At 59.4% G+C, this 55,734-nt stretch carries 57 protein-coding genes, 2 tRNA genes and 1 pseudogene; 43 read left to right on the top strand and 17 right to left on the bottom strand.

Annotated features, from left to right (window positions below; genetic code table 11):
* Positions 1-192 precede the first annotated feature (192 nt).
* The 22 genes from FGE21_RS16800 to rplQ all read left to right on the top strand — a co-directional run bounded on the left by FGE21_RS16800 (position 193) and on the right by rplQ (position 14,075).
* Positions 193-813 (top strand): 2OG-Fe(II) oxygenase family protein, encoded by a 621-nt coding sequence (locus FGE21_RS16800; protein ID WP_139664577.1) that lies wholly within the window; start codon positions 193-195, stop codon positions 811-813.
* Positions 814-1,318: 505 nt separating this feature from the next.
* Entirely contained in the window at positions 1,319-2,029 is a 711-nt protein-coding gene (locus tag FGE21_RS16795; protein WP_139664576.1) for a sulfotransferase family 2 domain-containing protein, read from the top strand.
* A 71-nt stretch (positions 2,030-2,100) separates the two neighbouring features.
* Positions 2,101-3,144: a succinylglutamate desuccinylase/aspartoacylase family protein gene (locus FGE21_RS16790; RefSeq protein ID WP_139664575.1), complete on the top strand. Its 1,044-nt coding sequence runs from the start codon at positions 2,101-2,103 to the stop codon at positions 3,142-3,144.
* Between the two features lie 235 nt (positions 3,145-3,379).
* The gene (gene rpmC, locus FGE21_RS16785) at positions 3,380-3,580 is read left to right on the top strand and encodes a 50S ribosomal protein L29 (protein ID WP_139664574.1); all 201 of its coding nucleotides are present in this window, start codon (positions 3,380-3,382) and stop codon (positions 3,578-3,580) included.
* 12 nt (positions 3,581-3,592) lie between these two features.
* A complete protein-coding gene (gene rpsQ / locus FGE21_RS16780; protein WP_139664573.1) occupies positions 3,593-3,823 on the top strand; it encodes a 30S ribosomal protein S17 in 231 nt (76 codons plus the stop codon).
* A 103-nt stretch (positions 3,824-3,926) separates the two neighbouring features.
* Positions 3,927-4,295, top strand: a complete 369-nt coding sequence (gene rplN, locus FGE21_RS16775; RefSeq protein WP_100164027.1) for a 50S ribosomal protein L14 — start codon at positions 3,927-3,929, stop codon at positions 4,293-4,295.
* 2 nt (positions 4,296-4,297) lie between these two features.
* The gene (gene rplX, locus FGE21_RS16770) at positions 4,298-4,603 is read left to right on the top strand and encodes a 50S ribosomal protein L24 (RefSeq protein ID WP_139664572.1); all 306 of its coding nucleotides are present in this window, start codon (positions 4,298-4,300) and stop codon (positions 4,601-4,603) included.
* Positions 4,603-5,166, top strand: coding sequence for a 50S ribosomal protein L5 (rplE, locus tag FGE21_RS16765; protein WP_139664571.1), 564 nt, complete (start codon positions 4,603-4,605; stop codon positions 5,164-5,166). Before rplX ends, rplE begins: the two co-directional genes overlap by 1 nt.
* Before the next feature lie 19 nt (positions 5,167-5,185).
* Positions 5,186-5,491 carry a 30S ribosomal protein S14 gene (gene rpsN, locus FGE21_RS16760; protein WP_068245386.1) on the top strand — a complete coding sequence of 102 codons (306 nt, stop codon included), beginning with the start codon at positions 5,186-5,188 and terminating at the stop codon, positions 5,489-5,491.
* A 13-nt stretch (positions 5,492-5,504) separates the two neighbouring features.
* Positions 5,505-5,897, top strand: coding sequence for a 30S ribosomal protein S8 (gene rpsH / locus FGE21_RS16755; protein WP_139664570.1), 393 nt, complete (start codon positions 5,505-5,507; stop codon positions 5,895-5,897).
* Between the two features lie 15 nt (positions 5,898-5,912).
* Complete coding sequence (gene rplF / locus FGE21_RS16750) at positions 5,913-6,446, top strand: 50S ribosomal protein L6 (RefSeq protein WP_139664569.1); 534 nt, start codon at positions 5,913-5,915, stop codon at positions 6,444-6,446.
* Positions 6,447-6,457: 11 nt separating this feature from the next.
* Positions 6,458-6,817, top strand: a complete 360-nt coding sequence (gene rplR, locus FGE21_RS16745) for a 50S ribosomal protein L18 (RefSeq protein WP_139664568.1) — start codon at positions 6,458-6,460, stop codon at positions 6,815-6,817.
* 164 nt (positions 6,818-6,981) lie between these two features.
* The gene (gene rpsE, locus FGE21_RS16740; protein ID WP_139664567.1) at positions 6,982-7,560 is read left to right on the top strand and encodes a 30S ribosomal protein S5; all 579 of its coding nucleotides are present in this window, start codon (positions 6,982-6,984) and stop codon (positions 7,558-7,560) included.
* Between the two features lie 12 nt (positions 7,561-7,572).
* The gene (gene rpmD / locus FGE21_RS16735; RefSeq protein WP_139664566.1) at positions 7,573-7,761 is read left to right on the top strand and encodes a 50S ribosomal protein L30; all 189 of its coding nucleotides are present in this window, start codon (positions 7,573-7,575) and stop codon (positions 7,759-7,761) included.
* A 336-nt stretch (positions 7,762-8,097) separates the two neighbouring features.
* Complete coding sequence (locus FGE21_RS16730; protein ID WP_139664565.1) at positions 8,098-8,313, top strand: DUF1127 domain-containing protein; 216 nt, start codon at positions 8,098-8,100, stop codon at positions 8,311-8,313.
* 359 nt (positions 8,314-8,672) lie between these two features.
* Positions 8,673-9,146 (top strand): 50S ribosomal protein L15, encoded by a 474-nt coding sequence (rplO, locus tag FGE21_RS16725; protein WP_139664564.1) that lies wholly within the window; start codon positions 8,673-8,675, stop codon positions 9,144-9,146.
* A gap of 110 nt (positions 9,147-9,256) precedes the next feature.
* On the top strand, positions 9,257-10,621 hold the full coding sequence (gene secY, locus FGE21_RS16720; RefSeq protein ID WP_139664563.1) for a preprotein translocase subunit SecY: 1,365 nt from the start codon (positions 9,257-9,259) through the stop codon (positions 10,619-10,621).
* Positions 10,618-11,271: an adenylate kinase gene (locus FGE21_RS16715; protein WP_139664562.1), complete on the top strand. Its 654-nt coding sequence runs from the start codon at positions 10,618-10,620 to the stop codon at positions 11,269-11,271. The genes secY and FGE21_RS16715 overlap by 4 nt, the downstream gene beginning before the upstream one ends.
* A 334-nt stretch (positions 11,272-11,605) precedes the next feature.
* Complete coding sequence (gene rpsM / locus FGE21_RS16710; protein WP_139664561.1) at positions 11,606-11,974, top strand: 30S ribosomal protein S13; 369 nt, start codon at positions 11,606-11,608, stop codon at positions 11,972-11,974.
* Between the two features lie 16 nt (positions 11,975-11,990).
* Positions 11,991-12,380: a 30S ribosomal protein S11 gene (rpsK, locus tag FGE21_RS16705; RefSeq protein ID WP_139664560.1), complete on the top strand. Its 390-nt coding sequence runs from the start codon at positions 11,991-11,993 to the stop codon at positions 12,378-12,380.
* Positions 12,381-12,493: 113 nt separating this feature from the next.
* Positions 12,494-13,510: a DNA-directed RNA polymerase subunit alpha gene (locus FGE21_RS16700; protein WP_139664559.1), complete on the top strand. Its 1,017-nt coding sequence runs from the start codon at positions 12,494-12,496 to the stop codon at positions 13,508-13,510.
* Positions 13,511-13,652: 142 nt separating this feature from the next.
* Complete coding sequence (gene rplQ, locus FGE21_RS16695) at positions 13,653-14,075, top strand: 50S ribosomal protein L17 (RefSeq protein WP_139664558.1); 423 nt, start codon at positions 13,653-13,655, stop codon at positions 14,073-14,075.
* A 115-nt stretch (positions 14,076-14,190) separates the two neighbouring features.
* On the opposite strand, the gene FGE21_RS16690 is transcribed toward rplQ, so the two are convergent.
* Positions 14,191-14,538, bottom strand: coding sequence for a zinc ribbon domain-containing protein YjdM (locus FGE21_RS16690; protein WP_139664557.1), 348 nt, complete (start codon positions 14,536-14,538; stop codon positions 14,191-14,193).
* Between the two features lie 76 nt (positions 14,539-14,614).
* On the bottom strand, positions 14,615-15,514 hold the full coding sequence (locus FGE21_RS16685; RefSeq protein ID WP_139664556.1) for an NAD(P)-dependent oxidoreductase: 900 nt from the start codon (positions 15,512-15,514) through the stop codon (positions 14,615-14,617).
* A gap of 136 nt (positions 15,515-15,650) precedes the next feature.
* Here FGE21_RS16685 and FGE21_RS16680 point away from each other — a divergent pair, with 136 nt between their 5' ends.
* From FGE21_RS16680 to FGE21_RS16655, 6 genes and pseudogenes are all read left to right on the top strand, one after another.
* Entirely contained in the window at positions 15,651-16,289 is a 639-nt protein-coding gene (locus FGE21_RS16680; RefSeq protein WP_139664555.1) for a YitT family protein, read from the top strand.
* A 337-nt stretch (positions 16,290-16,626) separates the two neighbouring features.
* Positions 16,627-17,721 (top strand): 3-deoxy-7-phosphoheptulonate synthase, encoded by a 1,095-nt coding sequence (locus FGE21_RS16675; protein WP_139664554.1) that lies wholly within the window; start codon positions 16,627-16,629, stop codon positions 17,719-17,721.
* A 187-nt stretch (positions 17,722-17,908) separates the two neighbouring features.
* On the top strand, positions 17,909-19,306 hold the full coding sequence (locus tag FGE21_RS16670; RefSeq protein WP_139664553.1) for a trypsin-like peptidase domain-containing protein: 1,398 nt from the start codon (positions 17,909-17,911) through the stop codon (positions 19,304-19,306).
* Between the two features lie 4 nt (positions 19,307-19,310).
* A pseudogene (locus tag FGE21_RS16665) lies at positions 19,311-19,765 on the top strand (replication-associated recombination protein A); the annotation flags it as partial.
* 216 nt (positions 19,766-19,981) lie between these two features.
* On the top strand, positions 19,982-20,191 hold the full coding sequence (locus tag FGE21_RS16660) for a hypothetical protein (protein WP_139664552.1): 210 nt from the start codon (positions 19,982-19,984) through the stop codon (positions 20,189-20,191).
* 179 nt (positions 20,192-20,370) lie between these two features.
* Positions 20,371-21,699: a replication-associated recombination protein A gene (locus FGE21_RS16655; protein ID WP_139664551.1), complete on the top strand. Its 1,329-nt coding sequence runs from the start codon at positions 20,371-20,373 to the stop codon at positions 21,697-21,699.
* A gap of 61 nt (positions 21,700-21,760) precedes the next feature.
* Here the strand turns inward: FGE21_RS16655 and FGE21_RS16650 are convergent, their stop codons facing one another.
* Positions 21,761-23,143, bottom strand: a complete 1,383-nt coding sequence (locus FGE21_RS16650) for a multicopper oxidase family protein (protein ID WP_255731633.1) — start codon at positions 23,141-23,143, stop codon at positions 21,761-21,763.
* 237 nt (positions 23,144-23,380) lie between these two features.
* Between FGE21_RS16650 and crcB the strand changes: the two genes are divergently transcribed.
* The 8 genes from crcB (at position 23,381) to FGE21_RS16610 (ending at position 31,051) form a co-directional block, all read left to right on the top strand.
* Positions 23,381-23,761: a fluoride efflux transporter CrcB gene (crcB, locus tag FGE21_RS16645; RefSeq protein ID WP_139664549.1), complete on the top strand. Its 381-nt coding sequence runs from the start codon at positions 23,381-23,383 to the stop codon at positions 23,759-23,761.
* Complete coding sequence (locus FGE21_RS16640; RefSeq protein WP_139664548.1) at positions 23,758-24,804, top strand: RluA family pseudouridine synthase; 1,047 nt, start codon at positions 23,758-23,760, stop codon at positions 24,802-24,804. The genes crcB and FGE21_RS16640 overlap by 4 nt, the downstream gene beginning before the upstream one ends.
* Positions 24,805-24,839: 35 nt before the next feature.
* On the top strand, positions 24,840-25,511 hold the full coding sequence (locus FGE21_RS16635; RefSeq protein WP_255731632.1) for an HAD-IA family hydrolase: 672 nt from the start codon (positions 24,840-24,842) through the stop codon (positions 25,509-25,511).
* A 3-nt stretch (positions 25,512-25,514) separates the two neighbouring features.
* Positions 25,515-26,219 (top strand): ATP12 family chaperone protein, encoded by a 705-nt coding sequence (locus tag FGE21_RS16630; protein WP_139664546.1) that lies wholly within the window; start codon positions 25,515-25,517, stop codon positions 26,217-26,219.
* A 343-nt stretch (positions 26,220-26,562) separates the two neighbouring features.
* Positions 26,563-27,579 (top strand): amino acid ABC transporter substrate-binding protein, encoded by a 1,017-nt coding sequence (locus tag FGE21_RS16625; protein ID WP_139664545.1) that lies wholly within the window; start codon positions 26,563-26,565, stop codon positions 27,577-27,579.
* A gap of 133 nt (positions 27,580-27,712) precedes the next feature.
* A complete protein-coding gene (locus FGE21_RS16620; RefSeq protein WP_139664544.1) occupies positions 27,713-28,945 on the top strand; it encodes an amino acid ABC transporter permease in 1,233 nt (410 codons plus the stop codon).
* A 3-nt stretch (positions 28,946-28,948) separates the two neighbouring features.
* Positions 28,949-30,247, top strand: a complete 1,299-nt coding sequence (locus tag FGE21_RS16615) for an amino acid ABC transporter permease (RefSeq protein WP_139664543.1) — start codon at positions 28,949-28,951, stop codon at positions 30,245-30,247.
* 12 nt (positions 30,248-30,259) lie between these two features.
* Positions 30,260-31,051, top strand: a complete 792-nt coding sequence (locus FGE21_RS16610) for an amino acid ABC transporter ATP-binding protein (protein WP_139664542.1) — start codon at positions 30,260-30,262, stop codon at positions 31,049-31,051.
* Between the two features lie 189 nt (positions 31,052-31,240).
* Here FGE21_RS16610 and FGE21_RS16605 read toward each other — a convergent pair whose 3' ends face one another.
* The 3 genes from FGE21_RS16605 to argB all read right to left on the bottom strand — a co-directional run bounded on the left by FGE21_RS16605 (position 31,241) and on the right by argB (position 33,367).
* Positions 31,241-31,738, bottom strand: a complete 498-nt coding sequence (locus FGE21_RS16605; RefSeq protein WP_139664541.1) for a histidine phosphatase family protein — start codon at positions 31,736-31,738, stop codon at positions 31,241-31,243.
* Positions 31,735-32,427, bottom strand: a complete 693-nt coding sequence (locus tag FGE21_RS20485; RefSeq protein WP_139664540.1) for a ferredoxin — start codon at positions 32,425-32,427, stop codon at positions 31,735-31,737. Before FGE21_RS20485 ends, FGE21_RS16605 begins: the two co-directional genes overlap by 4 nt.
* A 79-nt stretch (positions 32,428-32,506) precedes the next feature.
* On the bottom strand, positions 32,507-33,367 hold the full coding sequence (gene argB, locus FGE21_RS16595; protein WP_139664539.1) for an acetylglutamate kinase: 861 nt from the start codon (positions 33,365-33,367) through the stop codon (positions 32,507-32,509).
* Between the two features lie 173 nt (positions 33,368-33,540).
* On the opposite strand from argB, the gene FGE21_RS16590 reads away from it, so the two are divergent.
* A complete protein-coding gene (locus FGE21_RS16590; RefSeq protein ID WP_139664538.1) occupies positions 33,541-34,272 on the top strand; it encodes an SDR family NAD(P)-dependent oxidoreductase in 732 nt (243 codons plus the stop codon).
* Positions 34,273-34,319: 47 nt separating this feature from the next.
* On the opposite strand, the gene FGE21_RS16585 is transcribed toward FGE21_RS16590, so the two are convergent.
* The 9 genes from FGE21_RS16585 to rpmH all read right to left on the bottom strand — a co-directional run bounded on the left by FGE21_RS16585 (position 34,320) and on the right by rpmH (position 42,812).
* Positions 34,320-35,732: a PepSY domain-containing protein gene (locus FGE21_RS16585; RefSeq protein ID WP_139664537.1), complete on the bottom strand. Its 1,413-nt coding sequence runs from the start codon at positions 35,730-35,732 to the stop codon at positions 34,320-34,322.
* A 72-nt stretch (positions 35,733-35,804) separates the two neighbouring features.
* A complete protein-coding gene (locus tag FGE21_RS20655; RefSeq protein WP_139664536.1) occupies positions 35,805-36,104 on the bottom strand; it encodes a DUF2946 domain-containing protein in 300 nt (99 codons plus the stop codon).
* Positions 36,105-36,176: 72 nt separating this feature from the next.
* The gene (yihA, locus tag FGE21_RS16575) at positions 36,177-36,827 is read right to left on the bottom strand and encodes a ribosome biogenesis GTP-binding protein YihA/YsxC (protein WP_139664535.1); all 651 of its coding nucleotides are present in this window, start codon (positions 36,825-36,827) and stop codon (positions 36,177-36,179) included.
* Positions 36,828-36,940: 113 nt separating this feature from the next.
* Positions 36,941-38,770 carry a membrane protein insertase YidC gene (gene yidC / locus FGE21_RS16570; RefSeq protein ID WP_139664534.1) on the bottom strand — a complete coding sequence of 610 codons (1,830 nt, stop codon included), beginning with the start codon at positions 38,768-38,770 and terminating at the stop codon, positions 36,941-36,943.
* Positions 38,771-39,163: 393 nt separating this feature from the next.
* Complete coding sequence (locus FGE21_RS16565; RefSeq protein WP_176695471.1) at positions 39,164-40,708, bottom strand: bifunctional diguanylate cyclase/phosphodiesterase; 1,545 nt, start codon at positions 40,706-40,708, stop codon at positions 39,164-39,166.
* Between the two features lie 67 nt (positions 40,709-40,775).
* Positions 40,776-41,663, bottom strand: a complete 888-nt coding sequence (gene ttcA, locus FGE21_RS16560; RefSeq protein ID WP_139664532.1) for a tRNA 2-thiocytidine(32) synthetase TtcA — start codon at positions 41,661-41,663, stop codon at positions 40,776-40,778.
* A gap of 204 nt (positions 41,664-41,867) precedes the next feature.
* Complete coding sequence (yidD, locus tag FGE21_RS16555; RefSeq protein WP_139664531.1) at positions 41,868-42,128, bottom strand: membrane protein insertion efficiency factor YidD; 261 nt, start codon at positions 42,126-42,128, stop codon at positions 41,868-41,870.
* 54 nt (positions 42,129-42,182) lie between these two features.
* A complete protein-coding gene (rnpA, locus tag FGE21_RS16550; RefSeq protein WP_139664530.1) occupies positions 42,183-42,650 on the bottom strand; it encodes a ribonuclease P protein component in 468 nt (155 codons plus the stop codon).
* Positions 42,651-42,677: 27 nt separating this feature from the next.
* Positions 42,678-42,812 (bottom strand): 50S ribosomal protein L34, encoded by a 135-nt coding sequence (rpmH, locus tag FGE21_RS16545; protein ID WP_008554144.1) that lies wholly within the window; start codon positions 42,810-42,812, stop codon positions 42,678-42,680.
* Between the two features lie 411 nt (positions 42,813-43,223).
* Between rpmH and FGE21_RS16540 the strand changes: the two genes are divergently transcribed.
* The 5 genes from FGE21_RS16540 (at position 43,224) to FGE21_RS16520 (ending at position 47,270) form a co-directional block, all read left to right on the top strand.
* On the top strand, positions 43,224-43,958 hold the full coding sequence (locus tag FGE21_RS16540; RefSeq protein ID WP_139664529.1) for a TVP38/TMEM64 family protein: 735 nt from the start codon (positions 43,224-43,226) through the stop codon (positions 43,956-43,958).
* Positions 43,959-43,962: 4 nt separating this feature from the next.
* A complete protein-coding gene (locus FGE21_RS16535) occupies positions 43,963-45,378 on the top strand; it encodes an NAD(P)/FAD-dependent oxidoreductase (protein ID WP_139664528.1) in 1,416 nt (471 codons plus the stop codon).
* 17 nt (positions 45,379-45,395) lie between these two features.
* Positions 45,396-46,802 (top strand): sensor histidine kinase, encoded by a 1,407-nt coding sequence (locus FGE21_RS16530; RefSeq protein WP_139664527.1) that lies wholly within the window; start codon positions 45,396-45,398, stop codon positions 46,800-46,802.
* Between the two features lie 71 nt (positions 46,803-46,873).
* Positions 46,874-46,950 (top strand) — tRNA-Arg (locus FGE21_RS16525).
* A 243-nt stretch (positions 46,951-47,193) separates the two neighbouring features.
* Positions 47,194-47,270, top strand: a tRNA-Arg gene (locus FGE21_RS16520).
* Positions 47,271-47,509: 239 nt separating this feature from the next.
* Here the strand turns inward: FGE21_RS16520 and FGE21_RS16515 are convergent.
* The gene (locus tag FGE21_RS16515; protein ID WP_139664526.1) at positions 47,510-50,629 is read right to left on the bottom strand and encodes an efflux RND transporter permease subunit; all 3,120 of its coding nucleotides are present in this window, start codon (positions 50,627-50,629) and stop codon (positions 47,510-47,512) included.
* A gap of 3 nt (positions 50,630-50,632) precedes the next feature.
* Positions 50,633-51,844 (bottom strand): efflux RND transporter periplasmic adaptor subunit, encoded by a 1,212-nt coding sequence (locus FGE21_RS16510; protein ID WP_139664525.1) that lies wholly within the window; start codon positions 51,842-51,844, stop codon positions 50,633-50,635.
* Between the two features lie 389 nt (positions 51,845-52,233).
* On the opposite strand from FGE21_RS16510, the gene FGE21_RS16505 reads away from it, so the two are divergent.
* Complete coding sequence (locus FGE21_RS16505) at positions 52,234-55,446, top strand: reductive dehalogenase domain-containing protein (protein ID WP_139664524.1); 3,213 nt, start codon at positions 52,234-52,236, stop codon at positions 55,444-55,446.
* Positions 55,447-55,734: the final 288 nt, after the last annotated feature.

Below are 55,734 nucleotides of genomic sequence, written 5' to 3'. Positions count from 1 at the left end.
ACCGGATGCGCGATGATTGCACCATTGTCTTTCAGGAGGGCGGATGACGAGATCCCCAATCCTGCAATCTGAGCAGCAAGGAGGGCATGCGGGCCGGGCATTCATGCGAGGCGCCTAAGGGCGTTTGCCCGCTGCTGTGCTGCGGCGGTATCCCCCTCGCCAAGGGGCAGATGCTTGGGGTATGACCGGATTATGCCCCAGATCGATTCTCTCTTTGTGACCCGTCTTTACCGTGCGCCGCTGGCGGAGCACGATCCCAAAATAGATTCGCAGGAATTGGAAGTGTCCTGCCTGACCATTGCCGAGGACGACGAGGCCGGACAGGAGTGGTGCGAAGCAAACGGGTATCCCGGCTATACGTCATACGCATCACTGACGGACCTGCCCTGGCGGTTTCCGATATTTGCCGAGCTCGTGAAATCCCTCGATGCCCATGTCGCGGCATTTGCGGAGGATCTGGAGCTCAATCTGGACGGGCGTGATCTGCGGCTTGAGGACCTCTGGATCAATATACTTCCGGAGGGTGGAACGCATGCGAGCCATATTCATCCGCATTCGGTAATTTCCGGAACCACCTATGTCGCAATGCCCGACGGTGCCTCCGCATTGAAACTCGAAGATCCGCGCCACGCCATGATGATGGCCCACCCGCCGCGCCTCAAGGACTGTCGCCGGGAACTGCGGACCTTCGTTTATGAGACGCCAAAGGTTGGGGATGTTTTGCTGTGGGAGAGTTTCGTGCGCCACGAAGTTCCGATGAGCATGTCGGAAGAAGAGCGCATTTCGGTTTCCTTCAATTATGCATGGGCGTGAGAGGGCTTAGTCGCACCGGTCCGCCGTCCTAACGGCGCTGCTGTGGGGGAAATCCGGGCACGCCGCACCGTGTCGCATGACGTTTCGGAAGCTCTGCGGCCTGCGCCGTAGGGCGAGCGAAAAAAGACCACACTCTGGACTGCTGAAATGGAGCTCTCAGACTGGACGGCTGCGCCGGCCGCGGCAGCTCACCATTCCTATCAGGGGCCGCAACAAAGTGGTGGGACGCCAGAACTTCGGTCTCTCGCGCATGAAGCAAATATAGACCGGAATCGATCCTACCCGAAACTGTACCGACGACTGCGCGGAAAACTGTGCTGGCCTCGGGCTTTTGAAAGTCCGGTCCGGTCGCATCTGTTCAGGGGATCCGACATCCTGTCCGGGCAACTGCGTGAGGACTGAGTAAAAAGCGCTCAGATTTGAGCCGCCCTGGTGCGTCCTTTCACCCTAGCGAAAGGGTTGTGTGAAAGTCTTTCCGCAGAAAGATAAGTCCAAGGAGGCCCCAGTGCTGACTCACCCCGTCCACGCCGCTCCCAAGTACCGTATGAGCAAGGAGCTCTCGGAAAAACTGACCCTAGCTTCGCTTCAACGGCCCTACTTCTTTGTGCATATTCCGAAATGCGGCGGTACATCCGTCGGCGACGCGTTGGGGGGATTTTATTTGCATGGTACGGCCGCGCAATGGGTGGCGCAGGTTGGAGCGCAGTTCTGGGCCGACCTGAACACCTTTGCCCTGGTCCGCCACCCGTATGAGCGTGTGTGTTCGCTGTTTCGCTACAGCGAAGCTATTGGAGAATTGAACCCTGACATGAGGGGCGCGTCGATTGATGACTGGGTATTGAATACCTTTGCCGGACAAAATCCCAGTGATCTGGAGTTGTTCCATACCTTCCATCCCTGTTCACCCTGGGTGCTGGATGGGGAGGGCAACCCCATGGTCAAGTTAGTTTGCCGTCTGGAAGAGATCGATCAGGATTGGCAGACGATCCAGGACTTCACAGAAACTGATGCATCCCTCACGGTCAAGAACAAGACCATCCCGAGCGGCGGGACGCGGGTCGAAGACCTCAGCGACCGCAGCTGCGCGCTGCTGGATTGGTACTTTGCCGAAGATTTTAAAAACTTCGGCTATGGTCGCCGCGGCGAACCGCGGCTAAAGCCGCGAGAAGAAGCACCGTTTGTCGGCCGATTGTTGCCTCGGACGCGGTCGCACTGATCACCTGCGAGATTGTCAAAGCCGCCAGACCTGTTAAGCCGTTCGGGATTGTGTTTCCGAAAGGCTTCTCCATGGCGCGCCGCTCTGATTTTGAAATTGGTGAGTTCCGGATTCCTCCGGGCTCGCGTCGGACTGTTGACCTCCCGGTCAGCGTCCTGTCCGATCATACGCCGGTCACCATGTCTGCTCACGTCATACATGGCGCCGAGGAGGGCCCGACGCTTTTTGTATCAGCTGCCGTCCACGGGGATGAGGTGATCGGCGTGGAAATTGCCCGGCGTTTGCTGCGCAGTCGCCAGTTTGCCCGTCTCAAGGGGACGCTGATCGTGGTGCCGATCGTCAATACGTTTGGCTTCCTCAACCACTCCCGCTATCTGCCGGACAGGCGTGATTTGAACCGGTGCTTTCCCGGCAGCGAAACGGGGTCGCTGGCAAGTCGGCTTGCACACTTGTTCATGAAAGAAATCGTGGAGCGGTCGGATTTGGGGATCGACCTTCATTCGGCAGCAATTCACCGGACAAACATGCCGCAGATCCGTGTGTCCCCAAAGGTCAAGGAGACGTTGTCCTACGCGGATGCTTTCGGCGCTCCGGTGGTCATCCGTTCGGGCCTGCGCGATGGCAGCCTGCGCCAGGAGGCGAAGAAGGTGGGCGTGGATATCCTGCTCTATGAAGCAGGGGAGGGGTTGCGATTTGACGAGCAATCCGCCCGCGCCGGTGTTGCCGGGATTTTGAGGGTGATGCACGCCCTCGCCATGATCCCTGAGGACGGCGTGCCGCTGGCAGAGGTGGTGCCGGTGCGTGCAGGTGAGTCCAGCTGGGAGCGTGCGCCGGTCGGTGGCTTGCTGCGCACCTTCAAGACCACGGGTGAGATGGTTGCGGAGGGCGATGTTCTTGGAATTGTCGCCGACCCGTTCGGCGAGGAGGAGATTGAGCTTCTGGCAAGTCAGGCCGGCCTTATCATTGGCCGCACGAACCTACCGGTCGTGAATGAGGGCGACGCCCTTTTCCACATTGCGCGCGTGGTCAACACCCATGAAGCCGAAAGCCGTATCGAGAGCTTGAACGCGCAGCTCGATGGTGCGGCGATGTTTGACGAAGACGAAATTATCTGAGAACGGGCAGGGCGGCGGCAGCATGTCAGCGACTGAAACGGGAAAACCCCAAGTTTCCCTTGCCCCGGCCCCTGTGCTCCTGTAGAGGGACGCATCGCTTCACGTGCTTCGCGAGTCGAAGGGCGTCGGGCGATTCTTTTTTGCACCTCCGCGTGCAGACATTGACATAACCCACCAGACCCAAGGTGACCCATCAAAAGGGGCCTTCTGGTGCCAAGGAAAGGAACGCTAGGCGATGAACGCCAAGGATCTGCGCGAAAAAACCGTGGACGAACTCCGCGATGCACTCGCAAACCTCAAAAAAGAGAGCTTCAACCTGCGCTTTCAACAAGCGACCGGTCAGATGGAAAACACCGCAGGCATCAAGGCGGCCCGCCGCAATGCTGCCCGTGTGAAAACCATCCTGAACGAAAAAGCCGCAGCAGCGGCTGAATAAGGAGCTCATCGTATGCCCAAACGTATCCTGTCTGGCGTCGTAACCTCCGACGCAAACGCTCAGACCGTAACCGTGTCCGTGGAGCGCCGCTTCACACACCCGGTTCTGAAGAAAACCATCCGTAAGTCCAAAAAATACCGGGCTCACGATGAACGGAACGCTTTCAAGGTCGGCGATGCCGTTCGTATCATCGAATGCGCGCCGAAATCGAAAACGAAACGCTGGGAAGTTCTGGAAGCCTAAGAGTCTCGTACCCCGAGACTCCTGGCGACTTGACTTTTCAGTTTAGTCGAAACCCTGGGGGAGTACGCCACGCATCGGCGCCCCAAAGGTCGGGAGAAACCACATGATCCAGATGCAAACCAATCTGGATGTCGCTGACAACTCCGGCGCTCGCCGAGTTCAGTGCATCAAGGTTCTGGGTGGCTCCAAGCGTAAGTACGCATCCGTAGGCGACATCATTGTCGTCTCGGTTAAGGAAGCCATCCCACGCGGTCGCGTTAAAAAAGGGGACGTCCGCAAGGCCGTCGTCGTTCGCACCGCCAAAGAGGTCCGTCGTGAAGACGGCACCGCGATCCGTTTTGATCGCAACGCGGCTGTTATTCTGAACAACAGCGGTGAGCCGGTCGGCACCCGTATCTTCGGCCCGGTTGTTCGCGAACTTCGCGCGAAGAACTTCATGAAGATCATCTCGCTTGCTCCGGAGGTGCTGTAACCATGGCTGCTAAACTCCGCAAAGGCGACAAGGTCGTCGTTCTGGCTGGCAAGGACAAGGGCCAGGAAGGGACCATCTCTTCCGTTGACCCGAAGGCTGGCAAAGCCGTTGTTGACGGCGTGAACATGGCGATCCGCCACACCCGTCAGACCCAAACGTCTCAGGGCGGCCGCCTTCCCAAAGCGCAGCCGATCGACCTGTCGAACCTGGCTCTGCTGGACGCAAACGGCAAAGCAACCCGCGTCGGTTTCCGTGAGGAAGACGGCAAGAAGGTTCGTTTCGCCAAAACCACCGGGGAGACTGTCTGATGCTTGACGATGCAACCTACACCCCGCGCTTGAAGGCCGCTTACAAGGACAGCATCCGTGCGTCCCTGAAAGAGGAATTCGGCTACTCCAATGAGATGATGATCCCCAAGCTGGAGAAAATCGTTCTCAACATCGGTTGTGGTCGTGCTGCCGTCAAAGACAGCAAGAAAGCGAAATCGGCTCAGGAAGACCTGACCAAGATCGCTGGCCAGAAAGCCCTCACCACCGTTGCAAAGAACTCGATCGCTGGCTTCCGCGTTCGTGAAGGCATGCCGATGGGTGCAAAGGTGACCCTGCGTGGCGACCGGATGTACGAATTCCTCGACCGCCTGATCACCATTGCGATGCCTCGGATCCGCGACTTCCGCGGCGTTCCCGGCACCTCTTTTGACGGCCGTGGCAACTACGCCATGGGCTTGAAAGAGCACATCGTGTTCCCGGAAATCGATTTCGATAAAATCGATGAATCCTGGGGCATGGACATCGTAATTGCCACCAACGCTAAAACCGACGCTGAAGCGAAGGCACTGTTGAAAGCTTTCAACATGCCCTTCAACAGCTGAGCGCGGGAAGGAAGAGACCATGGCTAAAAAAGCAATGATCGAACGCGAGAAGAAGCGCGAGCGCCTGGTGGCAAAATACGCCGCAAAGCGTGCCGAGCTCAAAGAGATCGCGAATGACGAAACCCTGCCGATGGAAGAGCGTTTCAAAGCGCGCCTGAAATTGGCAAAATTGCCGCGGAATTCCTCGGCTACTCGTCTGCACAACCGGTGTCAGCTGACCGGCCGTCCCCACGCTTACTACCGTAAGCTGAAGGTGAGCCGGATCGCGCTGCGGGAACTGGGCTCGAATGGCCAGATCCCCGGTATGGTGAAGTCGAGCTGGTAAGGGAGAGACAGATATGAACGATCCTATCGGCGATATGCTCACCCGTATCCGTAACTCTCAGTTGCGTGGCAAATCCACCGTCCTCAGCCCGGCTTCCAAGCTGCGTGCCTGGGTTCTGGATGTGCTGCAGGACGAGGGCTACATTCGCGGCTATGAGAAACTGACTGACGAACGCGGCCATCCGGCGCTGGAAATCAGCCTCAAGTACTACGAAGGCGAACCTGTCATTCGCGAAGTGAAGCGGGTTTCCAAACCCGGTCGTCGCGTTTACATGGGCGTCAATGACATCCCGTCGGTCCGTCAGGGCCTGGGTGTGTCGATTGTCTCCACCCCCAAAGGTGTGATGTCGGACGCAAACGCACGCGCAGCCAACGTCGGCGGCGAAGTGCTCTGCACCGTCTTCTAAGGAGGCTTTTGCACAATGTCCCGTATTGGTAAAAAACCGGTCGACCTGCCCAGCGGTGTTACCGCGAGCGTGTCCGGCCAAACCATCGAAGTGAAGGGCCCGAAAGGCGCCCAGACCTTCACCGCAACCGACGATGTGACCCTCACCGTTGAGGACAACCTGGTCAAAGTTGAGCCGCGCGGCAAATCCAAGCGCGCGCGCCAGCAGTGGGGCATGTCCCGCACCATGGTTGCCAATCTGGTGCAAGGCGTGACCCAGGGTTTCAAGAAAGAGCTTGAAATCCAGGGTGTTGGTTACCGGGCTCAGATGCAGGGCAACACCCTGAAGCTGAACCTCGGCTACTCGCATGACGTCGATTACGTTGCTCCGGAGGGTGTTACCATCACCGCGCCGAAGCAGACTGAAATCGTTGTGGAAGGTGCAGACGCGCAGGCGGTAGGCGAAGTGGCGGCGAAAATCCGCGACTGGCGTCGTCCCGAGCCCTACAAAGGCAAAGGCATCCGCTACAAGGGCGAATTCATCTTCCGCAAGGAAGGCAAGAAGAAGTAAGGACGACAACAATGGCAAGCAGCAAACGTACCCTGTTTCTGAAGCGCCGCCTGCGCGTCCGGAACAAACTTCGCAAGGTGAACGCAGGCCGTCTGCGTCTCTCCGTGCACCGCTCGAACAAGAATATTTCTGTTCAGGTGATCGACGACGTCAACGGTGTGACACTGGCCGCGGCCTCGACCTTGGAAAAGGATCTGGGCTTCTTCGGCAAGAACAACATCGAAGCGGCAACCAAAGTCGGTTCCGTGATCGCCGAGCGCGCGAAAGCGGCTGGCGTGACCGAAGCGTACTTCGATCGCGGTGGCTTCCTGTACCACGGCAAAGTGAAGGCTCTGGCCGACGCTGCGCGTGAAGGCGGTCTGAAAATCTAAAGTTTCGGACGCCCCGGATCCCGGGGCGTCCGTTTCAAGTTGAGAGAGGGCGCCCTCACGGGCGGCCCCGATGATCCGGGAGAGCGGGCTTTATCGTCTCTCACCAGGATTGGAGAAAAGGCGAGGCGGTCTGTCCGTTTCGCCACCTGTATAAGGAATGCCTCATGGCAGAACGTGATAACCGTCGTGGCAATCGCCGCGATCGTGAAGAAACGCCGGAATTCGCAGATCGTCTGGTCGCTATCAACCGCGTGTCCAAAACCGTAAAAGGTGGTAAGCGCTTTGGCTTCGCCGCACTCGTTGTGGTTGGTGACCAAAAAGGCCGCGTCGGCTTTGGCAAAGGTAAAGCCAAGGAAGTCCCCGAGGCGATCCGCAAGGCAACCGAGCAGGCCAAGCGTCAGATGATCCGTGTCGCGCTGAAAGAGGGCCGCACATTGCATCACGACATGTATGGTCGTCACGGTGCAGGCAAGGTCGTCATGCGTACGGCTCCTGAAGGTACCGGGATCATCGCTGGTGGTCCGATGCGCGCCGTTTTCGAGATGCTCGGCATCAAGGATGTGGTGTCCAAATCGGTTGGCTCGCAGAACCCATACAACATGATCCGTGCGACCATCGACGGCCTCAAGAAAGAGCAAAGCCCCCGTGCCGTTGCTCAGCGCCGTGGTAAGAAGGTTGCGGACATCCTGCCGAAGCGGGACGAGGCTCCGGCCGCGTCCAGCCCAGTCGCAGAAGAAGCGTAAGGAGATCGTTCCATGGCTAAAACAATCGTCGTGAAACAGGTCGGCTCGCCGATCCGTCGCCCCGCCGAACAGCGCGCAACCCTGATCGGTTTGGGCCTGAACAAAATGCACAAGACCCGTGAGCTGGAAGATACGCCTTCGGTTCGCGGTATGGTCAACAAGATCTCGCATTTGGTCGAAATCATCGAAGAGCGCGACTAAGCTCGTCGGTGTACTGACCGCTGAATTGGAACGCCTCCGCAGACATGCGGGGGCGTTTCGCATTTTTGGATGTGAAATTAAAATCGCGTCTCGTCGGCCGCGCGCGCCAAGAGTTCTTTTATAGGTGTATTTGTGGGCAGGCGTGCGTGCGAACGTCCATTTGTTGAAGATCGCATTAATTTTCCGGATGTTTTCTATGCTGCAGGTGCATAACGGGTCTAACGAACTGTCAGTTGTTAGCGCGAACGGCGTGACCTATCTTTGGGACATAAAGTGAAACACACCAAAGAAATAGAGCCGAGGAAACCCGTCCCGGCTAGAGAAAGGACCTGCCCCATGGCACATGCACTGAACACAAGCTTCGCCTCTTCCTCCCTCGTTGCGCGTCTGCGCGCGATGGCTGACACAGCCCGCGCCTCCTGGGAGCTGCACAAAGAATACAAACGCACCTTTAACGAGCTGGACATGCTGACTGACCGGGATCTGGCTGACATTGGCATTCGCCGCTGCGATATCGCCGATCTGGCCCGGACACATGTCTACGGCGCATAAAACCCGCAGACCGCGCGGACGGCCTCTCCTCCTCCCTCGGGTCCGTCTGCACCGAAGAAACGCTTTCGCAATTTGTGGAAGCGTTTTTTTGTGACCAATCCTCGGCGATTTCGGGCGAGGCCCGGACCTTTGGGGGCTCTATGAGCTCCTGCGCCATTGAATAGACCGATGCCGCGAGAGGGGGCAGGAGCCGTCTGCCAACAGGCGCACCGGTTGAAGCCTTGATCCCCGGTGGCAATCCGTCTATACGCCCTCGGTGGCCTTCGGGCCCCGGACTCTGATTCTGAAACAAAACCAAAAAATGCCGCGTCTGACCCTCTTCGCTTCATGGGGTCACTTCCGGCTCTAGGAGAAGCGAAATGAGACTCAACGAACTGCGTGACAATCCCGGCGCAACCCCGAAACGCACCCGCGTTGGCCGTGGCCCCGGCTCCGGCAAGGGTAAAATGGGTGGCCGTGGTATCAAAGGTCAGAAATCCCGTTCCGGTGTAGCGATCAAAGGCTACGAAGGCGGCCAGATGCCCCTCTACCAGCGTTTGCCAAAGCGTGGCTTCAACAAGCCGAACGCCAAGAAATACGCGGTGGTTAACCTTGGTCTGATCCAAAAATTCATCGACGCAGGCAAACTTGATGCCGCGACCATCACCGAAGACACTCTGGTCGCATCCGGTGTTGTCCGTCGCAAGCTTGACGGTGTCCGCGTTCTCGCAAAAGGTGAATTCACCGCAAAGGCGACGATCGCAGTGACCGGTGCCTCCAAGGCGGCTGTCGAGGCTGTTTCAAAGGCGGGTGGCGCTCTGACCGTGGCAACAACAGAAGCCGCATCTGAGTAACGGCTTGTGAGCGGCGCCGATGCCGCTTACATAAGTCATCAGTTTTCCCATACGCCGCCCGAGCCGGAAAACGGTTCCGGGCGGCGTTTTCGCAAGAAGAGACCTATTTCATGGTATCAGCAGCAGAACAAATGGCGGCCAACACCAGCTGGGCTGCCCTGGGCAAGGCCACGGATCTGCGCAACCGCATCCTGTTCACGATCGGACTTTTGATTGTCTATCGTCTGGGCACGTGGATTCCCGTTCCGGGAATCGACACGGATGCGCTGCGTCAGTTCATGGAAACCGCGGGGCAGGGCATTGGCGGCATGGTGTCGATGTTTACCGGTGGTGCGCTCGGGCGCATGGGCATTTTCGCCCTCGGCATTATGCCGTATATCTCCGCCTCGATTATCGTGCAGCTGCTGACCTCCATGGTGCCTGCGCTCGAACAACTCAAGAAAGAGGGCGAGCAGGGGCGCAAGAAGATCAACCAGTATACCCGCTACGGCACGGTGCTGCTGGCGACTGCGCAGTCCTATGGGCTTGCGGCCTCGCTCGAAGCGGGCGATCTGGCGCTGGACGCCGGGCTGTATTTCCGACTGTCCTGCATGATCACCCTGGTCGGTGGCACAATGTTCCTGATGTGGCTTGGCGAGCAGATCACCAATCGCGGCATCGGCAACGGCATTTCCCTGATCATCTTCGTCGGTATCATTGCCGAAGTTCCGGCGGCCATCGCCCAGTTCTTTGCCTCGGGTCGTTCCGGTGCGATCAGCCCGGCGGTCATCATCGCCGTGATCGTGATGGTTGTTGCGGTGATCATGTTCGTCGTGTTCATGGAGCGGGCGCTGCGCAAGATCCACATCCAGTACCCGCGCCGTCAGGTCGGCATGAAGGTCTATGACGGCGGGTCCAGCCACCTTCCGGTCAAGGTGAACCCGGCCGGCGTGATCCCTGCGATCTTTGCCTCCTCGCTGTTGCTGTTGCCGACGACCATCTCCACCTTTAGCCAGGGCTCGGCCTCGAGCCCCGTCATGAGCTGGCTGTTGGCGAACTTCGGCCCCGGTCAACCTCTTTATCTTTTGTTCTTCATCTCGATGATCGTGTTTTTTGCGTATTTCTATACGTTCAACGTGTCGTTCAAGCCGGAAGAAGTTGCCCAGAACCTGAAGAACCAGAACGGCTTTGTTCCGGGTATCCGGCCGGGCAAGAAGACTGCCGAATATATTGAGTATGTCGTGAACCGTATCCTGGTTCTGGGGTCCGGTTATCTTGCGCTGGTCTGTTTGCTTCCCGAAGTGCTGCGGGCGAATTTTGCAATTCCCGTCTATTTCGGCGGCACATCGGTTTTGATTGTGGTGTCTGTGACCATGGATACGATCCAGCAGGTTCAGAGCCATCTTCTCGCGCATCAGTATGAAGGCCTGATTGAAAAGAGCCAGCTGCGCGGTCGCAATAAAAAACGCACCAAACGGGGGCCTGCACGTCGATGACCAACATCATTCTCATGGGCCCGCCCGGTGCGGGAAAAGGGACGCAGGCGCGTCATCTGGTTGAAACCCGAAAGATGGTTCAGTTGAGTACCGGCGATATGCTGCGGGACGCTCAGGCCTCGGGCTCTGAAATGGGCAAGAAGGTCGCGGCGATCATGGCCGAAGGCAAGCTGGTCACGGATCAGATCGTCATTGGCCTGATCCGTGAGAAGCTGCAGGAAGGGTCCGAAGGCGGGTTCATTTTTGACGGCTTTCCACGGACGCTCGCCCAGGCTGATGCGTTGGAAAAACTCTTGAACGAGATGGGGCAAAAACTCGATGCGGTGATCGAGATGCAGGTTGACGACGAGGCGTTGGTCGCTCGGATCACCGGGCGCTCGACCTGCGCCGACTGTGGTGAAGTGTACCACGACGAAACCAAGCCATGGCCTGCCGACGGAAAATGTTCCAACTGCGGCGGAACCACGGTAAAGCGGCGTCCCGACGACAATGAAGAAAGCCTCAAGACGCGGTTGATGGAATACTACAAGAAGACGTCACCGTTGATCGGATACTACTGGGCCAAGGGTGATCTGCAGCGCCTTGATGGGCTGGCATCGATCGATGAGGTCCGGGACTCTATCGATTGGATCCTGGGTAAGGCGCCTTGATCTGACGCTGGACTTGATCGGGGGTGCGGATCGAAAACGACCCGCATTGGCCGGTTTGACAGAGGCCATCCATTCGGGTGGCCTTTCTCGTTGCGATCTGATTGCGATCCAGGTGTTGCCGCAGCACTTGATATACAAGTGTTTACCCCTTGACTGCATCCGGCACAGACCGTATCCACCAACATCCCTGCTGGGAATCATTCCAGGCGGGCAATTTTTGTTGTCCCCCTGACTACCTCGATACATGTTCGACTGTCGTGCCACAGGCAGGTGGTTGAGCGTTGTGAAAAAAGGTTCTGGAGTTACGGAACCGCAACCAAAAGGAAAGTGACACGTGGCACGTATTGCCGGCGTTAACATCCCGACTTCCAAACGGGTCCCAATCGCCCTCACCTATATCACGGGCATCGGCCCATCCTCCGCCAAAGCAATCTGCGAGGCCGTGAACATCGACGCTACCCGTCGTGTGAACGAGCTGTCGGATGCCGAGGTTCTGGCCATCCGTGAGCACATCGATGCGACCTTCACTGTTGAAGGCGACCTGCGTCGCGAAGTGCAGATGAACATCAAGCGCCTGATGGATCTTGGCTGCTACCGTGGCCTGCGCCACCGTCGTAACCTGCCGGTCCGCGGTCAGCGTACTCACACCAATGCTCGTACCCGCAAAGGCCCCGCAAAGGCCATTGCCGGTAAGAAGAAGTAAGGGAGGGTTCTGACAGATGGCACGTGATAAAACCCGCACGAAGAAAAAAGAGCGCAAGAACATCGCCTCTGGCGTTGCACATGTGAACTCTTCGTTCAACAACACGAAAATCCTGATCTCCGACGTTCAGGGTAACGCGATTTCCTGGTCCTCCGCTGGTACCATGGGCTTCAAGGGCTCTCGTAAGTCCACGCCCTACGCTGCGCAGATGGCTGCAGAAGATGCAGGCCGCAAGGCACAGGAACATGGCGTCAAGACCATTGAGGTCGAAGTTCAGGGCCCGGGTTCCGGCCGTGAATCCGCGCTGCGCGCCTTGGCCGCAATCGGCTTCAACATCACCCAAATTCGGGATGTTACGCCGATCGCACACAACGGTTGCCGCCCGCCGAAGCGCCGCCGCGTCTAAGCGACATTACCACTCACTGAGGCCTTGCCGTGCGCAGGGCCTCAGTGCGTCATTTGAAACCTCGGGCGTCTGATCCTTTGGACATGGGGTTCAGACAGGAATGGAGGGAACGCATGATCCATAAGAATTGGGCAGAGTTGATCAAGCCCACACAGCTTGAGGTCAAGCCGGGCAATGATCCGGCGCGTCAGGCAACATTGGTCGCAGAACCGCTGGAGCGTGGCTTTGGCCTGACGCTTGGCAATGCCCTGCGCCGCATTCTGATGAGCTCGCTTCAGGGCGCCGCCATCAGCAGCGTTCAGATCGACAACGTGCTGCACGAATTTTCCAGTGTTGCCGGTGTCCGCGAAGACGTGACCGATATCATCTTGAACCTCAAGCAAGTGTCTTTGCGGATGGAAGTCGAAGGGCCAAAGCGTCTTTCGATCAATGCCAAGGGTCCTGCTGTTGTGACCGCCGGCGACATCGCAGAAACCGCCGGTATCGAGGTTCTGAACCGTGAACATGTGATTTGCCACCTCGACGATGGCGCTGATCTGTTCATGGAGCTGACCGTCAACACCGGCAAGGGCTATGTCTCTGCCGAGAAGAACAAGCCTGAGGATGCACCGATCGGCCTTATTCCGATCGACGCGATCTATTCCCCGGTCAAACGCGTGTCTTACGACGTGCAGCCCACCCGTGAGGGCCAGGTGCTGGACTATGACAAGCTGACGCTGAAGGTGGAGACCGATGGCTCCATCGCGCCCGAGGATGCATTGGCATTTGCCGCGCGCATCCTGCAGGATCAGCTGTCGATCTTCGTCAACTTCGACGAGCCGGAAGCCGCTGGCCGCCAGGACGAAGATGACGGACTGGAGTTCAACCCGCTGCTGCTGAAGAAGGTGGACGAGCTGGAACTGTCCGTACGGTCGGCAAACTGCCTGAAGAACGACAACATCGTCTACATCGGGGACCTGATCCAGAAAACCGAAGCAGAGATGTTGCGGACGCCGAACTTTGGCCGCAAGTCCTTGAACGAGATCAAGGAAGTGCTGTCGGGCATGGGTCTGCACCTTGGCATGGACGTCGAGGACTGGCCGCCGGACAACATCGAAGAGCTGGCCAAGAAATTCGAAGATAGCTTCTAAGCGTCTTTGAGGGGAGGGCTCCGGCTCTCCCCAAGCAATTCCCGGACCTGCCGGGGAAGATACGGGCATCTGCCCCAAGGTGAGTGGCTGACACGCATCAGCTGCCTGACAAAGCAAAACACGCAAGATAAGGACTTCAACAATGCGTCACGCACGTGGCTATCGCCGCCTGAACCGTACACACGAGCACCGTAAAGCCCTGTTCTCCAACATGGCTGGCTCGTTGATCGAACACGAACAGATCAAAACGACCTTGCCAAAAGCAAAGGAACTGCGCCCGATCATCGAAAAGATGATTACCCTTGCAAAGCGCGGTGACATTCACGCGCGCCGTCAGGCGGCGTCCAAGCTGAAGCAAGACAAGGACGTTGCGAAGCTGTTCGACATTCTCGGACCTCGCTACAAAGACCGTTCCGGCGGTTACGTCCGGATCCTCAAAGCAGGCTTCCGCTACGGCGATATGGCTCCGATGGCGATCATCGAATTCGTTGACCGCGACGTTTCCGCGAAAGGTGCTGCTGACAAGGCGCGCCTCGTGGAAATCGAAGTGGCCGAAGAAGAATAAGTTTTCGGTCCGCTGACCGTTAAACGGAACCCCGCTCTGGAAACAGAGCGGGGTTTTTCCATTCCGGACAAGCGCTGAATGCGAAGGTTTCCTCGGGGCCGAAGAGGCTCTAGCCCTATTCGGCCACTTTTTTCACGAACTGGCTTTTGAGGCCCATCGGCCCGACACCGGGCACCTTGCAATCGATGTCGTGATCGCCATCCACCAGACGTATACCGCGCACCTTGGTGCCGACTTTGATCACTGCTGAGGATCCTTTCACCTTGAGATCCTTGATCACAGTCACGGTGTCGCCGTCTGAAAGGACATTGCCGACGCTGTCGCGCACAATCGTGTCGTCCTCCGCCGCGCCATCGGGCATGGGTGCCCACTCATGGCCGCACTCGGGGCAGTTCAGCAGGGCATCCACCTGATAGGTATAGGCGGAGGAACAGGCGGGGCAGGGGGGCAAAGCTTCGATCATACAGCGTCCTTACTCTCATATAATAATCCCGCCTAGTGGTTCGGCCCATGGATGAGCAAGATTATAGTGGCCGCCCCTATACCTCGGAGGGATCGTCAAGATACATGCGCCAGTGATGCTCGGGGGTGAACCCAAGCATATTCTCGGCTTTGCGGATCGAATAGAAGGTTTCCCGCGGCCCCATCTCTGTCGCGGGGACATCCTGATAGTAGCGTTCGATGATCTGCGTGGTGGTCAGGTTCACCGAGTGGTCCCGATTCGCGACATTGAAGATCTGAAACCCCAGACCGTCCTTTTGCAGGCAACGCTCCACCATCTGGCCGAGGTCCCGCGCGTCGATATAGGCAAAGATATTGCGCTGACGGACATCCGGATTCGCCATATAGGCGGGAAACTTCTCTTTGTATTCGTGTGGCTCAATAACGTTGTTTATCCTGAGGCCGTAAATATCGGCACCTGTGCGGCGCTGAAAACACTGTGCGGTGACCTCATTTGCGACCTTGGACATGGCGTAGCTGTCTTCCGGGACGACCGGGTGCTCCTCGTCAACGGGCAGGTACTCCGGTTTGCGCTCACCGCCGGCAAAGCACACGCCATAAGTGGTTTCCGATGAGGCAAAGACGACTTTCCGTATCCCGGCCTTCAGCGCAGCATCAATGACGTTGTAGGTGCCGATGGTATTGATCCGGTAACATTCATTGTCCGATTTCATCAAAAGCCTCGGGATCGCCGCGAAATGCACGACCGCATCGAATCGCGGCGGTTCACGGTGGTCTTCCATTTCGTCATATCCGGCCCAGGCGTGCATCACATCGTGCATCTGGCCGGCATCGGTGATGTCGGCCAATCGGTTGTCCACACCAGGCAGATCAAGCGGGGTCAGATCCACGTTGACCACACGATGTCCCTGCGCCAGCAGATATGCGATGGCGTGACGTCCGGCCTTGCCGGATCCTCCGGTGAAAAGAATGCGCATTGTGGTCCTCCCGAGTAAGTGCTGGCGCGAGGATAGCGTTAACGGCGACAAGGTCCAGACCGGTCGTTGTTTTTGCCGCCACCGCCGCGTATCACAGGTGGCCTGCCCTGTATTCGCCGCATCCGAGGATCTGAAAATGACGCTGTCGTCGCCGAAATCTCCCCACTTGCTATTCGACCTGCAAGGATTGCTGTTCGGGATCCTCATGTGCAGTCTTGGCGTCGTATTCTTGAAATCGGCGGGTTTGGTGACGGGGCAGACGGCTGGGATGGCCTTGCTGTTATCCTACCTGCTGCCGATTGAATTCGGGCCGTTGTTCATCGCAATCGGCCTGCCCTTTCTGATCCTTGCGTGGGCCAAACGCGGTGCCGGATTTGCCGTGCGGACGATCATTGTGGTGGTCGGAATTTCCGCCGGTGCTCAGATCCTGCCTGTGTACATGAGTTTCAACACCCTGAGCCCTGCTCTCGCGGCCGTCCTGGGCGGTGCCTGTAGCGGAGTTGGATTGATCGCGATCTTTCGCCACAACGCCTCGGCCGGCGGGATGACCATTCTGGGCATTCTGATCGAGCAACGCAGCGGGTTTAAGGCGGGCTGGTTTCAGTTGCTAATTGATGCGGGGGTTTTTGCCGCCGCTGCGCTGGTGTTGTCGCCCGGTCAGCTGCTCTATTCCTTCATCGGTGCGCTGATCACAAACCTGATCATCGTATGGAATTTTGACGTCGCACAAAGCGGGACTGGCCGTCCAGGCTATGGCCGTTCGGCCGCAAATTAGGCCCGTGCTATGATCCGGGGAAACGAACCAGCCAGCCTGAAGCTCTGTCTCACTGATCGCTGACAGTTCCAGCGCCAGCTGCCTTCTGTGGGGGAAAACATGTGGAAATGGGGATCGACAGAGTTGCGAATCTCGGCTAGCGTTTCGCCATGACCCAGCAGTATGTCCAGTTTTGGTATTACTTTTATCCGCGCCACATGGCGGACGGAGGGTTTTCTCGTTTCTGACACTGACTGACAGAAATTCCAGATTACTGCACCAGACCGCCCCCGACCCGGGCGGTTTTTTCGTTTCCGACCAGGTTTGACAGGGGCTCTTCTTCAAAAGGACCCAAACAATGACCACTTCGCCCGCCCACGCGACCACAGACCTCCGGATAACTGATATGCAGGAACTGATTTGCCCCGATGCCCTTGCGGTGAAGCATCCGCTCACCGACGGCGCGCGCGGGACTGTGCTGGCCGCACGCGCGAACCTACAACGCATTCTGCAGGGCTCGGACGACAGGCTGGCGGTCGTTGTGGGGCCCTGTTCGATTCATGATGTCGAAGCTGCCATCGAATACGCACGCCGACTGGCGCCCCTGCGCGAGGAGCTGGGGCAGCAACTTGAGATCGTGATGCGGGTCTACTTCGAGAAGCCGCGCACAATTGCGGGCTGGAAGGGGCTGATCAATGATCCTGATCTTGACGGGTCTTTCCGGATCAACAAGGGGCTATCGCTTGCCCGCAGGCTGTGTCTTGAGCTGAACGAGACAGGCGTGCCGGTCGGTACTGAATTTCTGGACGCTTCGGTGCCACAGTATCTCTCTGATCTGGTCAGCTGGGCTGCAATCGGGGCACGCACCACCGAAAGCCAGATACACCGCGAGATGGCCTCCGGGCTGAGTTGTCCTGTCGGGTTCAAGAATGGCACCCGCGGGAACGTTCAGATCGCGATTGATGCGGTACGGTCTGCGGCGACGCCGCATCACTTCTTGGCGCTGGCAAAGTCGGGGCTGGCTGCGATTGCCGCAACATCCGGCAATCCTGATTGTCATATCATCCTACGGGGCGGCGGCGGCACCAACTATGATGCAGATAGTGTTGATGCAGCCTGCAGAACGGCGGAAATGGATGGTCTGCGCCCGCAGGTGATGATCGATGCCAGCCATGCCAATTCCGGCAAGGATCCGGCGCGACAAGCCGAGGTTCTGGGTGATGTTGCGCGCCAGATCTCTGGCGGCGAGACCCGTATCACAGGTGTGATGATTGAAAGCCATCTGGTGCATGGTCGGCAGGATCTGCCAAAAGACGGCGATTTGAGAAAACTCACCTTTGGTCAGTCGGTTACCGATGGTTGCATCGGCTGGGAAGAAACTGAGACCCAGTTGCGTGCCCTCGCACAAGCGATCGAAGATCGGCGTAGTGCCGCTCTGAAGCAAGCGGGCTGAGACGGTGCCGGGGCAATCTTGCCAGAATTGCCCCGGTGTGGCCTGTCCGGTCCTGTGCCCGTCCGGTCCTGCGACTGGACCGAATGCGTCGGGGCGGCCGGGATATACCTGTTGCAGAGAGGCGCCTTGCATTTCACTCTGACGCTCCGCATATGCTTGGAACCAATGCCATAAGATCGGAGGCCTCATGGTCCGTGTCCTTGCCACCACTTTGTCACTTGCGCTGGCTCTGAGCCTGCCGCTGCTTGGTCAGGCGGAAACCAAAGTCCCGCAAAGCCAGGCTGAACTCTCGCTTGGTTTTGCCCCCCTGGTCAAAGAAGCCGCGCCGGCAGTGGTGAATATCTACGCCAAGATTGTGCGGCAGGACCGCGGTCGCAGCCCTTTCGCCAATGACCCGTTTTTCGACGATTTCTTCCGCCAGTTCGCGGAACCTCGGGCCCGGGTACAGAATTCGCTCGGGTCCGGCGTTATCCTGTCGGCCGAGGGGATTGTCGTGTCCAATTACCATGTCGTGGGAGAGGCCTCGGATATCCGTGTGGTGACCAACGACCGGCGCGAGTATGAGGCCGAGGTCATTCTGGCAGATCAGGCGTCGGATCTTGCGATCCTGCAGCTGAAGGACGCGCACGAGCTGCCCTATCTTGAGTTGCGCAACAGTGATGCCGTCGAAGTGGGCGAACTGACATTGGCGATCGGCAATCCGTTTGGGGTCGGGCAGACGGTGTCGAGTGGCATCATTTCGGGTCTGGCCCGGACCGGGACCGGGGGCGGGCAGGGATTTGGATATTACATTCAGACCGACGCGCCGATCAATCCGGGCAATTCCGGAGGGGCGCTCATTGATGTGAACGGAGACCTGATTGGAATTAATACGCGCATTCTGAGCCGGTCGGGCGGCTCCAACGGGATCGGCTTTGCCATTCCGGCGAATTTGGTACGGGAATTCGTACGCCAGGCGCAAAGTGGCAGCACCGAGTTTCGGCGCCCCTGGGCGGGGATGACCGGCCAGCCTGTGGATGCCGATCTGGCCGAGGCGCTGGGTATGGGGCAGGTGGATGGCATGCTGATTTCGGAACTCCACCCGCAAAGCCCCTTTGTGCAGGCTGGCTTCGAAGTGGGCGATGTCGTCACTGCCGTCGATGGTGAACCGGTGAACTCTCCTTCCGAAATGGCATTCCGCCTGTCGGTGGCGAGGCTGGGCGGCGAGAGCCAGATCACACGGGTGCGTCAGGGGCAGGTGGACATTATTCCGGTGACGCTGAGTGAGGCGCCGGACAACCCGGCTTCGGATCCTATCGTGTTGAATGACCAGACGCCGATGCCCGGTCTGGTGGTGGCACGGGTCAACCCCCGCGTGATAAACCGGCTGCAGCTGCCGTTGTCTGCCGAAGGGGTCGTGGTTTTGGATCCCGGCCCCTATGCGGGGCGCGGGGGGGTGCAGCTTGGCGATATTCTGACCGCGATCAACGGGCAGTTGGTGGAGCATCCGGCCGATGTGCCCAGGTTGCTGCGCGACAGCGGCCGCTGGATGCAACTGGATCTGGCGCGTCAGGGCCAGCGCGTGTCCCTGCGGTTCCGGTTGTAATCAGATGCCGGATCTTTTTGCCGCCGCAGGTGCGGGCGCTGAGACCGGGCAAATCGGGGCCAGAGGCGCATCGCGCCCGTTCGCGGACCGGTTGCGGCCCCGGGTCCTCGCTGAGGTGATCGGGCAGGAACAGGTCTTGGGCCCCGAGGCGCCGTTGGGCGTGATGCTGGCGTCAGGCAACCTTTCATCGGTCATCTTTTGGGGGCCTCCCGGGGGGAGAACTACCATCGCGGGCCTCCTTGCTTGGGGCAAGTGATCTTCATTTCGTTCAGATCTCAGCCATTTTTACCGGCGTTCCGGATCTGAAAAGGTGTTTGAGGCCGCCCGGATAGGCGACAGAATGGTCAGCGCAGGCTGTAGTTTGTGGTTGAAACCCACCGTTTCAACAAAGCGCAGGACGGGTTTCTGCCGCATATGGAAGACGGCACCCTGCTGCTTGTGGGCGCGACCACGGAGAACTCCGTTGCCCTGGGCAACGGGCACCAGACCGGTCGGCCCAGCGGGTTCCTCCCCCGTGAGAGTTCCAAGGTCAGGTCGTCCGGTGACCCGCGCTGAACTGACCACCGGGTCGAAACCGGGCCCGTTGCGGAGGATCAGCTTGGCATCCGCAACGGCGATCTCGGCACCATCGGGAGGGTTTTCGATGAGGCCACAGAAGACGGACGGCTTGGCTTCTTGAAGATCGATGGCCGGACGATTGATCTCGGCGCGGACATGTTGGACAAGATCAATCTTGGTCGCGCAATGGCAATTCACAAATCACAAGGGGCGCAGTTGGAAAAACCTGGTTCTTGTTTTGCGCCGGGGTGCGACATGCATGCTGGAGAGGACGCTTCTCTATACCGGCGTAACATGCGCTCAAATAATGCGTATTGTGCGCTGTGAGGACATGGATCTGGTCCAGAAAGCCGTGGATCGGGGCTCAGTTGTCTTCCGGCGCAAAAGGAACTTGTTACATCATTTGAATGCAGGTTTTTGAGGTTGCCTGTTTACGGATTATGATGAGCGTCTACCTCAAGCGAAGCTCCGTCTCCTTCGACGGGAAAAACTGAATGGAACGGCGTATGGATTTGTTTGAAGAGTCGGGCAGTACAACAAAGCGCCTACCGGCCGAGGCGGGGACCCGCCCCTTGGCCGACATGCTGAGGCCCCGGGCAATAGAAGAGGTGATCGGTCAAGAAAAATTGCTTGCCGAAGATGGCCCATTGGGGGCGATGTTGGCGGCTGGGAAGATCTCCTCTTTGATCCTGTGGGGCCCAACCGGCGTCGGGAAAACCACAATCGGCAGATTGCTGGCTGTGAAAACGGATCTACACTTTGAACAGATTAGCGCGATTTTCAGTGGGGTGGCTGACCTCAAGAAGGCATTTCAGGCGGCGCGGGATCGCCTACGGCTCGGGCAGGGAACACTTCTGTTCATCGATGAGATCCATCGGTTCAACAAAACGCAGCTTGACGCTTTGCTGCCCGTTATGGAGGACGGGACCGTCACGGTCTGCGGTGCTACGACAGAGAATCCGTCATTCTCGGTGAATAAAGCCGTGCTCAGTCGCTGTCAGGTGATGGTACTGGAGCGCCTCAATGAGAACGCGTTGGCTGCGATGATCGGGCGCGCCGAAGCGGAACTGGACACGTCTCTTCCGTTGGAGGACGAAGCCAAAGGGCTTTTATGCGCTATGGCTGATGGTGACGGACGCGCCTTGTTGAACTTGGTCGAAAGCGTGCTGACTTGGCCGGCAGATCATATTTATTCTGCAAAGGAAGTCGGCAGCCGTCTGTCACGACGCGCGGCGCAGTATGATCGCGCCTCCGATGGGCACTATTCAATCGCAAGCGCCATTCAAAAGTCGATTAGGGGCTCCGACCCCGAGGCCGCGATCTACTGGGTCCATAGGGCGCTTGAAGGAGGAGAAGATCCGCGCTTTGTTCTGCGGCGGTTGACAATGATTGCATGGGAGGACGTTGGATTGGCAGATCCAGAGGCGTCTCGTGTCTGCCTGAGTGCTTGGGATACTTATGAAAAACTTGGCAGCCCCGAAGGAGATCTGGCCATAACTCAAGCCACAATCTACCTCGCTTTGGCCCCGAAGTCGAACGCTGGATACGTTGCCCACAAAGCGGCCCGCGCCGATGCAAAGAGGAGCGGATCGGAGCCGCCGCCCATGCACATCATAAATGGGCCTACTGCCATGATGAAAAACCTGGGTTACGGCAAAGGATATCAATACGATCACGATGCGCCGGACAGTTTCTCTGGTCAGAACTTCTTTCCAGAAGGTATGGAACGGCCCCAGCATTACGATCCCGTAGAACGGGGTTTTGAACGGGAACTATCGAAGAGAGTTCGCTATTTTGAAAAGCTTCGGCAGGAACGAGGTGACAAAAGTGATTGATTTTTGTGATTTTTTTGGCGGATTGAGCTGAACGTGGCAGTCTTCGGCTTGTGCGCGCCCGCTATGTCAGAACGCGGACCCATGTGCCCATGCCCGCCGCGTGATGGGACAGCATGTGGCAATGCAAAAGCCAATCGCCGGGATTGTGCGCCTGAAACGCGATCTCGCGGGTTTCCCCTCGTCGCATCAGGAGCGTATCGCGGAGGGGCCCGAGGCTGCCATCGGAATGCACCTCGGAAAAATGCATGCCGTGCAGATGCATGGCATGGGGGAACAGTGTTTCGTTGAACATGCGGATGCGGATGGTTTCACCAAGCTTCGCGGTAATCAAAGGGTCTACGGGACGGCCGGCTGTGCCGTTGAAGGCCCAGAACTGTCCCCTCTGCGCCAACTCCCGGCCCTCCAGCTCTTCCCCTTTGAACTGCGCGCTTGTCAGCCAGGCCATGGCACCGCCCTGCATCCTGAGATCGACATGGCGGGCGGAGGGCAGATCGATCGGGAACTGTGGGTTCGGCGCGAGGGGGGCGGGCGGATCGCGGCGGACTGCGGTGCCGGACGTGACCGTGAAACGGGCCATCTCATAACCGCCGTCCTGCTCGAACTGAAGGAGAAAGGCGTCCTCGCCTTCTGATGCCGTGACATCAACAAAGAGATCCACACGCTGCGCCGGGGCGAGTGTCAATCGGTCGGATATTGCGCGCGGCGTCCGCAGGGGCATGCCGTCATAGGCCATGACCCACCCTTCAAGCCCCTGTAGTCCCAGTATGAATATTCTGGCATTGGCCGTGTTTATCAGCCGAAGCCGCAGGCGATCACCACGGCGGACCGAATGCTCGGATTGCAGACGGCCGTTGACCAGAAGCACATTCCCGAGGCGGCCGGCATGCGACAGGTCATGGGGCGCCGCGAATGCCTCATCCACCTGCGCCTCTGCGGTGACGCGCATATCATCGATGACCAGCGGGAGATCCTGATCGATGTCCGGGGACACGGCTTCGGCGATGATCAAGGCACCTTGCAGGCCGCGCTCGACCTGTTCCACGGATTGTGCGTGGGAGTGATACCAATATGTGCCTGCATCCGGCAGTGCGAAATCATATGTGAACCGCGCTCCCGGCTGTATCGGGGCTTGCGTGACACCGGGGACCCCATCCATTGCGTTGTCGATGCGGATGCCGTGCCAATGCAGGCTGGTGGGTTGGGGCAGGCGGTTTTCCACCTCCACCCGCAATCTGTCGCCCTGGATGAGCCGCAGGGTTTCGCCCGGCATCGAACCGTTCACACACCACAAATTGGTTTCAGGGTAGCCGTCCGGCGCGATTTGTTGCCGGGCGGGTTCAAGCATGAACTGGCGCGCCTGCGAGGCCCGGGCGGGGCGTGCCATCGCGGGCACAGCCGAAAGGGCAGCAAAGCCCGCGAGAAACCGTCGGCGGCTGGATCGCATAGGTCGGGGTCTCCTTGTCATCTGTATCTGAGGGTAGTCAAACCGGCAGGCCGGACAAGTCCTCCATCCACTGGAAGCTTTCGGAATTGTGATGCCTTTGGGTGTGATGCACTGGGTCGCCAGAGTGCAGAGAGGCGTGTGCACCCGCTGCCGGACAGCCTGTCCTGCGCCGTGCGCAATGCGGCCATGGCTCCGCAAAACTTGACATCCGCCTCGCTCCGCGCGAAGGACGCCTGCATGTTGATATCCATTTTGAATGTGGCGCTGGGTGGCGCAATCGGCGCCAGTTGCCGGTATCTGGTCGGGCTGGGAATGATGCGCCTGCTGGGGCCGACCTCATTGCCGTTGCCGGTTCTCAGCGTGAATGTGCTCGGCTCTGCCATGATGGGAGCGTTCATCGTGCTCGCGGCACACAAAGGCCTGACCCATATGTCGCCTTTCGTGATGACGGGGCTACTGGGCGGGTTCACGACGTTTTCGGCCTTTTCGATGGAGGCTGTCACCTTGATTGAGCGCGGGGCCTATGGCCATGCCGCGCTTTACATTGGCCTCTCCGTAGGCCTGTCCATTGCAGCCCTTGCCCTTGGCATGATGGCGGCCAGAGGAGTGCTGACATGAGCGGCGTGCAAATGATCACCGTCACCGAAGACGACGGCGGCCAGCGGATAGACCGCTGGCTGCGTCGTCTGTTTCCGCATGTCAATCAGGGCCGCATCGAAAAGATGTGCCGCAAGGGCGAGCTGCGTGTCGATGGCGGGCGGGTCAAGGCCAGCTCCCGCGTGGAGACGGGACAGGTTGTGCGCGTCCCCCCCCTGGCCGAGTCCGATCTGAAGCCGGCCGAACCACGTCCGGTGCATATCTCCGAGGCCGATGCCAAGATGATCCGCGACTGCGTGGTCTACAAGGATGATGACGTTCTGGTTCTGAACAAACCGTCGGGCCTCGCGGTGCAGGGCGGGTCCGGGACAACCAAACACGTCGATGGCTTGTCCGAGGCGCTGCGCTTTGACGCGGAGGAAAAGCCGCGCCTGGTGCACCGTCTGGACAAAGACACCTCCGGTATCCTCGTGCTCGCCCGGACGCGCCGAGCGGCGCAGGGGCTGACGGCCGCGTTCAGGCATAAAAACACGCGCAAGATTTACTGGGCGCTGGTTGCCGGGGTGCCGACACCCTACCTGGGCGAGATCAAGACCGGTCTGGTCAAGGCGCCGGGGCACGGCAAGTCGGGCGAGGGTGAGAAGATGATCCCCGTCGATCCGCAGGACATCAATTCCACCCCCGGCGCCAAGCGGGCGCATACATTCTATGCGACCCTGTACCGCGTGGCGAGCCGGGCCAGCTGGGTAGCGATGGAGCCGGTGACTGGCCGGACGCACCAGCTGCGGGCCCATATGGCGGGCATGGGGCACCCTATCGTCGGGGATGGCAAATACGGTGGCTCCGGTCAGGAGAACCTCGGTGACGGCTGGGGCGCGCAGATGGGCGGGCTGATCTCGAAGAAGCTGCACCTGCATGCACGGCGCTTGCAGTTCGAACACCCGATCACGGGCAAGGTCCTGTCTGTGACCGCCCCTCTGCCGGAGCATATGAAAGAAAGCTGGGACACCTTCGGCTGGACCGAAGATCTGGCGGATGATGACCCATTCGAGAGCCTGTTTTGAGCGAGGGCGGACGAAAAGAGCCCCGGGACGGTCCGTTGCGCCTGATCCTATTCGATGTGGACGGCACCCTGGTGGACAGTCAGGGTGCTATCGTCGCCTGTATGGACGAAGCCTTTCGGGCCGAAGGTTTGGCGCCGCCCTCGCGCGAGGCAGTGCTTTCCATCGTCGGGCTGTCGCTTCCGCAGGCATTGGCTCAATTGGCGACAGAGCATTCTGCCCGGATGCAGGACAGGCTCGTTGAGGGCTACAAGCGTGCCTATCAGGCGGGCCGTCTGCGGGAAGGCCCGGCGCATTCGCCGCTCTATCCTGGCGCGCGCGCGGCCCTGGAGGCGCTGCATGCGGTCCCGGACTATATCCTGGGGGTCGCCACCGGCAAATCGCAGCGCGGTCTCGATGCTCTGATTGAGGGGCATGGCCTGCATATGTTCGTGACCCGGCAAGTCGCCGACCACCACCCGTCGAAACCTCACCCGTCGATGGTGCTCACGGCGCTGTCTGAAACGGGGATCGCGCCCGAAAGCGCAGTGATGATCGGGGACACCAGTTTTGACATGGACATGGGGCGGGCCGCAGGGGTGACAACAATCGCCGTTGACTGGGGCTATCACCCGGCAGAGCGCCTGAGAGCCGATCACATGCTGAAGAGTTTTGACGGGCTGCCCGGCTTGCTGCAGCAGCTCTGGGCGACAGACGAAGAAGGACACTGACAGATGAGTGAGTGGAAACAGAAGCGATTCTGGACATCCGTAGACGTCGAGACCACGGATGGCGGATTCGCGGTTACATTGGATGGCAGGCGGGTGAAAACACCGGCCAAGACGACCTTGCTCGTCCCGAGCCAGTCCATGGCGCAGGCGATTGCCTCCGAATGGGATGCCCAGCAGGATGTCGTGAACCCACTGTCGATGCCCAATACGCGATCCGCCAATGCGGCGCTGGACAAGGTCAGGCCACAGTTCAGCGAAGTCGCGGATATGCTGGCTGAATACGGAGACAGTGATCTGCTGTGCTACCGGGCGGAGTCCCCGGAGGAGTTGGTGGCGCGCCAGACTGAATTTTGGGATCCAGCACTGGATTGGGCCAACGAAGCGCTGGGCGCGCGGCTGTTGCCGCGGTCGGGCCTGCTGCATGCCCCGCAGGACGAGGCGGCGCTGCAGATTTTGCGCGGGCGGGTGCATGAGATGACGGCATTTCAGCTGGCGGCCTTTCACGATCTGGTCGGGCTGAGCGGCTCGCTGATCCTTGGCTTTGCCGCGACGAAGGCATGGCGACCGCTGGATGAAATCTGGTCCATTTCCCGTCTTGATGAACATTGGCAAGCAGAAATCTGGGGCGTCGATGAAGAAGCTCAGGCCCAGGAAGACGTGAAAAAACAGGCCTTTTTTCACGCTGCCGCGTTCTATGGACATGCCTGAGTAGGCGCCTGGGATCCTCCCGTGCGCAAAGACGTGGGGCAGGCGGGACAGATCACGGCAGGGGCAGATGATTCCATGTCTGACAATCGGTCCGCGCTGCGGTGCCGTTGTCGCAAGCCTGACAGCTGAAAACGTTAATAAGACGCCCAAAATTTGCCAGAAGCCCCGACGGGATGCCCAAAAGCCCATTGATTCCCGTGATCCTACCCTTGACGTTTGTTGATGAATTCGCCCAAACTCGGCTTCGAAAACGGGGCGAACCCCGTTTCATACAGCCTGTCCCGTGACGGGGGAGGCGACAAAGAACCACCGTAGTCAGGTGGGTAGTCAGGAAGAGGTAAAAATGAACAACTCCGTATTCTTTGGTGCGCTGACCGTGGCCGGTCTCGCCGCCGGTGCCGCTGCTGCCGGTACGCTGGACGACGTCAAGGCCCGCGATAAGCTGAACTGCGGCGTCACCACCGGTCTCGTCGGGTTTGCCGCGCCGAATGCAAACGGCGAATGGGAAGGTTTCGACGTCGCCGTATGTCGCGCTGTGGCCGCTGCCGTTCTGGGTGACTCGACCAAGGTCGAATTCGTCCCGACCACCGGCAAGACCCGCTTTACCGCGCTGGCGTCCGGTGAAATCGATTTGCTGGCCCGCAACACAACTTGGACCTTCTCGCGCGATGTCGACCTGAAGTTCGAATTCGTCGGTGTGAACTACTACGACGGCCAGGGCTTCATGGTTCCAAAAGAACTGGGCGTGTCCTCCGCGAAAGAACTTGATGGCGCGACCGTCTGCATCCAGACCGGCACCACGACCGAGCTGAACCTCGCGGATTTCTTCCGCTCCAACAACATCAGCTATGAGCCGGTTCCGATTGAGACCAACGCCGAAGCGCAGCAGCAGTACCTTGCCGGTGCCTGCGATGTCTACACAACTGATGCGTCCGGCCTGGCCTCGACACGCGCGACCTTCGACGATCCGACAGCGCATGCGATCCTGCCGGAAATCATCTCCAAAGAGCCGCTTGGCCCGCTTGTTCGTCATGGCGACAACGAATGGGGTGATGTTGCACGTTGGACATTGAACGCTCTGATCGCAGCTGAAGAGCTGGGTGTCACCTCCGCGAACCTGTCCGAAATGACGTCCGGCACCAACAACCCGGAAATCAACCGTCTGCTCGGCACCGAAGGTAACCTGGGCGAGATGCTTGGTCTCGAAGCCGATTGGGCTGTGAACGCTCTGTCCGTAGGTGGCAACTACGGTGAAATCTTTGCGAAAAACATCGGTGAAGACACTCCGATCGGTCTGGCGCGCGGCCTGAACGCGCTGTGGACCAACGGTGGCCTGCTCTACACACCGCCGTTCCGCTAAAATAGCATCCGGAAAGGGCGTGGGATGATCCCACGCCCTTATTCCTAGTAAAAAACGAACGCTGCGGCAGATCGCAGAGCGGGGCAAACCCCGCCGAGACGACAGGAACCGCAGGCCTCGGGGATCCCTTCATATGTCGACCTTGTCTGACCCGCCGAAAGAGAGTTTTCGGCTGTCTATGCTTATTAACGATACCCGCTATCGTTCCCTGACGTTTCAGGTGATCGCGGCCATCGTTCTTGCCCTGTGTATCTGGTACCTCGGCAACAACCTGATCCAGAACCTGCGCGCAGCGGGGCTGAATATATCATACAACTTTCTCGGCGATCCGGCCGGCTATGACATCAACCAGCGATTGGTTGACTATGACAGCCAGTCCAGTCACGCCCGTGCCGCTCTGGTCGGCGTTCTGAATACGCTTTTGGTGGCATTTCTTGCCTGTGTGACCGCGACAGTGTTCGGTGTGATCGCGGGCGTCCTGCGCCTGTCAAAGAACTGGCTCGTCTCAAAGTTGATGATGATCTATGTGGAGATTTTTCGAAATATCCCGGTTCTGATATGGATCATCATCATCTTCACGATCATGACCGCCGTCCTGCCGGGACCCCGCGCCTTTCGGGGTGACAATGCCACAAGCAGCATGCTGTTTGATGCCTTTGCCTTCACCAACCGCGGGATCTACACGCCCGGCCCCTATTTCGAGAACGGCATTTTCGCCAACGCGGCGCTGAACTGGCTTCTGGTTCTTGTCGTGCTCGTCGCTTCGTTCTTTGGCGCGCGTAAAATCAACGCCTGGGCCACAGCCAAACAAGAGGCAACCGGCGTGCGGCCGAACACAAGGGCGATGATCCTCGGTGTCTGGTTGATCCCCTTTGTACTGTTAATGCTGATCATGGGGCTGGCATGGGAGTTCCCCGAGCTCAAGGGGTTCAACTTTTCCGGTGGCCTGAAGATCGGCGGCCCGCTGATTGCCCTGTGGTTTGCTCTGTCGATCTACACAGGCGCTTTCATCGCAGAAAACGTCCGTGCAGGCATTCAGGCGATTTCCAAAGGTCAGACAGAGGCAGCGGCCGCGCTCGGCCTGCGTCAGGGCCGTATCATGAACCTGGTGGTCCTGCCGCAGGCTCTGCGTGTCATCATTCCGCCGTTGATTTCCCAGTATCTCAACATCACGAAAAACTCCTCGCTGGCGATCGCTGTGGGCTATGCGGATATCACCGCGACGTTGGGGGGGATTACCCTCAACCAGACTGGCCGCGCCATTGAGTGCGTCCTTCTTCTGATGCTGTTCTACTTGACTGCGTCGCTGCTGATTTCGATGGCGATGAACGTCTACAACTCTTCGGTCAAGTTGAAGGAGCGCTGAGACATGAGTGACCAAACAACCAACTCCGTCGCCTATGTGGCCGAAACCATGCTGCCGGAGCTTCCGCCTCCGGCGCGTGAAACCGGTGTCATAAAATGGCTGCGCCAGAACCTGTTCTCCAACATCCCGAATTCAATCCTGACACTGGTGTCTCTTTGGGCGATCTACGTCCTGCTGAGCAGCACTTTGCCGTGGATTTTGAATGGTGTCTGGACCACCAGTTCGCTCAATGAGTGTCGCGAGGTGCTGGACAACAAGCTGGGCGCCTGTTTCTCGGTTCTGACCGAGCGCTGGCACCAGCTCCTCTACGGCTTCAAGTATCCGACTGATGCATATTGGCGGCCGAATTTCGCGCTCGTATTGCTGCTCGTGGCCGCGGCGCCGGTCCTGTTTTTCGACCTGCCGCGCAAGATGCTGGCGTTTACGGCCGTGTATCCGTTCATTGCCTTCTGGTTGATCTGGGGCGGCACAATCCTGACACCGATCCTGGCCTTCGTTGGCTTTGCAGCGGCTGCTGTGATATTCCAGACCTACGGCAAGAAGAGCTTTGCCATCGGGTTCTTTGGCGCAATCGCCGCTGCCCTGGTGGTCTGGATCGTCGGCGGGGCATTGGTCCCGGAAAGCGCCTCTGACAATGCGTTGCTCTCGGCTGTGCCCTCCCGTGATCTGGGCGGCTTCATGCTGAACCTGATGCTCGGTGTCACCTGTGTATCGCTGTCACTGCCGCTGGGTATCGCGCTGGCGCTTGGTCGTCAGTCGGATATGCCATTGATCAAGTGGATCTGCGTGGTCTTCATCGAGTTCGTGCGGGGTGTGCCTCTGATCACGCTGCTGTTCGTCGCGTCGGTGATGCTCTCGTATTTCTTCCCGCCGGAATCGACAGTCGACCTGTTCCTCCGGGTGGTGATCATGATCACCATGTTCTCTTCGGCCTATATCGCCGAGGTGATCCGGGGTGGATTGGCGGCGCTGCCGAAAGGCCAGTATGAGGCCGCCGACAGTCTCGGGCTGGACTATCCGCAGGCAATGCGCCTGATCATCCTGCCACAGGCGCTCAAGATCTCCATTCCGGGCATCGTGAATGTGGCGGTGGGTCTGTTCAAGGACACCACGCTCGTCTCCGTCATCTCGATGTTTGACCTGGTGGGTATGATCCGCGGTCCCATTCTCGCCTCGACCGAGTGGAACGGGGTCTACTGGGAGCTTCTTGGCTTCGCTGCGGTTCTCTTCTTCGTCGTATGTTACGGCATCTCTCAATACTCTCAGTGGCTCGAGCGTCGTCTCGCCACCGATCACCGATAAGGAGTTCAACATATGTCTGAACTGGCAATCGAACGCGAAATCGACCGATCCAAGATGCAGGTCTCTGATGAGGTCGCGATCCAAATCTCCAGCATGAACAAGTGGTACGGATCTTTTCATGTGCTGCGTGACATCAACCTGACGGTGAACCGGGGGGAGCGGATCGTCATCGCGGGCCCTTCCGGGTCGGGAAAGTCCACGCTGATCCGCTGTCTCAATGCACTGGAAGAGCATCAGGCGGGCAAGATCCTTGTCGATGGCACGGAACTGTCGAATGATCTCAAGAACATCGACAAGATCCGGTCAGAGGTCGGCATGGTGTTCCAGCACTTCAACCTCTTCCCGCATCTGACAATTCTCGAGAATTGCACGCTGGCCCCGATCTGGGTGCGTAAAACGCCGAAGAAAGAGGCCGAAGAGCGCGCGATGCACTTCCTTGAGAAAGTGAAAATCCCGGAGCAGGCTGACAAGTACCCGGGCCAACTGTCGGGTGGCCAGCAGCAGCGGGTCGCCATCGCGCGCAGCCTGTGCATGATGCCGCGTATCATGCTGTTTGATGAACCGACCTCGGCGCTGGATCCGGAGATGATCAAGGAAGTGCTCGATACAATGATCGAGCTGGCGGAGGAAGGCATGACCATGCTGTGCGTGACCCACGAGATGGGGTTTGCCCGTCAGGTCGCAAACCGGGTTATCTTCATGGATGCCGGTCAGATCGTGGAACAGAACGAGCCTGAGGAATTCTTCAACAACCCGCAAAGCGAACGGACCAAATTGTTCCTCAGCCAGATCCTCGGTCACTGAGGCTGTCACTGAGTCTGTCGCTGGGACTATCGCGGCGACGTTTGCCAGAACTGAAAGGAGGCCAGGCATCACTGCCTGGCCTCTTGCTTTGTCGGGCGTCGCTCCCATTGGGCGCAAGGGGTTGCATCTCTCTGTTACAACGCGCCTATGCCCGCGATCTGCACCGGATGCGATCCAAGCAACGGATCGTCATTCGCCAAGAAGCTCGCGCGGGACGACGAAATCGAGCACCTTGCCGGTCCCGGGTTGCAGTTCCTGCCAGGCCTCGATGTCAAACTCCACCAGCAGGGTGGCACCTGTGGGGTAGTCCTCGAAACGGGAATGAGGTGGCGGATATTTTACAATCTGATGGGCAAATTCCTGCAGCCCCGGATTGTGCCCCAGCATGAGAACATGGGGTTTGCTGGCTTCCCGCAGCACTTCGAGGATGATCTGAGGCGTCGCGTGATACAGCCGTTCAGTATAGACGGCAGGTGCATCGATCTTCATCAGATCACAGGTTTCCCGCGTGCGCTGAGATGACGATGACAATATGTGTTCCGGCTTCACGGGCTGATCTCGCAACCAGACTCCGAGCGCTTCGGCGGAACGGCGGCCCCGGGCACTGAGCGGGCGGGCGTGGTCACTTGGGGAGTCGTTGTTCCAAGCGGACTTGGCATGACGGGTCAAGACGAGGGTACAGGTCATAGGCGGTGAAAATACCTCATGTGATGGGCTGTCTGCGCGGGCGGGCGCCCGGCACCGATGCTGAGGGGACAGGCCCGGCGTGCTACACATCCGGATGTCATGCACGCTGCGCCTTCACGCGTATCAAGGTGCTTGTGACACGCTGCCAGTTTGTAGGGGCCTCCGTCAACCAGTGCGTGTGCCGGGCAAGCAGAAAGGCAGGGTTTGTCCGCACAGCTTTCGCAGGGAGAGGCAGCCATCCGAGGCTCCGGTATTTCGAAGATCTCGTCAAACAGGAGCGCTCCTCTATAGGAAATCATCATGCCCACTTCATCATGCACCATCATCTGCGACGGAGATGTGAAAGCGCGCCCCGAGGCCAGCGCCCAGGACACAAACGGGGCGTAGGGCGGTCCAGAGAAGGGATAGTGCGCCCGAGCACCAAAGGTGTCCGCGAGGCGTCCAATCACGCGTGCAGACCAGCGGTCGACGGGGTCGGGTTCGCCATCCTGCCCTTCGGGCGCAGACGTCAGGACAGACCAGAAGCCGGAACCTGTGCCAATCAGAATCAGCGTACCCTGTTTCGCATCTGGTACAGGAACATGTTCAGGATGCAGCGCCCCGTAGATCGTCAGCCCCAATGGGGCGAGAACTTCGGACAGACGTTGGTAAAGGCCGCCAGTGGGGCAGGGAGGGGCGTTTGCCGACATGGCTCCAGCTAGCCGCAGCTTCGCAGTCTTGGCAAGGATGGATGCCGAGCCTGCCTCTTTCGGGCGACAGGCCGGTGGCTCAGCCGCGGATCATGGATCCTGCGCCGTGGTCGGTGAACAGCTCCAGCAGGACCGCATTTGGCACCCGTCCGTCAACGATCGTACAGGCGCGGACGCCGCCTCGCACGGCATGAACCGCAGTTTCGGTCTTGGGAATCATGCCGCCCGCGATGACGCCGGTCACGGTCATGCTCTCAACGTCGGCGGCTGTCAGTTCAGTCACCACCACGCCTTCGGCGTTTTTGACACCAGCGACGTCGGTCAGCAGCAGCAGCCGGTCGGCCTTCAGCGCTGCCGCCACGGCGCCAGCGGCGGTATCGCCATTGATGTTGAAAGTCTCGCCCTCCGCACCTGCCCCGATGGGCGCGATGACAGGAATGAATTCCTTTTCGAAGAGATTGCGCAGCATTTCGTCATTTACCGCAGAGGGTGTTCCGACAAAACCCAAGGCGGGATCGGTCACTTCGCAGGTGATCAAATTTGCGTCCTTGCCGGAGAGCCCTATGCCCTTGCCGCCCTGCGCGTTGATCGCCTGCACGATGCGCTTGTTGACCATGCCCGAGAGCACCATCTCCACCACATCCATCGTGGCCTTGTCGGTGACCCGTTTGCCGTTCACAAATTCTGATTTGATCTGCAGCCGTTCCAGCAGCGAATTGATCATTGGACCGCCCCCATGCACAATCACGGGGTTCACTCCGACCTGACGCAGCAGAACGACGTCGCGGGCAAAGCTTTCCATGCCCTCGTCACTTCCCATTGCGTGGCCGCCAAGTTTGATGACGACGATCGCGTCGTCGTAACGCTGCAGGTAGGGCAGCGCGCTTGACAAGGTTTCGGCAGTGGCAATCCAGTCGCGGTTCATGTCACGGGTCTTCATCGCTGTCAGGTCCTGAGGCGGCCCGAAAAAGGGCGCGGGGTGTTAAAAGGGTGTTACGCATTTCTGACCGGCCTGCCAAGGGAGGATCGGGCGCCCATTCCCATTGCAGTGCCGGACTGTGGTGGTAGTGTTGCAGCTGCAGCATTTGCTTCGCGAGAAGGACCAGCCCTATTATGCGCCGGAAAACCCTGCTTCTGACTGGTGCCAGTCGTGGTATTGGCCATGCGACCGTACGTCGGTTCAACGCGGAAGGCTGGCGGGTCATCACCTGTTCGCGCCACCCATTCCCAAAGGAATGCCCCTGGGGCGGGGGGGCCGAGAATCACGTACAGCTTGATCTGTCAGACCCGTCAGACACGATCAACGGCGTGGGCGAAATCCAGGACCGGCTGGAGGATGGCAAGCTGGACGCGCTTGTGAACAACGCCGGTATTTCTCCGAAGGGCCCGGACGGGGAGCGGCTGAGCACGCTCACCACGGATTTGATGGATTGGGCCAAGGTCTTCCATGTGAACTTCTTTGCCTCGGTGGTTCTCGCGCGTGGCCTGCGGGAAGAATTGGCCGCCGCCAAAGGGGCGGTGGTCAACGTGACCTCCATCGCAGGGAGCCGGGTGCATCCCTTTGCCGGTGCCGCATATTCGACTTCCAAAGCGGCCCTTGCGGCGCTGACACGCGAAATGGCGCATGATTTCGGTCCGTTGGGCGTGCGCGTCAACGCGATTGCGCCGGGTGAGGTGGAAACCTCCATCCTCAGTCCGGGGACCGAGAAAATCGTTGCGCAACTGCCGATGCGGCGTCTTGGTCAGCCGTCAGAGGTTGCGGATGCGATCTACTTTCTCTGTTCTGATCAAAGCACCTATATCTCGGGAACCGAGATCGAAGTGAACGGAGCACAGCACGTCTGACGTTGCGCAATGAGGCCCGGATCCCAAAAAGATCCGGGCCAGGGTCACTAGCTTATCACACGTTTAAGCGCGGGCAGGTTTGACAGGATCAGAACGTCAATTGCCAGGACCGCCAGAAGCGTGATCCCGACCAGAGGGAACGCCAGCGAGGTGAAAAGGCCGACCAGTACCGCACCTTTCCAGAATGGCAGATCCGCGGGCATTGGCGGTGCCGCCAGGCGACCGGCTTTGGTGGGGCGGCGTTTGACCCACATCACCAGTCCCGAGAAACAGACAAAGATTACTGCCAGGCAAAAGAACACATTCAACACGAAGTTCCACAGCCCGACCAACCCCATATGCAGCGGGATCCCGACTGCCATTGCTTTGCCTGCCCATGAATAGTCATCATATTTGACATCGGCGAGGATTTTGCCGGTGAACTGATCGATGTGCACGGTCCGGTCGATAAAAGGATCTTCGCCGTCGCCGGACATGCTGTCTCGGTTCAGGGTCCAGACGCCGCTGTCGCTGGTGGGAATCGCAACCCGAAACCGGCCCTCCATCCCGAGATCGCGTCCAAGGCCGATGATCGATTCCAGCGTGACCTCGCGACCCGCAGGCAGGCCGGTGATCCCCGCATCCGAACCGGAAGCCGGCATGGGGGTCTGTTCCAGGGCCCAGGGCACATCATTCGTGTTGCCGTGGTTCAGATGCGCAGTGTGGGTCACGTCAGAGAGGGGCACAGCATCCCACTTCTGCGCCGGGAAGGTGGACCAGGCCTGCACGAACTTGGCGCCCCAGACGCCGGTCCAGGACAGTCCAGAGATCAGGAAGACAATCAGCAGCGCCGAGATCCAGAACCCGAGTACCCCATGCAGGTTCTTCCAGAGCGACCTCCCCCGCGCGCGCAGGTTCGGAACCAGGGCCGCGCTCCAATTGCCGCGCGGCCACCAAAGATAGAGGCCGGTCATGACCAGCACCAGACCGAGACCTGCGGCAATTTCGATCAACCGATCCCCGGTATCCCCAATCAGCAAGGACCCATGCATATTGTCCGCCCAGTCGTACCAGCCGGCCCGGCGGTCCCAGACCTTGATGATCTCGCCGGTGTATTGATTAAGCGCCACCATCTGATTGCCTCCGTCTTGCGGTGCAATGCGATAGACAACTGCCAGATTTTCGGCCTTCGGCCCGATCCATTCGACGATCTGACCGGGTTGCACGGCGCGGGCAATCTGCATTTGAGCGGCGATGGGCAGTTCGGTCGCCTCAGGCTCCACGTGGATTTTTTCACCGTCGCGGCCATCGACCTGGGTGATGAACATCATCATCAGGCCCGTGATGGCCAACATCAACAGAAACGGGATCACATAGAGGCCAGCATAGAAATGCCAGCGCCACGCGGCGAAATAAAATTTTTGCGACAGGTTTTTCGGCGACGGACGGCTGCCCGCGCTTGAGGTTTGGCTCATTGCCATTGAGGGATTCTCCAGACCAAAGGGATCCGGGCCGTGCGGGGCCGGGATATCAGAGTGAATGTGATTTTGGGGTCAGGAGAGTGCGGGCGGTCCGCGCGCGTCGTAATGCCAGTAAAAACCGGCGCTGTGATGGGTGAAGGGGCTTCGAAGCCACAGATCCTGCCCTGGCCCCATAAGGGGTAGGGGGAGGTCCACTGATGTGTGATGGACGACAGGCGTGTGGAGCGCAAAAGGACAACCGCTGGGGCCGTCCTCGCTGTCTTGGTGCGGCTGTTTTTGCTGTGGCTCGCCGAGATCGACCCAACGTTCCTGCGGGCCGTCCTCGGTGCACAGGACCAACAGGACCCTGCCGTCATCATTTACAAACGGCATCAAGCCCGCAGGAATGATCCCCGCCGCAAAAATGGCGATCAGCGCCAGATATGGAAGAATGCGGCGCAGGGTTTAATCCAGATGCGCAATGATCGAGCGGAGCGTTGCGATGCCATCGCCTTTTTCCGAGGAGGTCAGAACGAGTTCCGGATAGGCGGCGGGATGTTTGGCGAGGGCAGCGCGGACTTGATCCAGCACTTTTGCGCGATCCTGCTCTTTTACTTTGTCCGCCTTGGTCATCACCACCTGAAAGGTCACCGCGGCGCTGTCCAGAAGGGACATGATTTCGTCGTCCACCTTTTTCACGCCATGACGGCTGTCGATCAGCACAAAAGCCCGCCGCAGCGTCTGTCGGCCTGACAGATACTGCTTCAGCAGTTTTTGCCACTTTTCGACGACAGACAGGGGGGCATTCGCATAGCCATAACCGGGAAGGTCAACCAGGTAGAGTTCCGGGCTTTGCACGAAAAAGTTGATTTCCTGCGTCCGGCCCGGCGTGTTGGAGGCACGTGCAATTCCCTTTGTTCCGGTCAGCGCATTGATCAGAGAGGATTTCCCAACGTTGGAGCGGCCTGCGAAACAGACCTCGATCCTGTCGGCAGGCGGCAGGCCGGACATCGCGACCACACCCTTCAGGAACTCTGACTGCCCGGCAAAGAGCTTGCGCCCGGTTTCGAGAGCGAAGGCGTCGGGCTCTTCGGCGAGCGGGAAGGGCAGTTGCATGGTGGTGGCCTTTTGGCTGGCAGGATGGGCCGTCTTCTAGCACCGCCAGAGGCGCGGCCACAATGGAAAATGCCGCGCACAGGGCGCGGCATTTCAGGATGTGCTGCGAAGATTTACTTTTCTTCGGTTTTTTCTTTGCGTTTAAAGCTCTTCTTGATGTTGCCGAACACATCCGGCGAATAGCCGTGGCTGCGCATGATCAGATACTGCTGCGAGAAGGTGATCACGTTGTTGGTGATCCAGTAGACCACGAGACCGGAGGCAAAACCGCCCAGCATGAACATGAACACCCATGGCATCCAGGCAAAGATCATCGCCTGTGTTTCATCGGTCGGAGCCGGATTGAGTTTCTGCTGCAGCCACATGGAAATGCCCAGGAGGATCGGCAGGATGCCGATAAAGACCAGCGCCAGAAGGGAATCGGCAGTCGGGGCAGCCCAGGGCAAAAGCCCGAAGAGGTTGAAAAGCGACGTCGGATCCGGAGCAGAGAGGTCACGGAAGGGGCCGAAGAAGGCGGAGTGACGCAATTCCAGCGTTACGAAGATAACCTTGTAAAGCGAGAAGAAGATCGGGATTTGGATCAGGATCGGCAAACAGCCTGCAGCCGGGTTCACTTTTTCCCGTTTGTAGAGCTCCATCATCTCCTTCTGGACTTTCTGGCGGTCGTCGCCAGCCCGCTCGCGCAGTTTCTCCATCTCCGGCTGGAGTTCCTTCATCCGCGCCATGGAGGCATAGGATTTATAGGCCAGGGGGAAGACGAGGATCTTCAACAGGAAGGTCAGCGCGATGATGGCGACGCCCATGTTGCCAATTGCACCATGCAGCCAGTGCAAAACGGCAAAGATGGGTTTGGTGAAAAAGAAGAACCAGCCCCAATCGATGCTGTCGAGGAAGCCTTCAATGCCGCCGCGCTCATAGTCGCGGATGGCGGCCCACTCCTTGGCGCCCGAGAACAGCTGTGTCTCGGCACGGGCACTCTCGCCTGCGGCGAGCGTCATCGTCGGCAATACCACGTCGGTCTGGTAGATATCCCGGCGCTCGTCGTATTTCGCAATGGCGCGGAAGCTCTCTCCGGGCGCAGGTATCAGCGTGGACATCCAGTAGTGGCCGGTGAACCCGATCCAGCCATTGTCGGCCACCGCCGTCACCTGTGCACGCGAACCGTCACGCGGGTCCGGGTCGAAATCCGTCATGTCGTCGTAGTCGATCTCGGACAATTCGCCGTCGGCCATGCCCACGACACCTTCGTGGAGAATGAAGAAATTCGCCAACTCTGCGGGAAGGCCGTGACGGGCAAGCGTCCCATAGGGAGCCAGGGAGACCGCGCTGTCGCTGGTGTTGGAGACCGCCTGCGTGATTGAGAACATATAGTCCGCATCGACGGCGATTTCGCGGGTGAAGGTCAGGCCGCTGCCGTTGTCCCAGGTCAGGGTCACGGGGCTGTCCGGCGACAGGAGCGCGCCTTCTTCTGCCTCCCAGAGGGTATTCGCGCCCGGCACATCATCTATGCCGAGGCCCGTTCCGGGCGCCCAGCCAAACAACGCATAATAGGCGTTGGGCTGACCTGCGGGTGACAACAGGGTCACGATGGGCGAGTCGTCGTCCAGCGTTTCACGGTAGTCTTTGAGCTGCAGGTCATCGATGCGCCCCCCCTTCAGGGAGATCGAACCGGCGATGCGCGGCGTGTCGATCGACAGGCGCGGAGCGTCCTCTACCGGGTCGACAGGGGAGGAGGTCGCATCCGCAGAGGCACCTCCGGTCGCCAAGCCTGCGCTGGGAGCCGTGGCCGAGGACGTTTCATTGCTCGCGCCTGGGGCGGTTTCGCTGACCGCAACGGTCGGTTCCGGCACCGGTTCCGGCTGGGGAACAAAGGCGTACCAGCCGAGGAGAACCACCGCGCTCAGGGCAGTTGCGAGAAGTAGATTCTTATTCTGATCGTCCATCTGGACCGCCACCTCATGCATGCAAAGACAGGGTGTGGTTCAACAGAGGTCAGTCGGTAAGGTCAAGGGAAATCCGGGGCTCGTATTGCACTGAGGTCGGCAAAACCCGAAAAACATGAGAAATCGCCGGTCGCCGCAGGCTGGCTGCCAGCTCTGTGCCTGTTGTCGTGCGGTGGGCGCGGGGGCGAGAGTGGGCCCCGGGAGCAGAGAGAAGCGCCAGATCGCAAAACGCAGCAGCAAAGCTCGCTCACTCCCCTCCAAAGGGGCGCGTCCAAAGCGGAAGGGAGGATTCTATGGCTGCTCAATGCCCGACAATGTCCGGACAATGCGCACCAATGCCTGGAACATGGCCAGCCAATGGCGATTGAACGGAGTCGCTCGCTTGCCCGCCAGCTAGTGACGCAGCCGCCCGATCATGGGCGCATCCTGCAACTTTGCTTCATGGCTCACCACCCAGTCCAAGGTCTGATCAAAGGGCATCGGGCGCCCGATCCCGAAGCCCTGAACGTGATCGCAGCCCAGTTGCGCCAGCAGGGCATGCTCCCCGACGGTTTCGACCCCTTCGGCGAGAGTCTTGAGTTCCAGCCGCTCAGCCATCGTCAGGATTGCTGCAATGAGCTTCTGCTGTTCCGGATCATGGTCCGATTTGGTGACAAATGAGCGATCAATCTTGATCCGTGATACACGGAACCGGCGCACGGAGGCGATTGAGGCATGCCCGGTGCCAAAGTCATCAAGATCTATATGGCATCCCATCTCTCCGAGGGTGGTAATGTTGCGCGCGACCACTTCGTCCGGCTGGTCAGTCATGACCGTTTCGAGAACTTCAATGGTGAGCCTGTCCGGACTTAATCCAAACCGGTCAAGTTCCCAGCGGATCCGATTGACCAATGCGGGGTCACGCAGTTCATCCGTGGCAAAATTCACTCCGACCGATGGGACGCTCAACCCGGCGGCATCCCAGGACTTTATTGCGGTGAGGGCCTGCTGCACCATCTGTTGGCTGAGCTTCTGCAGCAAACCGGCCTCTTCCAGCGCGGGGAGGAACGCGGAGGGGGGAATCATCCCCTTTACCGGATGGCACCACCGCGCCAGCGCCTCAAAACCAGAAACACGGCCAGTGTCTGTGCTGATCTGCGGCTGGAACCAGGCCTGAATCATGCCGTTCTCAAGAGCTTCGGCGGCGTCTTCCACCAAATCATCGCCGCGTTTGAGGTGAACGTGGGTGCCGCTGGAATAGGCGCGCATGCTGGCGGGACCAACACTGAGAGCCTCATCCAGCGCCGCGACGGCACATTCAAGCCAGCTTCCTGGCGCATCTTTGGGGGCGCGGTGGCGCATGCACATGCCGATGGAGCACGATACAAACAAAGAGGCCCCGTCGACAACAATCGGTTCTTCGACGGCGGCCTGCAGGCGACCGGCCATCTGAATGCACAGCTCCAGATCCAATTGCATGATTGGCGTCAGGCAAATGGCGAAGCGGTTGCGTCCGATGCGCGCGACCGTGTCCCGGTGGCGCAGGGCAGATCCGATGCGCTCCCCACAGCGTTGCATGGCGATATCGCCTGCATCATGCCCATGCGCGGAAACCAGATCGTCGAAGTCGTCGATCTCTATTATCACCAATGCGGATTTCAAACCGCTGTCCTCGGTGCGCAGGTACACATCTTTGACATGTGTATCAAAGTCGGCTGCCAGCATCAGACCGGTGAGCCCGTCGCGGTCCGGTTTTGTGATGTCTGTCTGCGAGAACCCGCCGAGTATGGCAAACAGCAAAGGTAACCCCAATGCGGCGGCCAACAGCGCCATTTCGCCTCCGAACCAGAAAGCCCCAAGCGTTGCCGCCGGCAGGAACGCCAGAATGGGCGGTCCAAATACCACTTGTGCAATCCCGTCTCTGATCCGACTGAAGAGACATGAATTCGGAAATTTCATAGCGATGGGACCTTTCGACTTCGCCGGTGGCTGTCAAACAACCTAGGTCCCGGGTCTGACTGCAGAGTTAACGCAGCTGCGGGATTTCTTCAGATTCCATCGGATTATCGAAATTTTTGAGTTCAAGCCCAGTGAAATCAAATAGTTTTGGGTCCAGAAGGTGCGAAGGGCGTGCATTCATCAGGGCTCGGAACATGATCTGCCGACGCCCGGGACTGTTTGATTCCCAACCGTCAAGGATCTGTTTGACCTGTTGGCGTTGCAGGCCATCCTGACTGCCGCAGAGGTCGCACGGAATAATCGGGTAGTTCATCGCCCGCGCAAATTTTTCGCAATCGGCCTCTGCCACATGCGCCAACGGCCGAAACAAGAAGAGATCGCCTTCTTCATTTACCAGTTTCGGCGGCATTGTCGCCAGGCGGCCGCCGTGAAAGAGATTCATGAAGAATGTCTCCAGAATGTCATCGCGGTGATGGCCAAGCACCACCGCCGAGCACCCTTCTTCCCTTGCAATTCGATAGAGATTTCCACGACGCAAGCGGGAGCACAGGGCGCAGAATGTGCGCCCCTGTGGGATTTTGTCCATCACGATGGAATAGGTGTCCTGATACTCGATCCGATGCGGGACCTGCATCCTTTCCAGAAATTCCGGTAGAACTGTCGCGGGAAATCCGGGTTGCCCCTGATCAAGATTGCAGGCGAGGAGATCGACAGGCAGGAGGCCGCGCCATTTCAGCTCATGCAGAACCGCGAGCAAGGTGTAGCTGTCTTTCCCACCTGACAGGCAAACAAGCCATTTGGGAACCGATCCATCTTCGCGCCGCTCCAGCATGCCATATTGATCGATCGCCTCGCGCGTATAGCGTACGATGCGTTTCCGGAGCTTTTTGAACTCCGTGGTTTGCGGCGCGCCCTGAAAGAGCGGGTGAATCTCGTCGGTATCAGTGTCCAGCATGAATTTCCGCGTAGCGTCTGGCCGAGCGAAAGCCAAGTAAAACTTGGGCAAATGGTGAAACACATTCGGCTGATCGGGCGAAGTGGCCTGTTCGTGGGGAAACCCAGTTGCCACAGCCGCCTCTTCCCTTGAAACGATCAGAGGTGTGGCACCGTATTCGGACCTGGGGTTCAGTCACAGGAGGGTGTCACGGATAACGCAGGACTAGCCGTCGTTTGCCACGCTGCGGTCATGATCCGGATCGCTGCCTGGAACCGGATCATAGCCCGACCCTCCGAGGGGGTGGCACCGGCCAATGCGCCGGACAATCAGCCAGGTGCCGAGCAATGGCCCATGCCGGTTCAGGGCCTCCAGAGCATAGGCAGAACAGGTCGGCTGATAGCGGCAATTGAACCCGACCCAGGGGCTGAAGATCAGTCGGTAGCCGTGAATGGGAAGGGCAATGATGCGCGCAAGTATCTGCATGGTTTCTGAGATAGACCAGCGCTATCGCAGGTGCAACCAAGCCGGGCGCAGAGGTCAGCCTCCGTGAATCCTGCGCAGGGCATATAGGAAATCTTTCTGCATCTGCGAGAACGGCCGCGTGGTGGTTTCCCCTGCTCTCCCAATGAGCACGTAATCCCATCCGGGTCTGCCGTGTTCCTGCAGCAAAAGCCGCGCGATCTCGCGCAAGCGGCGTTTGGCACGGTTGCGGGTGACGGCATTGCCGACCTTCTTCGAGCAGGTATAGCCGACACGCAACGGTGCGTCGTCGCCGCGCTGCCGCCCCTGAACCATCATGCTTTGCGTGCCCTGTTTTCGCGCCCGTGCGGCGGCGACAAAATCGCGCCGCTTTGTCATCACTTCCATGCCCGCACGCACCTTTGGAGGTTTCGGCGAGGGGGGAGGGGATTTTGACATGGGCATGTGAGGGGCGCAAACGGAAACCGCCGGAGGCGTTGTCCCCTGGTCAGCTGTGCCGTCCATGGGAGCCTCCGGCGGTTTCATATCCGTCTGGAAACCTGGGCGCGAAACTTACGCGCTCAGTTCCTTGCGGCCGCGGGCGCGGCGTGCGTTGAGGATTTTGCGGCCTGCCTTGGTGGCCATGCGCGCACGGAAGCCGTGGCGGCGTTTGCGAACCAGGTTCGAAGGCTGATAGGTGCGTTTCATCGCTCCGGTCTCCAAATGCTAACGTCGGGTATGGCGCGGAATCGCACCCCCGTGATCTATCTCGAAGCCCGGTCTCTAGACCCCTGACCCCGGTCTGTCAAACCCATTGACCGGGTTTTCCGGCTTCCCTGCTACATTTCTGTTAAAATCACAGAGAAGGTTGAGGCTGTTTGCAGTTGAAACGGCCCTCATTGTTCGCGCCGGGCTCGTGCTGGCGCTTGTGAAGAGAATCACCGGCGCGCCAATTGTTACAGTTTTTTGCCGTCGCGCCCCGATTTCTCACAAAATGCCTATCTCCTTTCAAGCGCACGTGAGGCGGCATCTGCAGGCCTCGTCATGCGCCCATCTTCGAGGGTAGTGCAAACAGGCAGCCATGCCTGTGGTACCCCGCGTCGACAAGGACCCCCAAAGATGAATGATCAAGACCCCACCGCATCGCGCGGACGCCTGATGCGCCTCCTGCCGATATTGATATTTGTCAGCGTAGGGGGCATCGGGGCTTTGGCTTTGGGGGATACGCTGTCTTTTGACACGCTGCGAGACAACCGAGCGGCGCTTCTGGCGTTTCGGGATGCGAACTATCCGGGCCTCCTGCTTGCGTTTGTGATCACCTATGTCGCCATCGTGGCGTTTTCCCTGCCGGGTGCGGCCGTAGCCTCGGTGACGGGCGGGTTTTTATTCGGGATATATGTCGGCACCACGGTCAACGTCGTGGCGGCTACTCTTGGCGCAATGGCGATATTTCTTGCGGCGCGTTTTGGTTTGGGGGCAACCCTGTCGGCGCGGATGGAGGCCGGCGAAGGGCGTATCCGGCGGCTGAAATCCGCATTGCATGAGACCGAGGTCGAAGTCCTTCTGCTGTTGCGCCTGGTTCCGGCGGTGCCATTCTTCGTTGCCAATCTGCTGCCTGCCCTGGTCGGGGTGCGCGCGTGGACGTTCTTTTGGACCACCGGGGTCGGGATCATTCCCGGGGCCATCGTCTTCACCTGGATCGGCGTAGGACTGGGCGAGGTCTTTGATCGGGGGGATAGTCCGGATTTGACTTTGTTGTGGGAACCCCAGGTTATTGGCCCGATCCTCGGGCTCTGCGGGCTGGCGGCCCTGCCAATCCTGATAAAATTGATACGCGGCAAAGCAGAGGTCTGAACCAATGGAAAAACTCTCTTGTGATCTGTTGATTATCGGCGCCGGATCGGCGGGGCTTTCACTTGCTGCGGGGGCCAGCCAGATGGGGGCCGATGTTGTGCTGCTTGAACGTCATAAAATGGGCGGGGATTGTCTCAACTATGGCTGCGTCCCCTCCAAGGCGCTGCTGGCCAGCGCCCATATGGCGCATGCCCAATCCCATGCCGCCGCTTTCGGGATCAGGAATCGGACGGCCGAAGTGGATTACGCTGCCGCGCAGGGCCATGTGCAGAATGTGATTGAAAAGATCGCCCCCGTCGACAGCCAGGACCGGTTCGAGGGGCTGGGTGTCAATGTGATCCGAGAGGCCGGGCGCTTTGTCGGCAACACCGAGGTCGAGGCCCGGAACACCCGCATCACCGCGCGCCGGATCGTCATCGCCACCGGGTCGCGCCCCTTGGTGCCTCCGATCAAGGGACTGGGTTCGGTCGCCTATCTCACCAACGAAACTCTGTGGGAGCTCCGCGAGCAACCAGAGCATTTGATCGTGATTGGCGGAGGTCCCATCGGAATGGAGATGGCCCAGGCGCATCGTCGCCTAGGGAGCAAAGTGACCGTGCTTGAGGCCAAGCAGGCCTTGGGGCGGGACGATCCCGAAGCGGCGGGCCTTGTCCTGGATCGCCTGCGGGGCGAGGGCGTCGAAATTCTGGAGGAGACCAGCGCAGATCGGGTCCGGCAGGAGGGTGATCACATCGTCGTCGAGACCAGCAAAGGCGACATCTCAGGCTCTCATCTGTTGGTGGCTGTGGGGCGGCAGCCCAATGTCGACGGGTTGAACCTGGAGGCTGCAGGCATTGAGACCTCCAGCGCGGGGATCCATGTGGACACGAGCCTGCGGACAACCAACGCCAAGGTCTATGCTATCGGCGACGTGGCAGGGCAGGGGCAGTTCACGCACCTCGCGGGGTATCATGCCAGCGTGATTATCCGCTCCCTGCTGTTTGCCCTGCCATCCAAAGCCCGCAGCGCCCATATCCCCCGGGCAACCTATACCGACCCGGAACTCTCCCAGGTGGGGCTGACAGAAGCAGAGGCCCGGGCACAATATGGCGCGAGACTCGAGGTCGCCCGATTTGACTATAGCCACAACGACAGGGCCATCGCGACCCGGCAAACAGAAGGGTTCATAAAGGTCATGGTGGTTCGGGGGCGTCCGGTGGGAGCAACGATTGCCGGGCCTCAGGCCGGGGAATTGATCGCCACCTGGTCGCTGGCACTCGCCAATCGGCTGAAGATGAGCCAAATCGCCGCAATGGTCGCACCCTATCCGACGATTGCAGAGCTTAACAAACGGGTTGCGGGAGCGTATTTCTCCCCGAGACTATTTGAGAATTCCATCGTAAAGCGAGGGGTCTGGCTGGTGCAGCGCTGGATACCCTGAGGCGAAGACTGGGACCTATGTTAAACACGCTTTCGGGCAGATTCCTGATCCTGACAACGGTCTTCGTGATGTTGGCCGAAGTGTTGATCTTTGTCCCCTCCATTGCCCGTTTCCGCGAGGACTATCTGAAAGACCGGCTCGAACGGGCACAGATCGCCTCGCTGGCATTACTGGCCGACGACATGCTGGACGGCGCGCTTGAGAAAGAGCTGCTGGAGAACGCAGGCGTCTATAACGTCGTCTTGCGGCGCGACGAGATGCGTCAACTGGTGTTGTCCTCGCCCATTCCGCATCCGATCGGGGGGACCTTTGATCTTCGCGAGGCCGGGGCCCTGATCCTGATCCGCGACGCAATGGCCAGGCTCATTCATCCCGAAAACGAGATCATCCGCGTGATCGGCGCCCCGGTGCGCGACGCCGGGCTTCTGATCGAGATAACCATCGAAACGGCGCCTCTTCGGGACACAATGATCGACTACGGCGTGCGCATCCTTTTGTTGTCCGCCGTGATCTCTGTTCTGACGGCGGTTTTGCTGTTCGTGGCGGTGCGCATAGTGCTGGTGAAGCCGATCAAGGGCGTGATTGGCTATATGCAGCGGTACGCGGCGGCGCCGGAAGATGCGCGCGGGATCATAACGCCGACAGCCGGGGTGATCGAATTGCGCGAGGCGGAGGAAGCACTGCAGAAGCTGCAGATCGAGCTGACGCATGCTCTGAAGCAGCGGGAGCGATTGGCGCAGCTGGGCGGGGCCGTTGCCAAGATCAGCCATGATCTGCGCAACATCCTGACCTCGGCGCAGTTGTTTACCGACCGGATCGAAATGAGCGAGGACCCGTTGGTGCGTCGTCTTGCGCCCAAGCTGGTGAATTCGATCACCCGGGCCGTCTCATTGTGTGAGGGAACGCTGGCCTTCGGCCGCGCAGAGGAGCCTGCGCCGACATTCGGCCGGGTGTGTCTGCATGAAATCGTGGATGATGTGGCCGAGGGGGAAAATCTCGTGCCCTCGGATGTGGAGGTGGAGATCATCAATTCGGTGCCTCTCCCCACCATGATCCGCTGCGACAAGGAGCAGATCTTTCGCGTGATCATGAACCTGGTCCGCAATGCGCGCCAGGCGATTACGGCCACGGGGCGGGACGGCTGCATCACCATCTCGATGCGCGAAGAGGATGATGCCTGGTGGATTTTGGTGGCGGACAATGGGCCGGGTCTGCCGAAAAAGGCTCGGGACAATCTCTTTACCCCCTTTCAGGGCGGTGCGCGAAAGGGCGGGTCCGGTCTTGGGCTCGCGATTGCTGCTGAGCTGATAAAAGGGCACGGGGGGCAGCTGCGGTTGGGGGCCACCGGAGCGGAGGGAACAGTGTTTGAAATCTGTTTGCCCAAGGGCGATGGGACTGTTTACGAGTGTCAGCTCACTTCCTGAGGAACTTGGAGACTTATTTTCTTTTTGGGGGTTGCGCCGCCGTGATCGCGGGGGTAGTTCCCGCTCTCAGTGGACCGATAGCTCAGCTGGATAGAGTACTTGACTACGAATCAAGGGGTCGGGGGTTCGAATCCTCCTCGGTCCGCCACTTATTAAAATAATAAGCAACCAGAGGCTGTTGCATGGTGCGTAACGGGTCTATCCCATTGCGCCTATCGTGATTCTGCAGGCAAAACTCTGTCCGGCCAAACAACCCTGTCCGGACAGAGGCACCTCCAGAGTGGCACAGAGCCGTGTCAGTTTTCTGGTCGTCTGCCTGTCACAAAATCTTTGGACTGCCGCACTTTTCGACTTGCGCCTCTCCGCAGGGATCACTAAACCGCCGCTCAGTGGACCGATAGCTCAGCTGGATAGAGTACTTGACTACGAATCAAGGGGTCGGGGGTTCGAATCCTCCTCGGTCCGCCACTTTTCCCAAATACAGCGCTCTCCGAACGCAGTAGTGTCGATAGCAAACAATCGTCGCACCCTTTGTGTCGTATCAAAGGCGCAGGGATGCCGCGTGGGTCTGCCGTTCTGACCGGGCTGACCGGGCGGGGGCGTTCTGCCTCTGTGCTAGGGTCTGTGCCCGGGTCTGCGGCGGTCAGACCAGGGGGCGCCCATTGGCTGGGCGCCCCGCGATTATACGTGTCTCAAGTATGTGTGTCCTAGGTGGTCTGCCGTTCTTCCTGTTTTGACAGAGAACGTGTGAGTCTCATGATCAGGACGTAGAATGCGGGCACCATGAAAATGCCAAGGAAGGTCGAGGCAACCATGCCGCCGATCACGCCGATTCCGATGGCGTTCTGCGATGCGGCACCCGCTCCTGTTGCCAAGGCGAGGGGCAACACACCAAGGATGAAAGTCAGCGCTGTCATCAGGATTGGTCGCAGGCGCAGGCGGGATGCCTCGATTGCGGCTTCTGCGATGCTGCGCCCCTTGCGCCGCAATTCTTCTGCGAACTCCACGATCAGGATCGCATTTCGTGCGGCCAGGCCGATTGTCGTCAGCATGCCGACCTTGAAATAAACATCGTTCGACTGGCCGAAGACCCAGGCTGCAAACAAGGCACCGAGTATGCCGACGGGCACTGCCAGCATCACTGCCAATGGAATCGACCAGCTTTCATAAAGGGCGGCCAGCGCCAGAAAGACCACCAGCGCCGACACCGCATAGAGAATCGGTGCCTGATCGCCAGATTGCCGTTCCTGGTAGCTGAGCCCTGTCCAGGCAGCGGCGTATCCGCCGTCCAGATCGGCCACGAGGGATTCCATTTCCGCCATCGCCGCGCCGGAGCTGTATCCGGCCCCCGGCGAGCCGGAAATCTGAAGCGCGGAAGTCCCGTCGTAGCGCTCCAGTGTCGGTGCGACCGGCTCCCATGAGGTCGACATAAAGGCCGAGAAAGGCACCATTTCACCCTTCGCGTTGCGGGCGTACCAGTCAAAGACGTCTTCGGTTTGCATCCTGCTGGCAGCTTCGCCCTGAACAATCACAGGGCGCAGCCCCGCCCCGAGCTCGAAATCATTGACTTCGGAGCCTGCGAAGATGACCGAGAGCATCCCGTTCACCTCCGAAAGCGTCAGGCCAAAGCTTTCGGCCTTGGCGCGATCGATCGAGAGCTTCAGCGCGCTGTCCTCCTCGGTGCCGTTGCTGCTCAGGTTGATGAGCTTGTCGCTTTGCCCGGCCGCTGCGATCAATTGCTCGGCGGCGGCTTGCAGGGCATCGGAGCCGGCACCCGATTGGTCAACCAGATACATTTCAAAGCCGCCGCTGTTCCCAAGGCCCCGGATCGCCGGGGGCTGCATGACAAAGATCTGACCGTCGCGCAGTTGACGAAAGGCCATATTGGCGCGCTGAGCGACCTGGTCGGCAGCCAGGTCCGGCTGTCCGTCGCGCTCGTCAAAGCTCTTCAGTTTTACGAACACCATGGCACGGTTCTGCCCGCTTCCGGAAAATCCGAACCCCAGGGCGGCAAAGGTGCTTTGGACAGCTTCCGGTTCTTCGCCAAGGAAATACGCCTCGATTTTCTCAACTGTGGCTGTCGTTTGGGCCGTTGTCGCGCCTTCGGGCAGGGTAACCATGGTCATCAGGACGCCCTGATCTTCTGTCGGAATGAACGAAGAGGTCAGGCGCTGATTGACAACCCATGCCCCGGCGAGAACGGCGACCAGCAGCACGGGCATCAGGATCGGAAGCCGCAGGCTGCCTTTGACGCCGGCGCCGTATCCGGCGGTTGCCCGCGTCACAAGGCTGTTGAACCAGCGAAACGGAACAAAGCGGGGCGGCCCGTCTTTGGGGCGCAACAGGCGGGCAGACATCGGTGGCGACAGGATGATCGCAACCAGCAACGACAGCGACATGGCCGACACCATGGTGATCGAGAACTGACGGTAGATGACCCCGGTGGAGCCGCCAAAGAACGCCATCGGCAGGAAAACCGCTGCCAGGACGACGTTTATTCCCAATAGGGCCGAGGTGATTTGCGCCATGCTTGTCCGGGTGGCTTCGAGGGCTGACATGCCCTCGTCCTCCATCAGGCGCTCGACGTTTTCCACCACAACGATTGCATCATCGACCAACAGGCCGATGGCCAGTACCATTGCGAACATTGTCAACGTGTTGATGCTCAAGCCCCCCACGGACAAGACCGCGAATGTGCCCAGAAGAACCACCGGGATCGCGATCAGCGGGATCAGGGTCGCGCGCCAGCTCTGCAGGAAGAGAAGCAGCACGAGGAAAACGAGGACCACCGCTTCCAGCAGCGTATGATAGACCTGCTCGATAGAGAGTTCGACGAAGGGCGAGGTGTCATAGGCGACCTCGAAGCGAACCCCATCCGGCAGCGAAGGCTCCAGCCGGTTCAGCGTGTCCCGAACCGCTGCCGCAGTATCCACGGCATTTGCGCCAGTGGCGAGGTTGACGCCAAATCCGGTGGCGTTCTTGCCGGAGAACCGCGAGTCTCCGCCATAGCTTTCCTGGCCGATCTCCACCCGGGCCACGTCACCGAGGCGGACCACGCCGCCGCTCTCATCCGCCTTCAGCAGGATCTGCTCGAATTCTCCGACAGAGGTCATCTGACTCTGGGCGGTGATCGTGGCGTTGAATTGCTGCCCGGCAAGGGTCGGCTGGCTGCCAAGCGAGCCAACCGAGACAGTCGTATTCTGCTCCTCTACCGCGCTGACAACATCCTGAGGCGTGAGTTGAAATCTCGCCAATGCTATCGGATCCAACCACACCCGCATGGCGTAGCCGGAGCCAAAGACATTGACGCCGCCGACACCTTCGGTGCGCTGAATCGCGCCTTCGACCTGCTCTGACAGAATATTGCCCAGCTGGACGGTCGAGTAGGTGTCATCGTCAGCGACGATGGCGCCCACCATCAGGATGGAGGAGGAAGAGCGTGAGACGCTGACACCCTGCGTGCGTACTGCCGTCGGGAGCTGGCTTTCAATCTGAGAAATCTTGGTCTGGATCTCGTTCTGTGCGTCCACCGGCTCGACGCTTTCGTCGAAGGTAATCGACAGCGAGGAAGACCCCTGAGAGGAACGGGCCGTCATATATATCATACCGTCCAGCCCGGTCATCGCGTCCTCGATCACGCGGGTTACGGAATTCTCCACCGCGGCGGCGGTCGCGCCCTTGTAGCTGGCAGATACCCGCACCGTGGTCGGCGCGATCTCGGGATACTGCGCGACCGGCAGGGAATAGACGGACCAGGCACCAAGCAGCATGGTCATGAGAGCGAGCACCCAGGCGAAAACCGGGCGCTGGATAAAGAATATTCCCATCGATCAGCCCTCGTCGTTCGTGGCGGCGGGCAGATCGGAAACGATTCCCGTCTCCGAAATGGTCACCGGCGTGGTCGTCACGTCGGCGCCATCGCGTAAGGATATCAGCCCGTCGACGATCAGCAATTCACCGGCTGATACGCCTTCGGTCACAATCCATGCGTTTTGATAGCTGCCACGTTCAGTCAGTTCGCGTTTCTCTGCTTTGCCGTCGGCGGCCACAAACGCCGTGAGTATCCCCTCTGCCGAACGCGTAGTTGCGCCTTGCGGCACAAGCACGGCGCGGGTTGTTCCCAAGGCGACTTCGACGCGCAGGAATTGTCCCGGCAGGATCCTGCGCTCGGGATTGTCAAACCGGATGCGGAACTCGAATGTTCCGGTGGTGGTCGACACCTGCGTGCCCGGGGCGGCCAGCGTGCCTTTCTGGGCATATTGCGCGCCGGTCTCAAGCTGCAGGCTCAGATCAAGGTCATCACCCCGCTGAAGCGTGCCACCTTCCGCAAGGGCCCGGACCTCGGCAATGCGCTTGCTGGATTCTTCGACGTCGACATAAATCGGGTCCAGCCGGGTCACGGTGGTCAGCGCATCCGATTGGTTGGCGGTCACGATCGCTCCGGCCGAGATATTGGCAACCGCAGCGACCCCCGTGATCGGGCTGCGGATCTCGGTGCGTTCCAGATCAAGCTGGGCCAGCTTCAACGCGGCGCGTGCGCTGCTGAGTTCTGCCTTGTTCTGCAGCACGGCAACGCGGGCGGTTTCCAGATCTTCGATGGTGACGCCGGTACCTTGCAGCCGCTCATAGCGCGATTGCGTTGCCTCGGATGCGGTCACGGCGGCTTCGGCACGGGCCACTTCCGCTTCTGCGGCTTCGACGTCAACTTCGAAGGTGTCGCCTTCGATGCGGAACAAAAGGTCGCCCTTTTGAACCTGGCGGCCGGGTTCATACAGGATCTCGCTGATGGTTCCGCCAACGCGGGGGCGGATGTCGACTTCTTCAAATGCGACGGCACGCCCCGGCAGGGTGACGGTGTATGGCACTTGCGCTTCTTCGAGCGTGATGACACCGGCGGTCAGTGGTCCCTGGGCCCCCGGCCTTTGCTGGGCTTGGGCGGGCAGGGAGAGGCTCAGGCACAGACACAGGCTCAGGCACGGGACCAGCGCCCCCGCGCAGATCCGGTTCAGAGTGGAGGGCAGGGGATGCAGCGAGTAGGCCATGCGAGTCCTTGAATTTTCTGAGTTCGGTAAACGGCACCGTTTGTCTTTATACGACTTTCCGACAAAGCTCCGTCGAAACGGAAGCTAATTTTCTACGTAACGCGCTGTCACGGCGATTGTTGCGTAATCACACTGTTGTACGTCCGATTTTGCGCTTTGGACATTTTAATTCCCGATGCTTGACCGATAGGCGGCCGGGCGGACCAGCATCTTCGGGGTGGGGAGTATGCTGCTGTGCCGCGATGTCGAGCGGGGATGCGCGCCAGCGCCGGGCTCTGCCTGCGCGTGCCACTCTATGGCATGCGGCTGGTGTTTTCCTATGGGCGCTGTTGCAGCCCGCTAGACTATGGCGTCAGGCCACAGTCAGGTCCGCGAGCAGGAGAGCCAGCATGTCCCTACGTTTCTTTTCCTCCAGGCACCGGCCTGTGCCTCTGGGGCCATTTCCGCTGGAGCGGCTCAAACGTCTGGCGCGGGTGGATATGTCGGATGTGCCTTCGGCCGAGCCATTGAGTTTCCGCAAGCCCGACCAGCCCGCGAATATTGTCAACGCCATGTGTGAATATCAGGCGATGATGGATGCCATCCGGGATGGGTTGGTGAATGGGGCGCGGGCCGAGGTGCCCGAGGACCTGCGGGAACGGTCCGATCATATCAAGGCCTTCGGCTATTTCGCGGATGCCGCCATGGTCGGGATTGGCCCGATGGATGAAGGCGCGCGCCTGTCGGTCCCCTGGCGCAACCCGGATATCGATCGACTGGCAGAGGATCTCAGATCACGTCAGACCAAGACGCTGGCCTCCGGCATCGATGTGATCATGGCCGACCTCAAAGATGCTCTGCAGGCGCCGCCCACGACGATCGGGGCGCATAAACACGCAATCGTATTTCTGTACGAGACGCCTCGGTCCCCAAGGGCCGAAGAAGAGGGCTGTGAGTGGATCAGGGGTGCGGAAACCCATCGTGCCTGCCTGCGCAGCGCAGAGACCGCAGTGGTCATCGCCAATTACATCAGGTTGCTCGGTTGGGATGCAAAGGCGCATACAGGCACATCGTCGGACGTGGATCTGAACCGGCTGGCTGTGGCTGCCGGGATTGCCCGTGTCGAGGAGGGAAAGCTGGTGGCGCCCTATCTCGGTACCCGCTTTGGCCTTGCGGTCGTCACCACTGATCTGGATCTCGCCGAGGACCGCCCTCTTGCACCGCTGTCGCAGCAACCAGGGCACAAGGGGCGTGATCTGCGCTGGTGGATCGGATCCGGCGCCCCGCGCTCGGCCTTGAACGGCGACCCCTATGAAAAACGTGCGTTCTGTGACGGGCCGCATCCGTTTGAGACCCTGAAGCGGGTCGATGTTCCGACCACCTATATCGACGAGGCGCGTGTCGCCCGCGTGCCCAAGCGCACCGATATGTTCGCGCGCGCTCAATTCGGGGATATGGGGCCGGCCAATCAAAAGGCCGCCACCGGTGGCCATTATGTGCGGAAGGCGGCCCCCTCAATGGCGCAGCGCCGCATGCTGGGCGCCTTTGTCCTGCTGCAGGATGGAGTCCCCGCTGCAGGAGCGCGCCCTGTGGATCCCGCGCGCAATGCGCTGTCGGTCAAAGCGGCCTCCTATTGGCTTGGGGTGGATGCTGTCGGGATCAGCCGCTGCCCGGACTGGACCTGGTACAGTCACGACGCCACCGGCGCTCCGATCGTACCAGACCAGCCGCATGCGATTTCGATGATCATAGATCAGGGGTTCGACACCACCGAGGGCACATCCGGCGATGACTGGATCGCAGTGGCGCAATCCATGCGCGCCTACCTGCGGTTTTCCCTCCTGGGCGGCGTCATTGCCAGGCAGATCCGAAATCTTGGCTACAAAGCAAAGGCACACACGGTCATGGATGGCGAGGTTTTGCAGCCTCCGCTTCTGTTGTTGTCGGGGCTGGGCGAAGTGTCCCGTATTGGCGAAGTGATCCTCAATCCCTTTCTCGGCCCGCGCCTGAAATCCGGCGTGGTGACCACCGACATGCCCCTGGCGCATGACAAGCCCATCGACTTTGGCCTGCAGGCGTTTTGTCAGGCCTGCAACAAATGTGCCCGTGAATGCCCGGCGGGCGCGATTACCGCCGGGCCGAAACTGATGTTCAACGGATATGAAATCTGGAAGTCGGACAGTCAGAAATGCACAACCTACCGGATCACCACGCCGGGCGGTGCGATGTGTGGTCGCTGTATGAAGACCTGTCCCTGGAACCTTGAGGGACTTTTTGCCGAAAAGCCCTTTCGCTGGGCCGCGATGACATTGCCAAAGGCGGCGCCTGCCTTGGCGCGGCTTGATGATGCGCTGGGGCATGGCGAAATGAACCCGGCCAAGAAGTGGTGGTGGGATCTGGAACTGCAGGAGGATGGTGCATATCGCCCGACCCGCCACCCGGTGAATCACCGCCGTCTGGCGAAGGACCTTGATTTGCAATACCGCGATCAGACGCTGGCGGTCTATCCGGCCAACCTTGCGCCGCACCCCTATCCCTATCCGTTCCCGATGGATCGCGAGGCCGGGATCATGGCCTATCAGGCGATGGTGACCGCCGGGGACTATCAGGCGCGCCGCGCCCGCGGGGAGAGTGGCACTTGGGATCACCGATACCGCAATGACCGCGCAAGCCCGGTGCTGCAGGTCTTGGTTTCAAAGGTCGAAATGATGGCGGCAGGGATCACCAAGTATGAATTCCGCGCCATCGACGGCGGTGAGCTGCCCGCCTGGACGGCCGGTGCCCATATCGACATTGTGGTGGCGCCGGAGTTCCTGCGCCAGTATTCTCTGTCGGGCAACCCTGCCGACCGCACACGTTATGAGATCGGTGTGCTGTGCGAAGAGGCCGGGCGCGGGGGCTCGAAGCTCCTGCAGCGAATTTTTACCGAAGGTCGCCGGATTTTCATCTCTCAGCCGATCAATCACTTCCCGCTGGACGAAGCGGCAAGCAAGTCGTTCCTGATGGGGGGCGGCATCGGGATCACTCCGATGATCGCCATGGCGCACCGGCTCTATAGTCTGTCCCGTCCCTTCGAGCTGCACTATTCCATTTCCTCCCGAGACAGTGGCGGCTTTCTCAATGATCTGGCGTCCGCACCTTGGGCCGACCGGGTCCGGGTGCACATCTCCAGCGAAGGCACCCGCGCCAAATTTGAGGACATCCTGAGCCGATATGAACCCGGTCGCCGCGTCTACACCTGTGGCGCTGCCCCCTACATGGAGGCCGTTATGGATGCCGCCCGTGCGGCAGGTTACCCTGACGAGGCCTGCAGCCGGGAATATTTCGCTGTTCCGGAGCAGCCTGACCTCGAAAACCATGCTTTCACTCTCCGGCTCAGGCGCTCTGGCCGCGAAATTCCCGTCCGCGCCGACCAGACGGCATCAGAGGCACTGCAGGCGCATGGGATTAGCGTGGATGTGAAATGTGCAGACGGGATATGCGGGGTGTGTAAATGCCATGTCCTGTCCGGCGAAGTCGAGCACCGCGACTTTGTTTTATCCAAGGCGCAGCAGGCGGACGAGATCATCTTGTGTAAATCACGGGCGGCTGAACCCGACGGGGTTCTGGAGATCGATCTGTGACCTCTTTTTGCGACTCGTCGCTCGAGGAATCACGCAATGTCCCGCATTTCACAGGGTGCCCGACTCGAAAACGGTACTCCCGACTTGTGCTCCGCGAGCATTCGGCCACCAGATATTGAAATCAGGTCATCCAACCCACGATTCAAAGACGTGGCATCCAAGCCTACAAGGGCCGAAAATGTTCCGGCGCGCGAATGAAATCACATTCAGTGTATTGTTATTGATCACTTTTTGCGCGGGGATTTGGATTTTTACACAAACGTCAAAAAAAGGGGTTGCGGGTATTTT

This window comes from Phaeobacter sp. B1627 (genome assembly GCF_006265095.1).
GTDB lineage: Bacteria > Pseudomonadota > Alphaproteobacteria > Rhodobacterales > Rhodobacteraceae > Epibacterium.
Note: the sequence above shows the minus strand (reverse complement) of the source record. Positions and strands in the feature narration are given on the sequence as shown.

Excerpts from the sequence above, each read along its gene's own strand:
- FGE21_RS16800 (WP_139664577.1), top strand. The coding sequence starts at position 193 with ATGCCCCAGATCGATTCTCTCTTTGTGACCCGTCTTTACCGTGCGCCG.
- FGE21_RS16790 (WP_139664575.1), top strand. The coding sequence starts at position 2,101 with ATGGCGCGCCGCTCTGATTTTGAAATTGGTGAGTTCCGGATTCCTCCG.
- rpmC (WP_139664574.1), top strand. The coding sequence starts at position 3,380 with ATGAACGCCAAGGATCTGCGCGAAAAAACCGTGGACGAACTCCGCGAT.
- rpsQ (WP_139664573.1), top strand. The coding sequence starts at position 3,593 with ATGCCCAAACGTATCCTGTCTGGCGTCGTAACCTCCGACGCAAACGCT.
- rplN (WP_100164027.1), top strand. The coding sequence starts at position 3,927 with ATGATCCAGATGCAAACCAATCTGGATGTCGCTGACAACTCCGGCGCT.
- rplX (WP_139664572.1), top strand. The coding sequence starts at position 4,298 with ATGGCTGCTAAACTCCGCAAAGGCGACAAGGTCGTCGTTCTGGCTGGC.
- rplE (WP_139664571.1), top strand. The coding sequence starts at position 4,603 with ATGCTTGACGATGCAACCTACACCCCGCGCTTGAAGGCCGCTTACAAG.
- rpsN (WP_068245386.1), top strand. The coding sequence starts at position 5,186 with ATGGCTAAAAAAGCAATGATCGAACGCGAGAAGAAGCGCGAGCGCCTG.
- rpsH (WP_139664570.1), top strand. The coding sequence starts at position 5,505 with ATGAACGATCCTATCGGCGATATGCTCACCCGTATCCGTAACTCTCAG.
- rplF (WP_139664569.1), top strand. The coding sequence starts at position 5,913 with ATGTCCCGTATTGGTAAAAAACCGGTCGACCTGCCCAGCGGTGTTACC.
- rplR (WP_139664568.1), top strand. The coding sequence starts at position 6,458 with ATGGCAAGCAGCAAACGTACCCTGTTTCTGAAGCGCCGCCTGCGCGTC.
- rpsE (WP_139664567.1), top strand. The coding sequence starts at position 6,982 with ATGGCAGAACGTGATAACCGTCGTGGCAATCGCCGCGATCGTGAAGAA.
- rpmD (WP_139664566.1), top strand. The coding sequence starts at position 7,573 with ATGGCTAAAACAATCGTCGTGAAACAGGTCGGCTCGCCGATCCGTCGC.
- FGE21_RS16730 (WP_139664565.1), top strand. The coding sequence starts at position 8,098 with ATGGCACATGCACTGAACACAAGCTTCGCCTCTTCCTCCCTCGTTGCG.
- rplO (WP_139664564.1), top strand. The coding sequence starts at position 8,673 with ATGAGACTCAACGAACTGCGTGACAATCCCGGCGCAACCCCGAAACGC.
- secY (WP_139664563.1), top strand. The coding sequence starts at position 9,257 with ATGGTATCAGCAGCAGAACAAATGGCGGCCAACACCAGCTGGGCTGCC.
- FGE21_RS16715 (WP_139664562.1), top strand. The coding sequence starts at position 10,618 with ATGACCAACATCATTCTCATGGGCCCGCCCGGTGCGGGAAAAGGGACG.
- rpsK (WP_139664560.1), top strand. The coding sequence starts at position 11,991 with ATGGCACGTGATAAAACCCGCACGAAGAAAAAAGAGCGCAAGAACATC.
- FGE21_RS16700 (WP_139664559.1), top strand. The coding sequence starts at position 12,494 with ATGATCCATAAGAATTGGGCAGAGTTGATCAAGCCCACACAGCTTGAG.
- rplQ (WP_139664558.1), top strand. The coding sequence starts at position 13,653 with ATGCGTCACGCACGTGGCTATCGCCGCCTGAACCGTACACACGAGCAC.
- FGE21_RS16690 (WP_139664557.1), bottom strand. The coding sequence starts at position 14,538 with ATGATCGAAGCTTTGCCCCCCTGCCCCGCCTGTTCCTCCGCCTATACC.
- FGE21_RS16685 (WP_139664556.1), bottom strand. The coding sequence starts at position 15,514 with ATGCGCATTCTTTTCACCGGAGGATCCGGCAAGGCCGGACGTCACGCC.
- FGE21_RS16680 (WP_139664555.1), top strand. The coding sequence starts at position 15,651 with ATGACGCTGTCGTCGCCGAAATCTCCCCACTTGCTATTCGACCTGCAA.
- FGE21_RS16675 (WP_139664554.1), top strand. The coding sequence starts at position 16,627 with ATGACCACTTCGCCCGCCCACGCGACCACAGACCTCCGGATAACTGAT.
- FGE21_RS16670 (WP_139664553.1), top strand. The coding sequence starts at position 17,909 with ATGGTCCGTGTCCTTGCCACCACTTTGTCACTTGCGCTGGCTCTGAGC.
- FGE21_RS16655 (WP_139664551.1), top strand. The coding sequence starts at position 20,371 with ATGGATTTGTTTGAAGAGTCGGGCAGTACAACAAAGCGCCTACCGGCC.
- FGE21_RS16650 (WP_255731633.1), bottom strand. The coding sequence starts at position 23,143 with ATGCGATCCAGCCGCCGACGGTTTCTCGCGGGCTTTGCTGCCCTTTCG.
- crcB (WP_139664549.1), top strand. The coding sequence starts at position 23,381 with ATGTTGATATCCATTTTGAATGTGGCGCTGGGTGGCGCAATCGGCGCC.
- FGE21_RS16640 (WP_139664548.1), top strand. The coding sequence starts at position 23,758 with ATGAGCGGCGTGCAAATGATCACCGTCACCGAAGACGACGGCGGCCAG.
- FGE21_RS16630 (WP_139664546.1), top strand. The coding sequence starts at position 25,515 with ATGAGTGAGTGGAAACAGAAGCGATTCTGGACATCCGTAGACGTCGAG.
- FGE21_RS16625 (WP_139664545.1), top strand. The coding sequence starts at position 26,563 with ATGAACAACTCCGTATTCTTTGGTGCGCTGACCGTGGCCGGTCTCGCC.
- FGE21_RS16620 (WP_139664544.1), top strand. The coding sequence starts at position 27,713 with ATGTCGACCTTGTCTGACCCGCCGAAAGAGAGTTTTCGGCTGTCTATG.
- FGE21_RS16615 (WP_139664543.1), top strand. The coding sequence starts at position 28,949 with ATGAGTGACCAAACAACCAACTCCGTCGCCTATGTGGCCGAAACCATG.
- FGE21_RS16610 (WP_139664542.1), top strand. The coding sequence starts at position 30,260 with ATGTCTGAACTGGCAATCGAACGCGAAATCGACCGATCCAAGATGCAG.
- FGE21_RS16605 (WP_139664541.1), bottom strand. The coding sequence starts at position 31,738 with ATGACCTGTACCCTCGTCTTGACCCGTCATGCCAAGTCCGCTTGGAAC.
- FGE21_RS20485 (WP_139664540.1), bottom strand. The coding sequence starts at position 32,427 with ATGTCGGCAAACGCCCCTCCCTGCCCCACTGGCGGCCTTTACCAACGT.
- argB (WP_139664539.1), bottom strand. The coding sequence starts at position 33,367 with ATGAAGACCCGTGACATGAACCGCGACTGGATTGCCACTGCCGAAACC.
- FGE21_RS16590 (WP_139664538.1), top strand. The coding sequence starts at position 33,541 with ATGCGCCGGAAAACCCTGCTTCTGACTGGTGCCAGTCGTGGTATTGGC.
- FGE21_RS16585 (WP_139664537.1), bottom strand. The coding sequence starts at position 35,732 with ATGGCAATGAGCCAAACCTCAAGCGCGGGCAGCCGTCCGTCGCCGAAA.
- FGE21_RS20655 (WP_139664536.1), bottom strand. The coding sequence starts at position 36,104 with ATGCCGTTTGTAAATGATGACGGCAGGGTCCTGTTGGTCCTGTGCACC.
- yihA (WP_139664535.1), bottom strand. The coding sequence starts at position 36,827 with ATGCAACTGCCCTTCCCGCTCGCCGAAGAGCCCGACGCCTTCGCTCTC.
- yidC (WP_139664534.1), bottom strand. The coding sequence starts at position 38,770 with ATGGACGATCAGAATAAGAATCTACTTCTCGCAACTGCCCTGAGCGCG.
- FGE21_RS16565 (WP_176695471.1), bottom strand. The coding sequence starts at position 40,708 with ATGAAATTTCCGAATTCATGTCTCTTCAGTCGGATCAGAGACGGGATT.
- ttcA (WP_139664532.1), bottom strand. The coding sequence starts at position 41,663 with ATGCTGGACACTGATACCGACGAGATTCACCCGCTCTTTCAGGGCGCG.
- yidD (WP_139664531.1), bottom strand. The coding sequence starts at position 42,128 with ATGCAGATACTTGCGCGCATCATTGCCCTTCCCATTCACGGCTACCGA.
- rnpA (WP_139664530.1), bottom strand. The coding sequence starts at position 42,650 with ATGAAACCGCCGGAGGCTCCCATGGACGGCACAGCTGACCAGGGGACA.
- rpmH (WP_008554144.1), bottom strand. The coding sequence starts at position 42,812 with ATGAAACGCACCTATCAGCCTTCGAACCTGGTTCGCAAACGCCGCCAC.
- FGE21_RS16540 (WP_139664529.1), top strand. The coding sequence starts at position 43,224 with ATGAATGATCAAGACCCCACCGCATCGCGCGGACGCCTGATGCGCCTC.
- FGE21_RS16535 (WP_139664528.1), top strand. The coding sequence starts at position 43,963 with ATGGAAAAACTCTCTTGTGATCTGTTGATTATCGGCGCCGGATCGGCG.
- FGE21_RS16530 (WP_139664527.1), top strand. The coding sequence starts at position 45,396 with ATGTTAAACACGCTTTCGGGCAGATTCCTGATCCTGACAACGGTCTTC.
- FGE21_RS16515 (WP_139664526.1), bottom strand. The coding sequence starts at position 50,629 with ATGGGAATATTCTTTATCCAGCGCCCGGTTTTCGCCTGGGTGCTCGCT.
- FGE21_RS16510 (WP_139664525.1), bottom strand. The coding sequence starts at position 51,844 with ATGGCCTACTCGCTGCATCCCCTGCCCTCCACTCTGAACCGGATCTGC.
- FGE21_RS16505 (WP_139664524.1), top strand. The coding sequence starts at position 52,234 with ATGTCCCTACGTTTCTTTTCCTCCAGGCACCGGCCTGTGCCTCTGGGG.